57 protein-coding genes (2 of these 57 only partly in view) are annotated in these 55709 nt (G+C 66.2%); 41 read left to right on the forward strand and 16 right to left on the reverse strand.

What is annotated here, in order from left to right; translation table 11 throughout:
* Window positions 1–304 carry the final stretch of a helix-turn-helix domain-containing protein gene (locus QUV18_RS10780; RefSeq protein ID WP_300893925.1) on the forward strand. 395 nt of this gene lie to the left of the window's left edge, so only the last 304 of its 699 coding nucleotides appear in the window; the start codon falls outside the window, past its left edge; the stop codon is at window positions 302–304.
* A gap of 351 nt (window positions 305–655) precedes the next feature.
* Here the strand turns inward: QUV18_RS10780 and QUV18_RS10785 are convergent, their stop codons facing one another.
* The gene (locus tag QUV18_RS10785; RefSeq protein ID WP_300893926.1) at window positions 656–2218 is read right to left on the reverse strand and encodes an ABC transporter substrate-binding protein; all 1563 of its coding nucleotides are present in this window, start codon (window positions 2216–2218) and stop codon (window positions 656–658) included.
* Between the two features lie 304 nt (window positions 2219–2522).
* Between QUV18_RS10785 and betI the strand changes: the two genes are divergently transcribed.
* The 8 genes from betI (at window position 2523) to QUV18_RS10825 (ending at window position 10973) form a co-directional block, all read left to right on the forward strand.
* The gene (gene betI, locus QUV18_RS10790; protein WP_300893927.1) at window positions 2523–3113 is read left to right on the forward strand and encodes a transcriptional regulator BetI; all 591 of its coding nucleotides are present in this window, start codon (window positions 2523–2525) and stop codon (window positions 3111–3113) included.
* Window positions 3110–4624, forward strand: coding sequence for a choline-sulfatase (gene betC, locus QUV18_RS10795; RefSeq protein WP_300893928.1), 1515 nt, complete (start codon window positions 3110–3112; stop codon window positions 4622–4624). Before betI ends, betC begins: the two co-directional genes overlap by 4 nt.
* Before the next feature lie 113 nt (window positions 4625–4737).
* Window positions 4738–6372, forward strand: a complete 1635-nt coding sequence (locus QUV18_RS10800; protein WP_300893929.1) for a BCCT family transporter — start codon at window positions 4738–4740, stop codon at window positions 6370–6372.
* A 67-nt stretch (window positions 6373–6439) separates the two neighbouring features.
* Entirely contained in the window at window positions 6440–6844 is a 405-nt protein-coding gene (locus QUV18_RS10805; protein WP_300893931.1) for a universal stress protein, read from the forward strand.
* A 59-nt stretch (window positions 6845–6903) separates the two neighbouring features.
* Window positions 6904–8358, forward strand: a complete 1455-nt coding sequence (betB, locus tag QUV18_RS10810) for a betaine-aldehyde dehydrogenase (RefSeq protein WP_300893932.1) — start codon at window positions 6904–6906, stop codon at window positions 8356–8358.
* A 321-nt stretch (window positions 8359–8679) separates the two neighbouring features.
* Window positions 8680–10338, forward strand: coding sequence for a choline dehydrogenase (gene betA / locus QUV18_RS10815; RefSeq protein ID WP_300893933.1), 1659 nt, complete (start codon window positions 8680–8682; stop codon window positions 10336–10338).
* 71 nt (window positions 10339–10409) lie between these two features.
* On the forward strand, window positions 10410–10646 hold the full coding sequence (locus QUV18_RS10820; RefSeq protein ID WP_300893934.1) for a hypothetical protein: 237 nt from the start codon (window positions 10410–10412) through the stop codon (window positions 10644–10646).
* Window positions 10647–10736: 90 nt separating this feature from the next.
* Entirely contained in the window at window positions 10737–10973 is a 237-nt protein-coding gene (locus tag QUV18_RS10825; protein WP_300893935.1) for a DUF465 domain-containing protein, read from the forward strand.
* Between the two features lie 34 nt (window positions 10974–11007).
* Here QUV18_RS10825 and QUV18_RS10830 read toward each other — a convergent pair whose 3' ends face one another.
* Together QUV18_RS10830 and QUV18_RS10835 are read right to left on the reverse strand one after the other, a co-directional pair.
* Window positions 11008–11568, reverse strand: coding sequence for a hypothetical protein (locus QUV18_RS10830; RefSeq protein WP_300893936.1), 561 nt, complete (start codon window positions 11566–11568; stop codon window positions 11008–11010).
* A 418-nt stretch (window positions 11569–11986) separates the two neighbouring features.
* On the reverse strand, window positions 11987–13381 hold the full coding sequence (locus QUV18_RS10835; RefSeq protein ID WP_300893937.1) for a short-chain fatty acyl-CoA regulator family protein: 1395 nt from the start codon (window positions 13379–13381) through the stop codon (window positions 11987–11989).
* Between the two features lie 172 nt (window positions 13382–13553).
* On the opposite strand from QUV18_RS10835, the gene QUV18_RS10840 reads away from it, so the two are divergent.
* Entirely contained in the window at window positions 13554–15263 is a 1710-nt protein-coding gene (locus tag QUV18_RS10840; protein WP_300893938.1) for a PRC-barrel domain-containing protein, read from the forward strand.
* A 57-nt stretch (window positions 15264–15320) separates the two neighbouring features.
* Here QUV18_RS10840 and QUV18_RS10845 read toward each other — a convergent pair whose 3' ends face one another.
* Window positions 15321–16592: a multidrug effflux MFS transporter gene (locus QUV18_RS10845; protein WP_300893939.1), complete on the reverse strand. Its 1272-nt coding sequence runs from the start codon at window positions 16590–16592 to the stop codon at window positions 15321–15323.
* A gap of 232 nt (window positions 16593–16824) precedes the next feature.
* Between QUV18_RS10845 and QUV18_RS10850 the strand changes: the two genes are divergently transcribed.
* The 8 genes from QUV18_RS10850 (at window position 16825) to QUV18_RS10885 (ending at window position 24485) form a co-directional block, all read left to right on the forward strand.
* A complete protein-coding gene (locus QUV18_RS10850; RefSeq protein WP_300893940.1) occupies window positions 16825–18357 on the forward strand; it encodes an acyl-CoA carboxylase subunit beta in 1533 nt (510 codons plus the stop codon).
* Between the two features lie 89 nt (window positions 18358–18446).
* Complete coding sequence (locus QUV18_RS10855; protein ID WP_300893941.1) at window positions 18447–18782, forward strand: hypothetical protein; 336 nt, start codon at window positions 18447–18449, stop codon at window positions 18780–18782.
* Window positions 18779–19186 (forward strand): DUF6497 family protein, encoded by a 408-nt coding sequence (locus tag QUV18_RS10860; RefSeq protein WP_300893942.1) that lies wholly within the window; start codon window positions 18779–18781, stop codon window positions 19184–19186. The genes QUV18_RS10855 and QUV18_RS10860 overlap by 4 nt, the downstream gene beginning before the upstream one ends.
* Window positions 19187–19400: 214 nt before the next feature.
* Entirely contained in the window at window positions 19401–19550 is a 150-nt protein-coding gene (locus QUV18_RS10865) for a hypothetical protein (protein WP_300893943.1), read from the forward strand.
* Between the two features lie 81 nt (window positions 19551–19631).
* Window positions 19632–19988 carry a hypothetical protein gene (locus tag QUV18_RS10870; RefSeq protein WP_300893944.1) on the forward strand — a complete coding sequence of 119 codons (357 nt, stop codon included), beginning with the start codon at window positions 19632–19634 and terminating at the stop codon, window positions 19986–19988.
* 341 nt (window positions 19989–20329) lie between these two features.
* Window positions 20330–22375 (forward strand): acetyl/propionyl/methylcrotonyl-CoA carboxylase subunit alpha, encoded by a 2046-nt coding sequence (locus QUV18_RS10875; RefSeq protein ID WP_300893945.1) that lies wholly within the window; start codon window positions 20330–20332, stop codon window positions 22373–22375.
* 56 nt (window positions 22376–22431) lie between these two features.
* Window positions 22432–23967 carry a hypothetical protein gene (locus QUV18_RS10880; protein WP_300893946.1) on the forward strand — a complete coding sequence of 512 codons (1536 nt, stop codon included), beginning with the start codon at window positions 22432–22434 and terminating at the stop codon, window positions 23965–23967.
* The gene (locus QUV18_RS10885) at window positions 23964–24485 is read left to right on the forward strand and encodes a hypothetical protein (protein WP_300893947.1); all 522 of its coding nucleotides are present in this window, start codon (window positions 23964–23966) and stop codon (window positions 24483–24485) included. Before QUV18_RS10880 ends, QUV18_RS10885 begins: the two co-directional genes overlap by 4 nt.
* Before the next feature lie 10 nt (window positions 24486–24495).
* Here the strand turns inward: QUV18_RS10885 and QUV18_RS10890 are convergent, their stop codons facing one another.
* Window positions 24496–24954, reverse strand: coding sequence for a DUF4174 domain-containing protein (locus tag QUV18_RS10890; RefSeq protein ID WP_300893948.1), 459 nt, complete (start codon window positions 24952–24954; stop codon window positions 24496–24498).
* Between the two features lie 189 nt (window positions 24955–25143).
* Here QUV18_RS10890 and scpA point away from each other — a divergent pair, with 189 nt between their 5' ends.
* The 8 genes from scpA to QUV18_RS10930 all read left to right on the forward strand — a co-directional run bounded on the left by scpA (window position 25144) and on the right by QUV18_RS10930 (window position 32012).
* Window positions 25144–27273, forward strand: a complete 2130-nt coding sequence (gene scpA, locus QUV18_RS10895) for a methylmalonyl-CoA mutase (protein ID WP_300893949.1) — start codon at window positions 25144–25146, stop codon at window positions 27271–27273.
* Between the two features lie 89 nt (window positions 27274–27362).
* Entirely contained in the window at window positions 27363–27854 is a 492-nt protein-coding gene (locus QUV18_RS10900) for an MAPEG family protein (RefSeq protein WP_300893950.1), read from the forward strand.
* 65 nt (window positions 27855–27919) lie between these two features.
* On the forward strand, window positions 27920–28531 hold the full coding sequence (locus QUV18_RS10905; RefSeq protein WP_300893951.1) for a VOC family protein: 612 nt from the start codon (window positions 27920–27922) through the stop codon (window positions 28529–28531).
* Window positions 28528–29022, forward strand: a complete 495-nt coding sequence (locus QUV18_RS10910; RefSeq protein ID WP_300893952.1) for a GNAT family N-acetyltransferase — start codon at window positions 28528–28530, stop codon at window positions 29020–29022. Before QUV18_RS10905 ends, QUV18_RS10910 begins: the two co-directional genes overlap by 4 nt.
* Before the next feature lie 38 nt (window positions 29023–29060).
* A complete protein-coding gene (locus tag QUV18_RS10915; protein ID WP_300893953.1) occupies window positions 29061–29738 on the forward strand; it encodes a molecular chaperone DjiA in 678 nt (225 codons plus the stop codon).
* A gap of 1 nt (window position 29739) precedes the next feature.
* Window positions 29740–30771 (forward strand): endonuclease/exonuclease/phosphatase family protein, encoded by a 1032-nt coding sequence (locus tag QUV18_RS10920; protein ID WP_300893954.1) that lies wholly within the window; start codon window positions 29740–29742, stop codon window positions 30769–30771.
* Window positions 30772–30781: 10 nt separating this feature from the next.
* A complete protein-coding gene (locus QUV18_RS10925; RefSeq protein ID WP_300893955.1) occupies window positions 30782–31549 on the forward strand; it encodes a potassium channel family protein in 768 nt (255 codons plus the stop codon).
* A gap of 43 nt (window positions 31550–31592) precedes the next feature.
* Window positions 31593–32012: a hypothetical protein gene (locus QUV18_RS10930; protein WP_300893956.1), complete on the forward strand. Its 420-nt coding sequence runs from the start codon at window positions 31593–31595 to the stop codon at window positions 32010–32012.
* Between the two features lie 32 nt (window positions 32013–32044).
* Here the strand turns inward: QUV18_RS10930 and QUV18_RS10935 are convergent, their stop codons facing one another.
* The 4 genes from QUV18_RS10935 to QUV18_RS10950 are packed head-to-tail and all read right to left on the reverse strand — an operon-like array spanning window position 32045 to window position 37609.
* Complete coding sequence (locus tag QUV18_RS10935) at window positions 32045–33589, reverse strand: Ppx/GppA family phosphatase (protein WP_300893957.1); 1545 nt, start codon at window positions 33587–33589, stop codon at window positions 32045–32047.
* Window positions 33590–33639: 50 nt separating this feature from the next.
* Window positions 33640–35814 carry an RNA degradosome polyphosphate kinase gene (locus QUV18_RS10940; RefSeq protein WP_300893958.1) on the reverse strand — a complete coding sequence of 725 codons (2175 nt, stop codon included), beginning with the start codon at window positions 35812–35814 and terminating at the stop codon, window positions 33640–33642.
* 53 nt (window positions 35815–35867) lie between these two features.
* Window positions 35868–36542: a DnaA/Hda family protein gene (locus tag QUV18_RS10945; protein WP_300893959.1), complete on the reverse strand. Its 675-nt coding sequence runs from the start codon at window positions 36540–36542 to the stop codon at window positions 35868–35870.
* Complete coding sequence (locus QUV18_RS10950) at window positions 36542–37609, reverse strand: AI-2E family transporter (protein ID WP_300893960.1); 1068 nt, start codon at window positions 37607–37609, stop codon at window positions 36542–36544. The genes QUV18_RS10945 and QUV18_RS10950 overlap by 1 nt, the downstream gene beginning before the upstream one ends.
* Window positions 37610–37820: 211 nt before the next feature.
* Here QUV18_RS10950 and proS point away from each other — a divergent pair, with 211 nt between their 5' ends.
* The 5 genes from proS to QUV18_RS10975 all read left to right on the forward strand — a co-directional run bounded on the left by proS (window position 37821) and on the right by QUV18_RS10975 (window position 42812).
* Window positions 37821–39218: a proline--tRNA ligase gene (gene proS / locus QUV18_RS10955; RefSeq protein ID WP_300893961.1), complete on the forward strand. Its 1398-nt coding sequence runs from the start codon at window positions 37821–37823 to the stop codon at window positions 39216–39218.
* Between the two features lie 8 nt (window positions 39219–39226).
* Entirely contained in the window at window positions 39227–39721 is a 495-nt protein-coding gene (locus QUV18_RS10960) for a hypothetical protein (RefSeq protein WP_300893962.1), read from the forward strand.
* Between the two features lie 72 nt (window positions 39722–39793).
* On the forward strand, window positions 39794–41083 hold the full coding sequence (locus tag QUV18_RS10965) for a lipoprotein-releasing ABC transporter permease subunit (RefSeq protein ID WP_300893963.1): 1290 nt from the start codon (window positions 39794–39796) through the stop codon (window positions 41081–41083).
* Complete coding sequence (locus QUV18_RS10970) at window positions 41076–41759, forward strand: ABC transporter ATP-binding protein (protein ID WP_300893964.1); 684 nt, start codon at window positions 41076–41078, stop codon at window positions 41757–41759. The genes QUV18_RS10965 and QUV18_RS10970 overlap by 8 nt, the downstream gene beginning before the upstream one ends.
* Before the next feature lie 72 nt (window positions 41760–41831).
* Window positions 41832–42812 (forward strand): Ldh family oxidoreductase, encoded by a 981-nt coding sequence (locus QUV18_RS10975; RefSeq protein WP_300893965.1) that lies wholly within the window; start codon window positions 41832–41834, stop codon window positions 42810–42812.
* A 1-nt stretch (window position 42813) separates the two neighbouring features.
* On the opposite strand, the gene QUV18_RS10980 is transcribed toward QUV18_RS10975, so the two are convergent.
* Window positions 42814–43122 carry a hypothetical protein gene (locus QUV18_RS10980; RefSeq protein ID WP_300893966.1) on the reverse strand — a complete coding sequence of 103 codons (309 nt, stop codon included), beginning with the start codon at window positions 43120–43122 and terminating at the stop codon, window positions 42814–42816.
* 124 nt (window positions 43123–43246) lie between these two features.
* Between QUV18_RS10980 and QUV18_RS10985 the strand changes: the two genes are divergently transcribed.
* Complete coding sequence (locus QUV18_RS10985; RefSeq protein ID WP_300893967.1) at window positions 43247–43645, forward strand: DUF4864 domain-containing protein; 399 nt, start codon at window positions 43247–43249, stop codon at window positions 43643–43645.
* A gap of 150 nt (window positions 43646–43795) precedes the next feature.
* Window positions 43796–46087 (forward strand): glycosyl hydrolase family 28-related protein, encoded by a 2292-nt coding sequence (locus QUV18_RS10990; protein ID WP_300893968.1) that lies wholly within the window; start codon window positions 43796–43798, stop codon window positions 46085–46087.
* A gap of 6 nt (window positions 46088–46093) precedes the next feature.
* Here QUV18_RS10990 and QUV18_RS10995 read toward each other — a convergent pair whose 3' ends face one another.
* Window positions 46094–46738 (reverse strand): hypothetical protein, encoded by a 645-nt coding sequence (locus QUV18_RS10995; protein WP_300893969.1) that lies wholly within the window; start codon window positions 46736–46738, stop codon window positions 46094–46096.
* Between the two features lie 129 nt (window positions 46739–46867).
* Here QUV18_RS10995 and QUV18_RS11000 point away from each other — a divergent pair, with 129 nt between their 5' ends.
* The 6 genes from QUV18_RS11000 to QUV18_RS11025 all read left to right on the forward strand — a co-directional run bounded on the left by QUV18_RS11000 (window position 46868) and on the right by QUV18_RS11025 (window position 51023).
* Window positions 46868–47188, forward strand: a complete 321-nt coding sequence (locus tag QUV18_RS11000; RefSeq protein WP_300893970.1) for an antibiotic biosynthesis monooxygenase family protein — start codon at window positions 46868–46870, stop codon at window positions 47186–47188.
* Window positions 47185–47502 (forward strand): DUF5665 domain-containing protein, encoded by a 318-nt coding sequence (locus QUV18_RS11005; protein ID WP_300893971.1) that lies wholly within the window; start codon window positions 47185–47187, stop codon window positions 47500–47502. Before QUV18_RS11000 ends, QUV18_RS11005 begins: the two co-directional genes overlap by 4 nt.
* Window positions 47503–47553: 51 nt before the next feature.
* Window positions 47554–48468 (forward strand): DMT family transporter, encoded by a 915-nt coding sequence (locus QUV18_RS11010; RefSeq protein ID WP_300893972.1) that lies wholly within the window; start codon window positions 47554–47556, stop codon window positions 48466–48468.
* Window positions 48469–48538: 70 nt separating this feature from the next.
* On the forward strand, window positions 48539–48946 hold the full coding sequence (locus QUV18_RS11015; protein ID WP_300893973.1) for a universal stress protein: 408 nt from the start codon (window positions 48539–48541) through the stop codon (window positions 48944–48946).
* Between the two features lie 61 nt (window positions 48947–49007).
* Window positions 49008–49442: a hypothetical protein gene (locus QUV18_RS11020; RefSeq protein ID WP_300893974.1), complete on the forward strand. Its 435-nt coding sequence runs from the start codon at window positions 49008–49010 to the stop codon at window positions 49440–49442.
* 171 nt (window positions 49443–49613) lie between these two features.
* The gene (locus QUV18_RS11025; protein ID WP_300893975.1) at window positions 49614–51023 is read left to right on the forward strand and encodes a hypothetical protein; all 1410 of its coding nucleotides are present in this window, start codon (window positions 49614–49616) and stop codon (window positions 51021–51023) included.
* Window positions 51024–51392: 369 nt separating this feature from the next.
* On the opposite strand, the gene QUV18_RS11030 is transcribed toward QUV18_RS11025, so the two are convergent.
* Window positions 51393–51938: a hypothetical protein gene (locus QUV18_RS11030; RefSeq protein WP_300893976.1), complete on the reverse strand. Its 546-nt coding sequence runs from the start codon at window positions 51936–51938 to the stop codon at window positions 51393–51395.
* A gap of 118 nt (window positions 51939–52056) precedes the next feature.
* Window positions 52057–52557 carry a YdcF family protein gene (locus tag QUV18_RS11035; protein WP_300893977.1) on the reverse strand — a complete coding sequence of 167 codons (501 nt, stop codon included), beginning with the start codon at window positions 52555–52557 and terminating at the stop codon, window positions 52057–52059.
* Window positions 52558–52819: 262 nt separating this feature from the next.
* Here QUV18_RS11035 and QUV18_RS11040 point away from each other — a divergent pair, with 262 nt between their 5' ends.
* A complete protein-coding gene (locus QUV18_RS11040) occupies window positions 52820–53062 on the forward strand; it encodes a zf-TFIIB domain-containing protein (protein WP_300893978.1) in 243 nt (80 codons plus the stop codon).
* Between the two features lie 128 nt (window positions 53063–53190).
* Window positions 53191–53946: a hypothetical protein gene (locus QUV18_RS11045; protein WP_300893979.1), complete on the forward strand. Its 756-nt coding sequence runs from the start codon at window positions 53191–53193 to the stop codon at window positions 53944–53946.
* A gap of 9 nt (window positions 53947–53955) precedes the next feature.
* On the opposite strand, the gene QUV18_RS11050 is transcribed toward QUV18_RS11045, so the two are convergent.
* The 3 genes from QUV18_RS11050 to uvrB form a co-directional block, all read right to left on the reverse strand.
* The gene (locus QUV18_RS11050; protein WP_300893980.1) at window positions 53956–54489 is read right to left on the reverse strand and encodes a histidine phosphatase family protein; all 534 of its coding nucleotides are present in this window, start codon (window positions 54487–54489) and stop codon (window positions 53956–53958) included.
* Window positions 54490–54528: 39 nt separating this feature from the next.
* Window positions 54529–54780: a hypothetical protein gene (locus tag QUV18_RS11055; RefSeq protein WP_300893981.1), complete on the reverse strand. Its 252-nt coding sequence runs from the start codon at window positions 54778–54780 to the stop codon at window positions 54529–54531.
* 172 nt (window positions 54781–54952) lie between these two features.
* Window positions 54953–55709: the 3' portion of an excinuclease ABC subunit UvrB gene (gene uvrB / locus QUV18_RS11060; RefSeq protein WP_300893982.1), read on the reverse strand. It continues 1445 nt past the right edge of the window; the window shows 757 of its 2202 coding nt (coding positions 1446–2202); its start codon lies off the right edge, out of view; the stop codon is at window positions 54953–54955.

Below are 55709 nucleotides of genomic sequence, written 5' to 3' on the forward strand. Positions count from 1 at the left end.
CCGGGAGCGGACGGTGATCGAGTTCATCTATCCCGAGCTGCCGGAGGCGGAGCGGACATGGTGGCTGATCGTCGAGCCGGACCGGAGCGTCGACCTGTGCCATGTCGACCCGGGCTTCGACGTCGATCTCTACGTGACGGTGGACCTGCGGACGATGACGGAGATCTGGATGGGGCTGCGGAGCGTGTCCGACGCGGCGGAGCGCGGCGCGCTGGTGCCGGTGGGGCCGCGGCGGCTGGCGGCGACGATGCAGGCCTGGCTGGGGCTCAGCCCGTTTGCGCGGCAGGAGAAGCTGGCGGGGTGAGGGCCTCGAAATCTCGTGAGGAGACCGTGGCTGGCGCCTGTGTTACCGGCTGGCGGGGGCGGAAAATCGGAATTTTCCGTGCCGTTTTCTTCGAAGAAAACGGGGCTCGCGGGTGGGGGCGAGAGGGCGGTTGTTATCGGTGCGTGGGATGCCTGAGCCGGACGAACCGGGTGAAGGTCTGCCGAGGCGGGGTTGCGTGGCGGGGGGCGCGAGAGAAGAGATTTCTTGCCTCCGGCGGGGATATTTGGGGCCAGAAGAAGTCGGTGGAGGTTGGGGGCCTGCCACGAAAAGGCCCCGGCGGATCGCGCCGCCGGGGCCGGTATTGTCATGCGGCGATGGCCGCGCGGGGGCTTACGAGTTGAGCCACCAGCGCTCCATCCAGCGCTCGCCGTCCATGTCCCAGTTCGAGGCCATCTGTTCGGAATGGCCCACGTTGTCGCCGGTGGCGAAGACGTAGTTGGCGAACATCGGGATGATGACGCCGCCCTGGTTGGCGACGATGTCCTGCATCTCGAAATACATCTCGCTGCGTTTGGCCTCGTCGAGCTCGGCGCGGGCGGTCTTCATCAGCTCCTCGAAGCGGTCGTTGCACCAGAAGCTGTCGTTCCAGGCCGCGCCGCACTGGTAGGCGGTCGCGAACATCTGGTCCTCGACCGGGCGGCCGCCCCAGTAGACGGCGGAGAAGGGTTTCTTCATCCAGACGTCGGACCAGTAGCCGTCCTTGGGTTCGCGCACGACCTTGAGGTCGATGCCCGCCTCGGAGGCGGAGTTCTGGAACAGCGTGGCGGCGTCGACCGCGCCGGGGAAGGCGGCGTCGGAGGCCGAGAGGCTGACCGAGACGCTGTCCATCCCGGCTTCCTTGAGGTGCCACTTGGCCTTGTCGGGGTCGAACTCCTTCTGCTCCATCTCGGAGTTGAAGAAGCGCTGGCCCTGGCCGATCGGGTGGTCGTTGCCGACCGAGCCGTAGCCGAACAGGATCTTGTCGACCAGTTCCTGGCGGTTGATGCCGTATTTCAGGGCCTGGCGGACATTGTTGTCGGTGAACGGATCGGCGCGGGTGTCCATGGCGAAGGTGTAGTGCTGGGTGCCGGCGATCGACTGGATGTTGACGCCGGGCTTGCGGCCCAGCAGGCCGGCCGCCTTGAGGTCGACCTTGTCGATGGCGTGCACGTCGCCCGAGACGAGCGAGGTGGTGCGGGCGTTGGGGTCGACCACGGCGAGCATCTCGCAGGTGTCGACGAAGGCCACGTCATCGCGCCAGTGGTTCTCGTTCCGCTCGAAGGAGGAGGAGACGCCGGCGTTGAAGGCGGTCAGCTTGTAGCTGCCGCAGCCGTTGCCCGACTGCCAGTCGATGCTGTCGCCGTCGGCGGGGCAGATCACCAGGTGGTAATCGCTGAGGATGAAGGGGAAGTCGGCATTGCCGCCGTCGAGGGTGAAGACGACCGTGTCGTCCCCTTCGGTGGTGATGTCGGTGATCGGCGCCACGATCGGGCCGGCGGCGGAGGTCGAGTTCTCGCCGCGGTGGAAGTTGATCGAGTTCACGACGTCCTGCACTTCCAGCGCCTTGCCGTCATGGAAGGTCACGCCCTTGCGGATCTTGAACCGCCACTCGGAGGCGTCGTCGGAGGCTTCCCAGCTTTCGGCCAGTTCCGGGATCAGCGCGCCGTCGGTCGCGACCTCGGTCAGGCGGCCGTGGATGGCGAAGCCGAGGGCCAGCATGTAGCCGTTGTCCCACTGGCCGGGGTTGAGCGTGTCGGTGGTGTTGCCGTGGCCCTTGGCCACGCGCAGGTTGCCGCCGCGCTTGGGTGTCTGGGCGAAGGCGCCGCCCAGCGGCAGGCTGGAGGCCGCCGCGGCCGCGACGGTGGTTTTAAGAAATCCGCGGCGGTCGAGAAGGCCGCCCTTGATAAGTGCCATGTCGGTGTCTCCCTGTTGGTTGGTCACTTGCAATATACCGGCCGCGCCGGGTTTCGGCGACGGCGCGTACTGTCCCCTGTTGCCGGACTGACGGTGCGCTTCTTGCCACGTCTGGCGGATGGTTTCGACCATTTTTTCCCCGCACGCCGTGACGTTAGTATGACAACTTCCCGTGCTGCAATCGAAATTTGCGGTCGGGCGAAGGTGCCGAAGTGCCGGATCGTCCCCCGTTTTTTATTGATTGACGAGTCAATTAAACACGTTTACCCCGGGTGACGCAACAGGTATTTGCGAGGCCCGCGCCATGCCCAAGGTCGGAATGGAACCGATACGCCGCTCGGCCCTGGTCGAGGCGACGATCCACGAGATCGGCGAGCGCGGGACGCTCGATGTCACGGTCAGCCAGATCGCCAAGCGGGCGGGGATGTCGAGCGCGCTGGCGCATCACTATTTCGGCTCGAAGGAGCAGATCTTCGCCGCCGCGATGCGCCATATCCTGTCGCTTTACGGCGCCGAGGTGCGCGGCGCGCTGGTGATGGCGAAGACCCCGCGGCAGCGGATCGAGGCCATCGTGCGGGCCAGCTTCTCGCCCCGGCAGTTCCGTCAGGAGACGGTCTCGGCCTGGCTCAATTTCTACGTCCAGGCGCAGAAATCGGACGAGGCGAACCGGCTTCTCAACATCTACCAGCGGCGGCTGCGGTCGAACCTGCATTACGCGGTGCGGCAGGTGGCCGGGCCCGAGGGGCGGGTGCTGACGAGGGGTCTGGCGGCGATGATCGACGGGCTTTACATCCGCCAGGCGCTGCGCGCCGATCCGCTGTCCGCCGAGGCGGCGATCGACGTGATGATGCACTATCTTGACACTTTTCTCGAAGAGGGACCCACCACCAAATGAGCAAGCCAAACATCCTGATCTTCATGGTCGACCAGCTCAACGGCACGCTCTTTCCCGATGGCCCGGCGGAGTGGCTGCACGCGCCGAACCTGAAGAAACTGGCCGCGCGGTCGACGCGGTTCCGCAACGCCTACACGGCGAGCCCGCTCTGCGCCCCCGGACGGGCGAGCTTCATGTCCGGGCTGCTGCCGTTTCACAGCCGGGTCTATGACAACGCCGCCGAGTTCGCGGCGGATATTCCGACCTATGCCCACCACCTGCGCCGGGCGGGGTACCAGACCTGCCTGTCCGGCAAGATGCATTTCGTGGGCCCCGACCAGCTGCACGGGTTCGAGGAGCGGCTGACGACGGATATCTACCCCGCCGATTTCGGCTGGACGCCGGATTACCGCAAGCCGGGCGAGCGGATCGACTGGTGGTATCACAACCTCGGGTCGGTCACGGGCTCGGGCGTGGCCGAGATTTCCAACCAGATGGAGTATGACGACGAGGTCGCCTATAACGCCACGCGGAAGGTTTACGACCTTGGCCGGGGGCATGACGAGCGGCCCTGGTGCCTGACCGTCAGTTTCACGCACCCGCATGACCCTTACGTGGCGCGGAAGAAATACTGGGATCTTTACGAGGATTGCGAGCACCTGCTGCCCGAGGTGCCGGCGTTTCCCTACGAGGAGCATGACAACCATTCGAAGCGCATCTTCGATGCCAATGACTGGCGGTCGTTCAACATCACCGAGGAAGACATCAAGCGCTCACGCCGGGCGTATTTCGCCAACATCTCCTATCTCGACGACAAGATCGGCGAGGTGATGGAGGCGCTGGAGGGGACGCGGCAGGTGGATGACACGATCATCCTGTTCGTCAGCGACCACGGCGACATGCTGGGCGAGCGGGGGCTGTGGTTCAAGATGAGCTTCTACGAGGGCTCGTCCCGCGTGCCGCTGATGATCTCGGCGCCGTCGATGGAGCCGGGGCTGGTGACCGAGGCGGTCAGCACGATCGATGTCTGCCCGACGCTGTGCGAGCTGGCGGGCGTGTCGATGGACGAGATCGCGCCATGGGTCGAGGGGCAGAGCCTCGAGCCGCAGGGGCGGGGTGTGACACGTGAGAACCCGGTGGCGATGGAATATGCCGCCGAGGCATCTTACGCGCCGCTGGTCAGCCTGCGGCAGGGGAAGTGGAAGTTCATCCGCTGCTCGCTCGACCCCGACCAGTTGTTCGACCTCGAAGAGGACCCGCACGAGCTGACCAACCTGGCGGATGATCCGGCCCATGCCGAGACGCTGAAATACTTTGCCGAGAAGGCCGAGGCGCGCTGGGACATGGAGCTGTTCGATGCGCAGGTGCGGCAGAGCCAGGCGAGGCGCTGGGTGGTCTACGAGGCGCTGCGCCAGGGCGGGTATTACCCGTGGGATTACCAGCCGCTGATGAAGGCCAGCGAGCGGTACATGCGCAACCACATGGACCTGAACGTGGTGGAGGAAAACCAGCGCTACCCGAGAGGCGAGTAGGCGACAGGGCGCCGGGCGGGCGAGCCGCCCGGGGCCAGGGACGACGAGGGACCGCCGCGGCGAAGATGGCAAAAAGCCACGCGCCGCCGGCACCGCAACAGTGAGGAAACGCTATGCAAGATCAAGTCGACGAATCCCGCCTGAAGATAGGCACGTCCGGCATCTTCCGCGACGTGAACCCGCCGATGGCGACATTGTCGAAGCTCCTGATCCTCGGCTTCGTGCTGATCGGGGTGTTCGCGCCGGAGGCGATGGGCAATTTCTTTTCCAACGTGCAGACGTGGATCAACGCCAACCTGAACTGGTATTACATCCTGTCGATCGCGATCTTCATCGCCTTCGTGATCGGGCTGATCTTCTCGCGCTTCGGGTCGATCCGGCTGGGCAAGGACGAGGACCGGCCGGAATTCACCACGTTTGCGTGGTTCTCGATGCTGTTCGGGGCCGGCATGGGGATCGGCCTGCTGTTCTGGTCGGTGGCCGAGCCGATGTACCACGTGCAGAACGCGCCCTTCCTCGAGGAGGGGACCGCCAACTCGATGGAGGGGGCGGTGACGGCGATGCAGGTGACGTTCCTGCACTGGGGGCTGCACGGCTGGGCGGTCTACGTGATCGTCGGCATGGCGCTGGCCTATTTCGCCTATCGCAAGGGGCTGCCGCTGACGATCCGCGCCTCGCTGTATCCGATCCTGGGCGACCGGATCTATGGCGCGTGGGGCCACACGGCGGACCTGTTGGCGATCTTCGGCACTGTCTTCGGGGTGGCGACGACGCTGGGGCTGGGGGCCGGGCAGATCCAGGCCGGGCTGAACCACCTGTTCGGCGTGCCGATGGACCCGTGGATCAAGTACCTGCTGATCATGGTGATCTCGGCCATCGCGACGCTGTCGGCGGTGTCGGGCGTGGGGCGCGGCATCAAGATCCTGTCGGAGACGAACATGTGGCTGTCGATCTTCCTGATCGTGGTCTTCATCATCGTCGGACCGACCGTGTTCCTGCTGGGCTTCTTCATCACCAACGTGGGCGAGTACATCGTCAACGTGATCCCGATGGGCCTGTGGGTGAACCCCGACCCGGAAAGCGGCTGGCAGGGCGCGTGGACGGTGTTCTACTGGGGTTGGTGGATCGCGTGGGCGCCCTTCGTGGGCATGTTCATCGCCCGCGTGTCGCGCGGCCGGACGATCCGGGAATTCGCGGTGGGCGTGCTGATCGTGCCGACGCTGATCACTTTCTTCTGGATGGCGATCTTCGGAGGCACCGCGCTGCACCAGGAATTCGTGCAGGATGGCGGCATCATCGCCGCGGTGAACGAGGATATCGCGCGGCCGCTGTTCCTGATCATGGACAATTTCGGGCTGGGCATCTTCGGGAGCTTCCTGAGCTTCGTCGCGCTGATTCTGATCATCACCTATTTCGTGACCTCGTCGGACAGCGGCACGCTGGTGGTGACGACGCTCATTTCGATGGGCAAGGAAGAGCCGCCGGTGACCTACCGCGTCTTCTGGGGCTTCGGTGAGGGCGCGGTGGCGGCTGTGCTGCTGGCCTCCGGCGGGCTGGGGGCGCTTCAGACGGCGTCACTGGCGGCGGGGCTGCCGTTCTCGATCATCATGTTCATCATGATGTGGGGGCTCATTCGCGCGCTGAAGGACGAGCCGCTGGTGCAGCGCCCGCTGCGGGATGCGGCCACGCCCGAGCCCGAGGGCGGACGCCCGAAGCCGGGCCCCGAGGGGATCGCGCCGGCCGAGTGAGCCGGGCATGAGACAGGCGGGGCCGCGTCGTGCGGCCCTGTCACGGCCTGACAAGGAGGGACGGAATATGCATTCGCGAATACTGGTGCCGATCAAGCTGAAACACGCACCGCAATCTGACGAGCTGATGGCCAAGGCGGTGTCGATGGCCCGCGCCGGGGGCGCAGAGATCATCGCGCTGACCGTGGTGCCGGAGATCAGCGACAACCTGAAGGTGCTTCCCGAGGACAGCCTGCCCGATCTCGAGAAGTTCGTGGACGGGCAGGAGACGTCGGGCGTGACGATCAAGTCGGTGGTGCGCACCGGCCAGCCGCACCGGGCCATCCCGCGGGCGGCGGCGGAGTTCAAGTGCGACCTGATCGTGATGAACTCGCATAACCCGCGGATCCGCGATTACGTGATCGGCTCGACCGCCGGGCACGTGGTGATGCACGCGGAATGCGACGTGCTGGTGGTGCGGCAGAATACGTGAGGCGCGTGTCCCCGGGCCGGTCAAGGCCCGGGGGCGGCGGAAAAAGGGCGACGACAGACATGAAGACCCAGCCAGAGGCCAGCCATTTCGTGAATGGCCGCTATGTCGAGGATGCCGAGGGGGCGGTGATCGAGGTGGTTTATCCCGCCACGGGCGAGGTGATCGCCACCGTGCACGAGGCGACGGCGGCGGTGATCGAGGAGGCCATCACCTCGGGCCGGGCGGCGCAGGCGGAATGGGCGAAGTTGTCGGGCACCGAACGGGGCCGGGTGCTGCGCCGGGCGGCGGATATCATGCGCGAGCGCAACCGCGACCTGTCGGTGCTGGAGACGTGGGATACCGGCAAGCCGTTGCAGGAAACGCTGGTGGCGGATGCCACGAGCGGGGCCGATGCGCTGGAGTATTTCGGCGGGCTGGCGGGGTCGTTGACCGGGGAGCATATCCCGCTTCCGGGGGGCGACTGGGCCTACACGGTGCGCGAGCCGCTGGGCCTGTGCGTGGGGATCGGGGCGTGGAACTACCCGACGCAGATTGCCTGCTGGAAGGGGGCGCCGGCGCTGGCCTGTGGCAACGCGATGATCTTCAAGCCGTCCGAGGTGACGCCGCTTTGTGCGCTGAAGGTGGCGGAGATATTGGTCGAGGCCGGGGCGCCGGCGGGTTTGTATAACGTGATCCAGGGCCGGGGCGCCGTGGGCGGGGCGCTGGTGGGTGATCCGCGGGTCGACAAGGTGTCGCTGACCGGGTCGGTGCCGACGGGGCGGAAGGTCTATGCCGCCGCGGCCGAGGGCATGAAGCATGTGACGATGGAGCTGGGCGGCAAGAGCCCGATGCTGGTGTTCGACGATGCCAGTGTTGAGGATGCGGTCTCGGGGGCGATCCTGGGGAATTTCTATTCCAGCGGGCAGATCTGTTCCAACGGGACACGGGTGTTCGTGCAGACGGGTGTGAAGGACGCGTTTCTCGGGCGGCTGGAAGAGCGGTTGCAGGGCGTCGTGATGGGCGACCCGATGGACGAGGCCACGAATTACGGGCCCATGGTGAGCGAGGCGCAGTTGCAGATCGCGCTGGGCTATGTCGCCAAAGGCATCGAGGAGGGCGCGCGTCTGGTCTGTGGCGGTGAGCGGGCGGCGGGGCCGGGGTGTTTCCTTCAGCCCACGGTGTTTGCCGATGTGACGGATGACATGACCATCGCGCGGGAAGAGATCTTCGGGCCCGTTATGAGCGTTCTGGATTTCGACGGTGAGGACGAGGTGGTGGCCCGTGCCAATGCCACGGAGTTCGGGCTGTCGGCGGGGGTTTACACGTCTGACCTGGCGCGGGCGCACCGGGTGATCGGGCGGCTGGAGGCGGGGAGCTGTTTCATCAACTCCTATAACGATGCGCCGGTCGAGGTGCCGTTTGGCGGCGTGAAGGCCTCCGGTGTCGGGCGGGAGAACTCGAAAGAGGCGATCGGGCATTACAGCCAGGTGAAGTCGGTTTACGTGCGGATGGGCGCGACGGAGGCGCCGTTTTGATGTGTTGCGAGCGCCTCCGCCCCGGCAGGCCGCCCGCCCGTCGCCATTGTCGCTCGGACCAATGGCGCAACAATGACGACCCCCTTCCTGCCGGGGCGGAGGCGTGCGAGTTGCGGCGTGGTGTGTATGGCGGGGTTCGGGATTTTGCTGAGAGGCGGTTCAGGGGCAGGTCTGCCCTGAACGCGCCTGATCGAGTGTGTGGGGCGATTCCCCGAAGCCTCAAGGACGAGCCGCGCCAGGGCGCGGTGCCCCGGAGCAAGTCCGGGGCATCCTTGACCCTTCGCGGAATCACCGGGTGTGGCCTTGGGGAAGCGAGGTAGGATGGAAGCGGATTACGTGATCGTGGGGGCGGGCAGCGCGGGCTGTGCCATGGCCTACCGGCTGAGCGAGGCCGGGAAATCGGTGCTGGTGGTCGAGCATGGCGGCAGCGATATCGGCCCGTTCATCCAGATGCCGGGCGCGCTGAGCTACCCGATGAACATGAAGCGCTATGACTGGGGCTACCAGTCGGAGCCCGAGCCGCACCTGGGCGGGCGGCGGCTGGCCTGTCCGCGGGGCAAGGTGATCGGCGGGTCGTCCTCGATCAACGGGATGGTCTATGTGCGCGGCCATGCCTGTGACTTTGACCATTGGCGCGAGCAGGGGGCCGAGGGCTGGGGCTATGCCGATGTGCTGCCCTATTACAAGCGGCTGGAAAACTGGCACGATGGCGGGCATGGCGGCGACCCGGGTTGGCGCGGCAAGCATGGCCCGCTGCACGTGAGCCGGGGGCAGATGGCCAACCCGCTGACCCGCGCCTTCATCGAGGCGGGGGGGCAGGCCGGGTACCAGCTGACCGAGGATTACAACGGCGAGCAGCAGGAGGGGTTCGGGCCGTTCGACATGACCGTCTGGCAGGGGCGGCGGTGGTCGGCGGCGAATGCCTATCTGAAGCCGGCGCTTAAGCGGGAGAATTGCGATATCGTGCGCGGCCTCGTGCAGCGGGCGGTGATCGAGGAGGGCCGCGCCGTGGGGGTGGAGGCGATCGTCGGCGGGCAGAGCCAGGTGATAAGGGCGCGGGAGGAGGTGATCCTTGCGGCCTCGTCGATCAACTCGCCCAAGCTTCTGATGCTTTCGGGGGTTGGGCCGGGGGCGCATCTCAAGGAGCATGGCATCGACGTGGTGGCCGACCGGCCCGGCGTGGGGGCGAACCTGCAGGATCACCTGGAATTGTATATCCAGATGGCGGCGAGCCAGCCGGTGAGCCTTTACAAGTACTGGAACCTTTACGGCAAGGCGTGGGTGGGGCTGCAATGGCTTCTGGGCAAGGCGGGGCCGGGGGCCTCGAACCAGTTCGAGAGCTGCGGCTTCATCCGCTCGGATGCCGGGGTGGAGTACCCGGATATCCAGTTCCACTTCCTGCCCATCGCCGTGCGCTATGACGGGCAGGCCGCGGCCGAGGGGCATGGCTTCCAGGCGCATGTGGGCCCGATGCGGAGCGCGTCGCGCGGGAGCGTCACGCTGCGCAGCGCCGATCCGGCTGATGACCCGGTGATCCGGTTCAACTACATGAGCGAGGAGAGCGACTGGGTCGATTTTCGCAAATGCATCCGCCTGACGCGGGAGCTGTTCGAACAGGAGGCCTTCGCCCCTTACCGCAAGCACGAGATCCAGCCGGGTCGGGACGTGCAGAGCGATGACGAGCTGGACGGGTTCATCCGCGAACATGCCGAGAGCGCCTATCACCCCTGCGGCACCTGCCGGATGGGGCGGGGGGACGACCCCGGCGCTGTGGTCGACCCGGAAGGCCGGGTGATCGGGGTGGAGCGGTTGCGGGTGGCGGATTCGAGCCTCTTTCCGCGGATCACCAACGGCAATCTCAACGCGCCGTCGATCATGCTGGGCGAGAAGATGGCCGATCATATCCTGGGGCGCGCGCCGCTGCCGCCGGAGAACGCGCAGCCCTGGATGCACCCCGAGTGGGAGACGGCGCAGCGCTGAGGCCCGGAACCGGGGGCGGGGATCGGGCGTTTTTCCTGCAGGCACCAGCACGGTGCCCGAAGGAGGACCCCATGTCGCAACTTCCCAAGGAATTCTACGACGAGTTTCCGGACCACGCCGACCAGATCAAGAAGCTGGAAGCCGAGAACCCGGATTTCCGCGCCAAGGCGCTGCGCTATCACGAGCTGCAGCGCGCCGCCCACCGGGCCGAAATGGACGAGGAGCCGCAATCGCAGGAGGCGGATGTGCAGCTGATGAAGGAGCGCGACACCATGCGTGACGAGCTCATGCGCCATATCATGATCTGATTTCCACCGTTCGTTTGATCGGTGTCAAGGTCGGCGGGGCGGCGCGGGCCTAGGGTTGGACCGGGTTCAGCCAATGAAGGAGACGCGCCGATGTCCCATACCCCGCACGAGCTGCACGAGGAGTTCCCCGAGCACGCGGACAAGATCACCGCTTTGAAGACGCAGGACACGCATTTCGCGCGGCTTGCGGAGGAATATCACGAGGTCAACCGGGCCGTGCACCGGGCCGAGAGCAACGTGGCCCCGGTGGAGGGGCTGACCGAGGTGGACCTGCGCAAGAAGCGGGCTGCTCTGAAGGACGAGTTGTACCGGATGCTGTCGGAGTAGGCGAACTATTGAGCGACCGGTTCAATCCGGTCGCCTATTCCTCACTTCTGAGAGGCAGACCTGCATCCCGTCGCAGCAATTCGGTTTCTACGGGAATTTGTAGGTTCTCGTACTTGTAGCGCCACTCTTCGTACTTCCTGTCAGCATCTTCCTTGACGAGCCGCATCGACGCGCCCCACATCGAGGCCGTGGCAGTCGATAACATCAACGAGGCGACTGCGACATATACCAGTGACGTTACGAATATGAGCTTTTCTTGATCATCTTTTTTATCTTCTCTTGCAAATCCTCTTAGCAAAGAAGCTTGACCGTGCGCTTCCTTTTGCAGTGTCCAAGCAAGAAAGCCGCCGATCAAAGTGACGATGGCTGGGACGATAGCCTGTACCGCTGGTTCGCGACTGGAGCCAAGGAAAATACCGATTAGAGCGCCCACAAGTGCGAACAAGAACCCAGTTCCCGCCCGTACAGGTGACTTCCAATAGACAATTCGAAGGACAATCCAGATCAGCGTCGCGATGCCGAGGACTGGTAAAAGCCCATTAAACAAGGCGGCGAGTGCATGATCGCGTACAGAGTTAAGGTAGTCACAGATCATTGTATCTCGCTAGTTCCCGGGCGTGCCTATGATTTCTTCAATTTGCCGTATCTGTTGGTCGGAAAGATTCTGAAGCACGCTTGGTTGCAAAAGTGGAAAGGTCGATAGTTCGCCAGTCTGGTCACCTTGGTCGGTGTTCGACCCGCCTCTTGGCGTTGTGGGCCTCTCGTCGCAATTGATCAGAGCCCCGGAGTTCGGGTCGTAAGTACAGGCAATCGTCGGTTGGGTGAGGATCAGAACAGAAGCAAATATGGTCAATAAGCGCAACATAATTGGAAATCAAAGCAGAGAAGAAATGATAAGTCTATATTGTCGACTTGTTTCACTGCATTTCGTGCTGTCGGTCCCAGGGTAAAGGGCAAGGTGCCGCCTCACAGCCGACGACGTGCTTTTCCTTTGTAAAACTCGTCCTAGCCCCTCAATCCACCGTGTAGGGCAGCACGCCGCGCTCGTCCGGCTCCACCTGCAACCGCCGTTCCAGTGGTGGTACCGAGCGCTGGTGGCAGTGGGTGCGTTCGCAGATGCGGCAGGAGATGCCGATGGGCTCGAACGCCTTGGCGTTGGTGAGGTCGAGGTCGTCGGCATAGACCAGCGCGTCGGCATGGCGGATCTCGCAGCCGAGCGCGATGGCGAAGCGGCGGACGGGGGCGCCGAAGCTGCCGCCGGGTTTCGAGACGTCGCGGGCGAGAGAGATGTAGCGCACGCCGTCCGGGGTTTCCGCCAGTTGGCGGAGGAAGCGGCCCGGCGTCTCGAAGGCGCGGTGAACGTTCCAGAGCGGGCAGGCGCCGCCGAAGCGGGCGAATTGCAGGCGGGTGGCGGAGTGGCGCTTGGTGATGGTGCCAGCCTGGTCGACGCGGACGAAGAAGAAGGGCACGCCCTTGGCGCCGGGGCGTTGCAGGGTCGAGAGGCGGTGGCAGACCTGTTCGATCGAGGCGCCAAAGCTGTTGGCGAGGATCTCGAGGTCGTGGCGGTGCTGTTGCGCGGCCTGCAGGATGGCGGTGTAGGGCATGAGCGCGGCGCCGGCGAAGTAGTTGGCGAGCCCGATCTTGGCGATGGCGCGGGCGGCGTCGGACTGGAAACGGGCGAGGTCGAGCGTGGCCTCGAGCAGCTTGTCCTGCGTGAGCAGCGCGATCTGCAGGAGCATCTGGAAGGTGCGGGTTTCCGGCTCGGCGCGGGAGGAGAGGTGGAGCGTGCGGCTGTCGCGGTCGTAGTGGCGCAGCTTGCCGGTGTCGGTATGGCTGATGGTGATGCCGAGTGAGGCCAGCTTGGCCTCGGCGATCTCGCGCACCGGACGCGACCGGTCGGTGCCGGCGAAGCGTTCGGCGGCGCGGTCGACGGCGTCGATATAGTTGTCGCAATAGTGGAAGAAGTCGCGCACCTCGTCCCAGGGGGAGGGCTGCATGCGGCTGTCCTCGCGCCCCAGCGCCTCGTCGAGGGAGGCGAGGCGTTCATGGGTCTGGCGATAGGCGCGGTGCAGGTCGAGGAAAGCCTTGGCCAGTGCCGGTGCGTTCGAGGCCGTCAGGCGCAGGTCGGTCAGCGGCGGCGGGTCGGTGAAGACCGGGTCGGCCAGCGCCTCGCGCATGTCCGAGACCATGCGCTCGGCATCGCCGGTCGACAGCTCGGTCACGTCGAAGCCGAATTCCTGTGCCAGCGCCAGCACGACGGTGGTCGAGACGGGCCGGTTGTTGTTCTCCATCTGGTTCAGGTAGGGCAGCGAGACGCCCAGCTTGGAGGCGAAATCCTTTTGCGTGAGCGCCAGTTTCTGGCGGGTTTCGCGCAGCTTGGCGCCTGCGTAGAGTTTCTGGGCGGGCATGGCGCGGCCTTTGCAGTTTCGCGGTTCGCTTATGGTAGATTTGCAAAATCCCGGACGCAAGCAGCCGTTGCAGACGAAGCCGGTCCGCGGCGGACGGGCACGATTCTTTCAGGAACATCCGGTTCGGGGGTTTGGTTGGGAGTCCGTTGAAGATATTTCAAAGGAGGAACACATGCTATCCCGCAAAGCCAGGCTCGCCGTGACGACAGCACTGACCGTCACGATCGGTGCGCCAGCCGCTGTCGCCCAGGACCGGCCGCAGGAATGCACCCAGCTCGAACAAGTCAGCGCCGAGGCGCCCGACCGGCTGTTCGAGGCCGCCCCGGACGACCGCGCGGACTATGCAAGGATCGTGGAAAGCGGTGAAGCGGCGCAGTGCAACGACGCCCTGAGCGTCTTGCGCATGACCGCGGAAGACAACGACATGCAGCTTGCCCAGGGCGAGACGGATGACGAGACCGCGGTGGCCCGCGACTCGGAAACCGCCGAGATGAGCGCCGTCGAGCGTGACCAGACGACGGTTCAGCTGAGCGACGAGGTGACGGTGGAAGGCACCGTCTTTCTCGACCGCGAAGCGCCGTCGGTCGACGTCGATGGTGGAGAGGCCGAGGTCGCGGTGACGCCGGGCCGTGCCGACGTGAACGTGCAGGAACAGGCTGCCGAGATCGTGGTGCGGGAAAAGCCGGCCGAGATTACGGTCGAGACCGTTCAGCCGACGATCCGGATCGAACAGCCCGCGCCGGAGATCATCGTCACCATGCCCGAACCGGGTGTCGACGTGGCCAATGCCGAGCCGCAGGTCGAAGTGCGGCAGGCCGAGCCGAACGTGACCGTGTCGCAATCGTCGCCTTCGGTGCGGCTTGACCTTCAGGTCGCCGAGGACGTCGAGAACTCGAAGGGTGTCCAGATCGAGGACAGCCGGACCGGCGAGAAATACGCGCAGGGCGAAACCGGCAAGCTTGCCAAGGAAGAGGCAAACGTGAACCTTTCGCGGGCCGAGCCGAACGTGACGGTCAACCAGCCGGACTCGGAAGAGGACGCATCGCGCGTGGAGATCTCGCGCGCCGAGCCGTCGATCCGGTTCGAGCGGGCCGAGCCGAAGGTGAACGTCATGCAAAGCGGCGAGCCGACGGTGGAAGTCACCCGCGCGGGTGAGCCGGAGGTGACGATCAACCGTGCCGGCGAGGATGGCGATCAGCAGGAGGCGCAGGCCGAGGGCGATCGGCAATCCGAGGAGGCCACGACCGAGCAGGCTTCGGCCGAACAGACCGGTCAGGCCGACGATGCCGTGCGCGTGGCGCAGTCGGAGAGCGATCAGGCCTCCGACGAGGCGATGACCGAGCAGGCTTCGGCCGGGCAGACCGGTCAGGCCGATGACGCCGAGCGCGTGGCGCAGTCGGAGAGCGATCAGGCCTCCGACGAGGCTATCACCGGGAAGGTTTCGACCGAGCGGTCCGACCAGGGCAACGACGCCGAGCGCGTCGCGCAATCTCAGAGCGGTCAGCAGGCCGATGAAGAGATGGCCGAAGAGACCGCAAACCAGCAGGTCGCGTCGGACCAGGACCGCGAAGAGCGGACCGAAGTTGACGGCTATGCCAATGCCGAAACCGGCAGCTTCACGGCCGAAGAACTGACCGGCGCCCGGGTCTATGCCCAGCAGGAACGCGTGGGCGAGGTCTCGGTGGCCGTGGTCGGCGATAGCCCGGCGCAGGTCGAGGATATCGTGATCGACGTGGGTGGCTTCCTCGGCATCGGCGAGCGCAGCGTTGCCGTCGCGTTCGACGAGGTCGAGATCAAGCGCGCCGACAACGGTGACGAGCTGCGGGTCTACACGGACATGAGCCGCGGCGACCTTGAGCAGATGCCGGAATATGACGGCTGACCTTGCGTCTCGTGCGTGACGTAAAGGGCCGCCCCGCGGGGCGGCCCTTTTCCGTTGTCACCCCATCAGGGCCAGCCGTTTCTCGCGCCGGATCACCAGGCTGATCGAGCAGACCGCGCCAAGTGCCGTGACCACCATGATCCACAACAGCGGCGCCGCGCCGGAGCCGGGGGTGAGCAGCGCGCCGGCCAGCGCCGAGAGCCCGGCGCCCAGCCCGATCATCATCGCGCCGGACAGGCCGCTTGCCGTGCCCGCCAGGTGCGGGCGCACCGACAGCGCCCCGGAGGTGGCATTGGGGATGGCCATGCCATTGCCGAGGCCGACGCAGGTCATCAGCCCGAAGAACGAGTAGGGCGTGCCGAGATCGAGCTTGAAGAGCAGCAGGCTCAGCGAGACACCGGCCGCGACGATCACCGATCCCCAGAGCACCATGCGGTTGATACCGATGCGCACCGAGAACCGCCCGGCGATGAAATTGCCGAGGAAATAGCCCACCGCCGGGGCGCCGAAGAACAGCCCGAACGTGGCCTGGTCGAGCCCGAAGACCCGGTCGCCCACGTATGGGGCCCCGCCGATATAGGCGAAGAACGACCCCGAGGAGAGGCCCAGCGTGACCGTGTAGCCCCAGAAGCGGGGGGATTTCAGCAGTTCGGGATAGTCGCGCAGCTCGTCCCGGAAGGTGGTGCCGGCGCGCGACGGGGCGGTTTCGCCAAGGTCGGACCAGGTCAGCCAGAGGGTGACGCAGCCCAGGACGAAGAGCGCCCAGAACGTGGCCTGCCATCCGAAGACCGAGGCAAGCGCGCCGCCGATCGCGGGGCCGACCATGGGCGCCACGGACATGCCCATGGTGACGTAGCCGATCATCGAGGCGGCCTGGGCCTCGGGCACCATGTCGCGCACCACGGCCCGCGACAGCACCAGCGCCGTCACGATCGCCGCCTGGAACATGCGGAAGACAAGGAACATGGCCGAACTGGTGGCGAAGATGCAGCCCAGCGTGGCCAGGAGGAAGATCGCCACCCCCGCCAGCAGCACCGGCCGGCGCCCGACCCGGTCGGAGATGGCGCCGACGAAAAGCTGCAGCACCGCGTTGACGCCGAGATAGAGGGCGACGGAAAGCTGCATGACCCGGTACTCGGTGCCGAAATGCGTGGCCATCGCCGGGAGCGAGGGCAGGAAGATGTTCATCGCCAATGCCGCCAGGGACGCCAGGGTGATCAGCGTCAGGATATGGGGGGGCGTGGTTCGGTCGAGGAACCGGCGCGGGGGCGGGGTGATCGGGTCCGCCGCTGTTCGCGTAGCCGGGGGCCCGGGGGGGAGTTCGGTCATGCGCGCACTCTAACGCGTCGGGCGGCGGTGTCCATATCGCCAGATGCATAGCTGCCTGCCATTGGGTTGTGCAGTGGCGCACGCTCTTCCCGGGCCGGGGCGGTCAGGGGGATTTGCCGAATTTGCAGTTAGCTTCGGTCGCTCTGCTAAAGATTTGCAAATTTGCCGAATTGTGCTTTGTATCCGGCGCCGTCTTCTCTATTTTCCGGCGAAAACCGGGAAGAGGACTCTCATGAAGGATATCCTGCAGGAACTCGAGGACCGCCGCGCCGAGGCGCGCCTTGGCGGTGGCCAGAAACGCATCGACGCCCAGCACGCCAAGGGCAAGCTGACCGCCCGCGAACGGATCGAAATCCTGCTCGACGAGGGCAGCTTCGAAGAGTTCGACATGTTCAAGACCCACCGTTGCATCGACTTCGGGATGGAGGAGCAGAAGCTTTACGGCGACGGGGTGATCACCGGCTGGGGCACGATCAACGGCCGGCAGGTCTATGTGTTCAGCCAGGATTTCACCGTCTTCGGCGGCTCGCTGTCGGAAACCCATGCCGAGAAGATCTGCAAGGTGATGGACATGGCGCTGCAGAACGGCGCGCCGATCATCGGCTTGAACGACTCGGGCGGGGCGCGCATCCAGGAGGGTGTGGCCAGCCTTGCCGGCTATGCCGAGGTGTTCCAGCGCAATATCGAGGCCTCGGGCGTCATCCCGCAGATCAGCGTGATCATGGGGCCCTGTGCCGGGGGCGCCGTCTATTCGCCGGCGATGACCGATTTCATCTTCATGGTGAAGGACAGCTCCTATATGTTCGTCACGGGCCCGGACGTGGTCAAGACCGTCACCAACGAGCAGGTGACGGCGGAGGAGCTGGGCGGGGCGAGCACCCATACCAAGAAAAGCTCGGTCGCCGACGCGGCCTTCGAGAACGATGTCGAGGCGCTGGCCGAGGTGCGGCGGCTGGTGGATTTCCTGCCGCTCAACAACACCGAGAAATCGCCGGTACGCCCGTTCTTCGACGAGCCGGGCCGGCAGGAGCCCAGCCTCGACACGCTGATCCCGGATAACCCGAACACGCCCTATGACATGAAGGAGCTGATCGGGAAGCTGGCGGACGAGGGCGATTTCTATGAAATCCAGGAGGATTTCGCCAAGAACATCATCACCGGCTTCATCCGGCTGGAAGGGCGCACCGTGGGCGTGGTGGCGAACCAGCCGATGGTGCTGGCCGGGTGCCTCGATATCGACTCGAGCCGGAAGGCCGCGCGCTTCGTGCGCTTCTGCGACTGTTTCGAGATCCCGATCCTGACGCTGGTGGACGTGCCCGGCTTCCTGCCCGGCACCAGCCAGGAATACGGCGGGGTGATCAAGCATGGCGCCAAGCTGCTTTACGCCTTCGGCGAGGCGACGGTGCCCAAGGTGACGGTGATCACCCGGAAGGCCTATGGCGGGGCCTATGACGTGATGTCGTCGAAGCACCTGCGCGGCGATTTCAACTATGCCTGGCCGACGGCGGAGATCGCGGTGATGGGCGCCAAGGGGGCGACGGAGATCATCCACCGCGCCGACCTGGGCGACCCCGAGAAGATCGCGGCGCATACCAAGAGCTACGAGGACCGGTTCGCCAACCCCTTCGTGGCAGCCGAGCGGGGCTTCATCGACGAGGTCATCCAGCCGCACAACACGCGGATGCGGGTGAGCCGGGCGTTCGCCAGCCTTCGGAAGAAGAAGCGCAGCCTGCCGTGGAAGAAGCACGACAATATTCCGCTGTAAGTGAGCCCGGGGACGGGAGGAGTGGGGGCCAGCCCCCACGGCCCCCGGGATATTTTCAGCCAGAAGAAGCAGGGGATTGGTCTGGGCCGATGGCGCGTGACAGGTGGCATATCGTGGAGGAGGCGGGCGTGCTGACCGTGGCAAGGCGGTGGCCGGCGCGGTTTGACGTGGCGGCGCGGACGGTGTTGCCCGTGGTGAACAAGGTGCGGCTGGCACGGCAGGTGCGGCAGGACGTGTGGCGCGCGCTGCGGCGGCTGAAGGGGTTCGCGCCGGTGGTGCGCGTGGCGCCCGAGGGCGGGATGCTGGCGGTGACCGCGGGCGGGCAGGTGGACGGGCCGGTGGCGCGGGCGCAGGCCGAGGCGCGGATCGCCGGGGTGCTGGCGGATGCCGGGACCCGGGAGAGGTGGATCAGGTGGGCGTCATGAGGATCATGGCGATGACATGCATGGCCGCGGTTGCGATCGCGGCCGGAGCCCGGCAGGGCGGGGCGCAGGAGGAGCGCCTCGTCCTGCCTTCGGGGCTGGAGGCCGGGTTGCAGGAGGTGCTTCGGCAGGAGGGCGGCGGCGATGGCGGGCCGGTGCTGCGCTTCCGCTACGTGGCGCCCGGGCTCGACAAGGGCGCGGGGCTGGCCGTGGTCTCGGCCGACCTGGAGCACCTGTGCAACGCCCATGCCCTGGCGAACGCGCCCGATGCCGAGGCGGAGGGGGCGACGATCATCGTCTCGATCGGGGACAAGCCGTCGGAATTCGGCGTGCCGGACCCGGACGTGGTGCAGGTGTTCGAGGCCTACACGGTCGAAAACGGCACCTGTATCTGGGAGGTTTTCTGATGCTTACACAATATCTTGCGGCTCGAATCTCAAGTGTGGCCAAGTTTGAGGCTTTGGAGTCACACGAAACGGACATCGCTGTGGATAAGTATCAAATGGGCGCGGATTCCAGTATTCTGGAGTTCGGTTGCACTCGAGTGACCGCAATGACCCACGTGAGGCAGGTGGGGCGTTTTGCGTGGCGTCCAAATGTGTACACATACAGGAGACATTTATGTCTAAGACTATCAAGAGCATTCTTGCGCTCGGCATCGTGGCAAGCTTCGCCGCATGTGCCCAGCAACAACAGCAGGAAGAAGAATTCGTCGTTGTCGATCCGGCGCCGATCTCGGTCGAGCCCGTCTACACCGGCAAGTACAAGTAATCCCGCGAGGGAAAGCACGGGGCGGGCCCTTGGGCCCGTCCTGACCGCCGCACCGCGCCCCGCTGTCACGGAGGGCGCCCCATGCTGAAGCATCGCGGCTTTCCCGGGCGACTGCCCGGATCGGATTTCCAGTTCACCATACGGCGCGCCAACCCCAAGGGGGCCACGCCCATCGTGCGCCGCGAGCGTTATCGCGACCGGCGGCCCGCCGACCGCATGGCCGACACTGCCTTCGTGCGGGCGCTGTGGGAGCAGTTCGGGGACGAGCCGTTCGAGCGGGGCAACCTCGATGCCGGGCGGCTGAGCTGGCTGTTCGGGCGCGAGGTGAAGCCGGCGGAGGACCCGTTCGACCCCGAGGATTACGAGGCGCTGCTGGTGCTCGACGTGAACGCCGCGCGCGCGGCCTTTCCCGAGGCGTTCGAGGGGGAGGGGGCATGATGCGCCGTGCCGTGAGAATGGGCGGCGATTTGGGCATGAACTTGCCCACGACCGTCGGATTTGTGCGGATTGCAGCCGATCTCCCTATCCGTGTGACGCGCGGCTTGGCGCGGCGCCTGCGGCAGTGCAGCGTGGGCCTTGTAGTGGTGGCCCTTCCCCAAGGGGCCAGGACGTTTCGTCTTATCCGTTACCCTTCCCCTGACGGGCGGCCTTGCACATCGTGCAGGCCGCCCCTTTTTCGTTTCATTCCAGAGCTTTGCGTGCATGGCGACCTGTCGCCCGTGCCCGCAGCCGCCCTTCCGCGCGCCGCGCGGCCAAGACCCGAGAAGAGGACCTGAGACATGTTCAAGAAAATCCTGATCGCCAACCGGGGGGAGATTGCCTGCCGCGTCATCAAGACCGCGCGCAAGATGGGCATCCAGACGGTCGCGATCTATTCGGATGCCGACCGCAACGCGCTGCACGTGCAGATGGCTGACGAGGCGGTGCATATCGGCCCGCCGCCGGCGAGTGAGAGCTATATCGTCATCGACAAGGTAATGGAGGCCATCCGCCAGACCGGTGCCGAGGCGGTGCATCCGGGCTATGGCTTCCTGTCGGAGAACCCCAGGTTCGCCGATGCGCTGGAGAAGGCGGGCGTGGCCTTCATCGGGCCACCCAAGGGTGCGATCGAGGCGATGGGGGACAAGATCACCTCCAAGAAGATCGCCAAGGATGCGGAAGTGAACACCGTGCCGGGGCATATGGGGCTGATCGAGGATGCCGAGGAGGCGCTGAAGATCTCCGAGGAGATCGGGTTTCCGGTGATGCTGAAGGCCAGCGCCGGCGGCGGCGGCAAGGGCATGCGGATCGCGTGGAATGCCGAGGAGGTGCGCGAGGGCTTCCAGGCGTCGAAGAACGAGGCCGCGAGCAGCTTTGGCGACGACCGGATGTTCATCGAGAAATTCGTGACCCAGCCGCGGCATATCGAGATCCAGGTGCTGTGCGACAGCCACGGCAACGGTATCTACCTGGGCGAGCGTGAATGCTCGATCCAGCGCCGGAACCAGAAGGTGATCGAGGAGGCGCCGAGCCCCTTCCTCGACGAGGAAACCCGCAAGGCGATGGGCGAACAAGCCGTGGCTCTGGCCCACGCGGTGGGCTATGCCAGCGCCGGGACGGTGGAGTTCATCGTCGATGGCGAGAAGAACTTCTACTTCCTCGAGATGAACACCCGGCTTCAGGTGGAGCACCCGGTGACGGAGCTGATCACCGGCGTCGACCTTGTGGAGCAGATGATCAAGGTGGCCGCCGGCGAGAAGCTGTCGATCAGCCAGGATGACGTCAAGCTCACCGGCTGGGCGATGGAGAGCCGGCTTTATGCCGAGGATCCGTACCGCAACTTCCTGCCCTCGATCGGGCGGCTGACGCGCTATCGCCCCCCCGTCGAGGTGTCGGCGGGCCCGCTCCTGGAGAGCGGCAAGTGGCAGGATGAAGCGGGCAGCGGCGAGACCGCGGTGCGCAACGATACCGGCGTCTACGAGGGCGGCGAGATCTCCATGTATTACGACCCGATGATCGCCAAGCTGTGCACCTGGGGCCAGGACCGGGCGACCGCCATCGAGGCGATGCGCGTGGCGCTCGACAGTTTCGAGATCGAGGGGATCGGGCATAACCTGCCGTTCCTGAGCGCGGTGATGGATCACCCGAAATTCGTCTCGGGCGACATGACGACGGCCTTCATCGCCGAGGAATACCCCGAGGGGTTCGACGGGGTGGAACTGGCCGAGCCGGCGCTGCGTCGGGTGGCGGCGGGCTGTGCCGCGATGCACCGGATCGCCGAGATCCGCCGGACCCGCGTGTCGGGCCGGATGGACAATCACGAGCGCCACGTGGGCAGCGACTGGGTCGTGACCCTGCAGGGGCAGAGCTTCCCCGTCACCATCGACGCCGACCGCGAGGGCGCGACCGTGCGATTCGAGGATGGCACCAGCCACCGGCTGGCCAGCAGCTGGACGCCGGGCGATCAGCTGGCCGAGCTGGACGTGGACGGCGAGGTGCTGGTGCTGAAGGTGGGCAAGATCTCGGGCGGGTTCCGCATCCGCACGCGGGGGGCCGACCTGAAGGTGCATGTGCGCACGCCCCGGCAAGCCGAGCTGGCCGCGTTAATGCCCGAGAAACAGCCGCCTGATACGTCGAAGATGCTGCTCTGCCCGATGCCGGGCCTGATCGTCAGCATCGGCGTGGAGGAAGGCCAGGAAGTTCAGGAGGGGCAGGCGCTTTGCACCGTGGAGGCGATGAAGATGGAGAACATCCTGCGGGCCGAACGCAAGGCCGTGGTCTCGAAGATCAACGCCGGGCCGGGCGACAGCCTTGCGGTGGATGACGTGATCATGGAGTTCGAATGATCTCAGGCACCCCTTCCACGCCCGGGGCCTCTGGCGGGCCAGCCAACGACAAGGCGATGAGTCTGGCCGCGATGGCCGCCGGGCTGGGTGGCTTCGTGCTGTTGCAGGTGGTGGCCTGGCTGCGGGCCGGGGGCGTGTTCGAGTACCCGCTCGACGATGTCTACATTCACCTTGCCATCGGTGAACAGATCGCGAGGGGCGGATATGGCGTGAACGCGGGCGAGCCGGCATCGGCCGGGTCGTCGCCGCTTTACCCGTTTCTTCTTGCGCCCCTCGCGGGCAGCTCTCTGCACCGGTTTCTGCCTTTGGCGCTGAACCTCGCGGGGCTCGCGGTGGCCTGCTGGATATGGGGGCGGATCGTGGCGCGCGCCGGCTTCGGGCGGCGCACAGGCCTGGCGCTGGCGGTGTTGGGGCCGTTGGGCCTGAACATGGCCGGGGTGGCCTTTCTCGGGATGGAACACGGGTTGCATGCCGCGGCGAGTCTTGCGGTGTTGCTGGGGCTACAGCGGTTCCTGGACGAGGGGCGGATCGACCCGATCTTCGTGGCCGGTGTCGTGCTGGCGCCGGCGCTTCGGTTGGAGGGGCTGGCGCTGTCGGGCGCCGCGCTTCTGGTGGTCCTGATCGCCGGGCGGTGGCGGGCGGCGCTGGTCATGGGGGCGTTTGCGGCCGCGCCAGTGGCGGGCTTCATGGCTTTCCTCGCGCAGAACGGGCTGGAACCGGTGCCGAACTCGGTCTCGGCAAAGCTGGTTGCGACCAGTACGCTGGCCCATCTGTCATGGCTGGAGGCCACGCTGGCCGGGCTTGCCTACAACGTGATGACCCTGCCTGGGGTGATCCTGGTGGCGGTTGCGGCGGTGGCGGGCTGGGCCGGGCGTCGGGCGGGCGGCTCATGGCGGGTGATGAGCTCGGCGCTGATCCTCGCTATCGTGGCGCATCTTGCCTTCGGGCAGATGAACTGGGCCAACCGGTACGAGCATTACATCGTCGTGGCCGCGCTGGCCGGGCTGATCCTGATCCTTGGGCGCGCGGCGCCCGGCAGGTGGTGGTCGGCAGCGGTGCCGCTGTCGGCGATCGTGGTTCTGGGCGGTTACTACAACAGTGACGTGCTGACGGATGGCACGGCCTCGCCGCGCGCCCTGCACCTGCAACAGGCTCAGATGGCCCACTTCGTGCGGACCGAGTTGAAGCAGCCGGTGGCGGTCAACGACCTGGGCCGGGTGAGCTATGCCAACCCGCATTACGTGCTGGACCTTTGGGGGCTGGCCTCGCCCGAGGCGCTGGCGACGCGGCTCTCGCGTCCGGCGCGGGGCTGGGCCGGGCCGCTGATGGCCCAGCATAATGTGCGGGTGGCTTTAATCTATGATCGTTGGCTGGGCCGGGCCGTGGGCGAGACCTGGGTAAAACTGGGCAAGCTGCGGCTGGATGGCGTTTCCAAGGGGTTCATCGCGGAGCAGGCGGTGACGTTCTATGCCACGACGCCGAAGGCGGCCCGGGAGGTCGCGCCGTCGCTGGAAGATTTTGCTGCCGACCTGCCGGAGGGTGCCACGTTCTCATCGTCTGAATTCACCGAAGCGGGAGGGCTGGGATCATGAACCCGTTGCCGCATATCCCCCTGTCGGGGTTCGTGCTGGCCGGTGGCGTTCTTGCGCTTCTGACGGCTTGCGTGCGGGAGGACGAGGCGGCGATGCGGGCGCGGCTGGAGCAATGGTTCGCGTTGGGCGAGACCGCGTACTTCCAGGCGCGCGGCGATTGCGTGGCCGGCGTGTTCCGGCTGGCGGGCCCGGATGTGGGCGCGGCGATGCCCGTGACGGGCTCGGTGCCTGAAATGCTGTGGGCCCTGCCAAGGCAGGGGCGGGCGGCGCTGCAGGCCGACGGCATGGCGCCCGATGCCGCGCTGGTGGAACTGGCCAACGAGGCGCGGCCGACCGGCATGGCGATGCGCCGCGCCGGGCTCGAGGCGCGGTCCTGCATGGATGACGGGGCCGAGGGGGCGTTTCGCCGGGCGCTGTTGAGCCCCGATGCGCTGCTGGCCTATGACAGCGAGAGCGGCACGGTCATGGTGATGGACACGCGCCGCGACCTGCTGTTCGCCGCGATGGGGGAGGGGTGATGCGCGCCGTTCAGCTTTCGCCGCCGCGCCGTTCGCGCACTTCCTGCTGGCGCATGGGCAGCTTGTCGATGATGCGGGAGATTTCGCGCACCGACCACGGCAGCGGCTTGCGCAGGTATATGGTGCCGTCCTTGCCGATCAGCACCAGCATGAAGCCGCGCGGGCGCAGTTCGCGGCGCAGCGAGGTGCCGGCGCCCTTCTCGGTGTCGGTCAGGACCACCACGTCGCGCAAGGCGAGATCGTCGAGCCGCTCGTTGATGTATTCCATCTGCTGGATGTATCGCGGGTCGGCCGGGCTGTCGGCGAAGACGACGAGGGGGCGTTTCGTCCACATGAAGTCTTCCAGGTCGACATTCTCGCCGGGCAGGATCACGTCGTCGCGCGGCGGATCATCCTGCGCCACGGCCGGGCCGGCCATGGCGAGGGCAGACAAAAAGCTTACGAAAACAATGGCTAACGTTCTTTGCATGGATACTCCCGTCGCCCCAGATATAGGCCGTCGGGCGCGGGATGCGAAGTCAGAATTCCGCGAGATCGGAAAAAGTCGCAGGCGGGGGGCGCCGGGCGGCGTTCGCGCGGGGCGGCAGGGATTGGAAATCAGGGCCCGGTGAGCGCGGGGGCGACCCTGCCGCCGGCCGGACGAGAAGAGGACAAGGCAATGGCATCGAAGAAAGACGACTGGCGCGAGATCGCCGAGAAGGAACTGAAGAACCGCACGCTGGATGACCTGACGTGGAAGACGCTGGAAGGCATCGACGTGAGCCCGGTTTACACCGAGGAGGACGTAGAGGGGCTCGATCACCTGGGCTCGATCCCCGGGGCGGCGCCCTTCACCCGGGGGGTGAAGGCCACGATGTACGCCGGCCGGCCCTGGACCATCCGGCAATATGCCGGCTTTTCGACGGCGGAGGAATCGAACGCGTTTTACCGCCGCAACCTCGCCGCCGGGCAGCAGGGCGTGTCGGTGGCCTTCGACCTGGCGACCCACCGGGGCTATGACAGCGACCACCCGCGGGTGACCGGCGACGTCGGCAAGGCGGGCGTGGCCATCGACAGCGTCGAGGACATGAAGATCCTGTTCGACGGCATCCCGCTCGACCAGGTGTCCGTCAGCATGACGATGAACGGCGCGGTGATCCCAATCCTGGCCAGCTTCATCGTCGCGGGCGAGGAGCAGGGGCACGACAAGTCGGTCCTGTCGGGGACGATCCAGAACGACATCCTCAAGGAATTCATGGTGCGCAACACCTATGTCTATCCGCCCGAGCCGTCGATGCGGATCGTGGCCGACATCATCGAGTTCACCGCGTGGGAAATGCCGCGCTTCAACTCGATCTCGATCTCGGGCTACCACATGCAGGAGGCGGGCGCGAACCTGGTGCAGGAGCTGGCCTTCACGCTGGCCGACGGGCGGGAATACGTCCGCGCCGCGATCCATCGGGGCATGGACGTGGACAAGTTCGCAGGCCGGCTGAGCTTCTTCTTCGCCATCGGCATGAATTTCTTCATGGAGGCCGCCAAGCTGCGCGCCGCGCGGCTGCTGTGGCACCGGGTGATGAGCGAGTTCGAACCGAAGAACCCGCGGTCGATGATGCTGCGGACCCATTGCCAGACGTCCGGTGTGTCGCTGCAGGAGCAGGACCCCTACAACAACGTCGTGCGCACCGCCTACGAGGCGATGAGCGCGGTGCTGGGCGGGACGCAGTCGCTGCACACCAATGCGCTTGACGAGGCGATCGCGTTGCCCACGGATTTCAGCGCGCGGATCGCGCGGAACACCCAGTTGATCCTGCAGGAGGAGACCGGCGTGACCAACGTGGTCGACCCGCTGGCGGGGTCCTATTACGTCGAGAAGCTGACCCATGACCTGGCCGAGAAGGCCTGGGCGCTGATGGAAGAGGTCGAGGAGATGGGCGGCATGACCAAGGCGGTGGCCAGCGGCATGCCCAAGCTGCGCATCGAGGAGACGGCCGCCACCCGGCAGGCGATGATCGACCGGGGCGACGAGGTGATCGTCGGGGTCAACAAGTACCGCAAGGACAAGGAAGACCCGATCGATATCCTGTCGATCGACAACAACGAGGTGCGCCGCTCGCAGATCGCCGCGCTTGAACGGATCCGCGCCAACCGCGACGAGGCGGCCTGTACCAAGGCGCTGGAAGAACTGGAACGCCGCGCGAAAGAGGGCGGCAACCTGCTGGAAGGGGCGGTCGAGGCTGCCCGGGCCCGCGCCACTGTCGGAGAGATCAGCATGAGCATGGAAAAGGTATTCGGCCGGCACAGGGCCGAGGTGAAAACGCTGGCCGGCGTCTATGGCGCGGCCTACGAGGGCGATGACGGCTTCGCCGCGATCCAGAAATCGGTGGAGGAATTCGCCGAGGAGGAAGGCCGCCGGCCGCGGATGCTGGTGGTGAAGATGGGGCAGGACGGGCATGACCGCGGCGCCAAGGTGATCGCCACGGCCTTTGCCGATATCGGCTTCGACGTCGATGTGGGCCCGCTCTTCCAGACGCCGGACGAGGCGGCGCAGGATGCCATCGACAACGACGTGCATGTCGTGGGGATTTCCTCTCAGGCGGCCGGGCACAAGACGCTGGCGCCGCAGCTGATCGACGCGCTGCGCGAGAAGGATGCGGGCGACATCATCGTGATCTGCGGCGGGGTCATCCCGCAGCAGGATTACGACTTCCTGAAAGAGGCCGGGGTGAAGGCGATCTTCGGGCCGGGGACGAACATTCCCGCGGCGGCGCAGGATATCCTGAAGCTCATTCGCGAGGCGCGGGGGTAGCAAGTGGGGGCGCTGCCCCCGACGTTGAATTTCCCGAGGAAATTCAACGCCTCCCCCGGGATATTTTCGGCCAGAAGAAGGGTGGAGACATGGACAGGCAGCGGAAGTTTGCGGTGGGCATGGCGGCCGGCGTGGCCTGGGCCGTGGCGGTGCTCGCGGGGGCGGTAGTGTTTGTGACGCTGCCGGTCTTTGCGCTGATGCCGACGATCATGACCGCGTTCCTCGCGCCGGGGCTGGTGATGATTGCCATGGTCGGGCGGCTGGCGCAGCGGCGGTTCTTCGATGAGGCCATCGTCGATGGCGGACCGCTGACCGGCGCGGCGGAGATCGACCGGCGGGTGCTGGTGAACACCACCGAGCAGCTTGTGCTGGCCATGGCCGTGTGGCCCGCGGCGGCGGTGCTGCTTGGTCCCGAGGGGCCGGGCGTGATCCTCGTGCTGGGGGTGGCGTTCGCGGTGGCAAGGCTGGCCTTCTGGGCCGGGTATCACCTGGCCCCGCCGCTGCGCGCCTTCGGTTTCGCGGCGACGTTCTACCCCACGGTTCTGGTGGCGCTCTGGGCGCTGTGGCGGGTGGTGGTCTGAGCGATTGCCAAGCGGTGGGCGCGATGCCTATGGTGGCCGCGACGTGGTAACGAGCGCGGGGCAAAATGCTGGAACTGGATCACCTGGCCGTGGCGGCCGAGACGCTGGACGAGGGCCGCGAGGCGGTGGAGCACGCGCTGGGCGTCAGCCTGCAGCCGGGCGGGCAGCATGTGAAATTCGGCACCCACAACGTGCTTCTGGGGATGGAGGAGGGGCTTTACCTCGAGGTGATCGCGGTCGACCCCGGCGCGGCGCCGCTGCCCTATCCGCGGTGGTTCGACCTCGACCGGTTCGCGGGGCGGCCGCGGCCGCGGATCTGGATCTGCCGGACGGATGATCTTGACGGGGTGGTGGACGATATCCCCGGCGCGGGCGTGCCCGTGGCGCTGGAGCGGGGCGACCTGCGCTGGCGGATGGCGGTGCCGGAGGATGGCGTGCTGCCCTTCGACAATGCCTTCCCGGCGGTCATCCAGTGGGAGGGCTCGGCCCATCCCGCGGCGCGGCTGGCGCCCTCGGGCTGTGCGCTGCGGCGGCTGGTGATCGCGCATCCGGAGGCCGTGGCGTTGCAGGCGGCGCTGAAGGGCCGGCTGGAGGATGAGCGCGTGGTGGTCGAGCCCGGCGCGCAGGCGATGCGCTACGAGATCGACACGCCGCACGGGCTGAGGGTGATCGAGTGAGCATCCGGGCCGCGGCGCCGGAGGATGCCGGCGCCATCGCCGGGATCTGGAACCCCTATATCCGCGAGACCGCCGTCACCTTCACCACCGACGAGAAGACCGAAGCCGGGCTGGCCGCCGATATCGCGGCACGGCCGGGCGCGTTCTTCGTGGCCGGGGAGGGCGGTGCGGTGCTGGGCTTTGCCACCGCGTTTCCCTTCCGGGGCGGGCCGGGCTACCGGCATACGCTGGAACATACCGTGCAGCTTGCGCCGGGGGCGCGGGGACGGGGGCTTGGCCGGGCACTGATGACCGGGCTGGAGGATGCGTTGCGGGACAGGGGCGCGCATGTGCTGGTGGCGGGCGTCAGCGGCGAGAACGCGGCGGGCATCGCCTTTCACGCGGCCATCGGCTTCGAGACCGTGGGCCGGATGCCGCAGGTGGGCCGCAAGTTCGGCCGCTGGATGGACCTTGTGCTGATGCAGAAAATCCTCGGCCCCGGCGGCGGTTGACGCTGACAACCCCGGCGGAAGCCGGTAGGGTCGCGCCCATGTCCATCTGGAACCGCATATCCGAGGCGCTGTCGGCGCTGACCAAGGGTGAGCCGCTGAGCGAGGTGTTCGACCGCCTGCGCACGCCGCCCGAGCGCAGCGTGGCCTTCGCCATTGCCGTGATCGCGCTGGGCGCCAAGATGGCCAAGGCCGACGGGCTGGTGACGCGCGACGAGGTGACGGCGTTCCGCGAGGTGTTCCAGATCGCGCAGGCCGACGAGGCGGGGGCGGCGAAGGTCTTCAACCTCGCGCGGCAGGATGTGGCGGGCTTCGAGGAATATGCCGAGCGTATCCGGCGGATGTTCGGCGAGGATACCGACACGCTGAGCGACCTGATGGAGGGGCTGTTTCACATCGCCGTGGCCGACGGGGTCTATCACCCGAACGAGGACCAGTTCCTTGAACGGGTGGCCGAGCTGTTCGGGCTGAAACCCCATGAATTCAACGCCTTGAAGTGCCGCTTCGTGCCCGATTCCAAGCCCGACCCCTATTCCATCCTGGGCGTCACCCCCGACATGCCGATGGACGAGATCCGCGCCGCCTGGCGCCGGCAGGTGCGCGAGAGCCACCCCGACCGGATGCTGGCCCGCGGCGTGCCGGAGGAGGCGGTGAAGCTGGCCGAGAAGCGGATCATCGACATCAACCGCGCGTGGGAAGAGATTTCCGAAAGGGTCTGAGATGCGCTTTGCCACCTACAACGTGGAATGGTTCAACGCGCTTTTCGATGACGCCGGCATAGCTTTCGACGATGGCGAATGGTCGGGCCGGCACGACGTGACGCGGGGCGACCAGCTGGCGGCGCTCGGGATCGTGTTCAGCGCGCTCGATGCCGACGCGGTGATGGTGATCGAGGCGCCGGACCACAATGGCCGCCGGGCGACGGTGACCGCGCTGGAAGGGTTCGCGACGGCGGTGGGGCTGCGGGCGCGCAAGGCGCTGATCGGGTTTCACAACGACACCCAGCAGGAGATCGCGCTGCTGTTCGACCCTGACAGGCTGTCCTGCCGGCACGATCCGAAGGGAGAGCCCACCGGGCAGAAAGGTTCGCGCGAGGCGCCGCGCTTCGACGGGGTGTTCCGGATCGACCTCGATATCGACGCGACCGAAGACCTGGTGGTGTTTTCCAAGCCGCCCTTCGAGATTGCCGCCGAGACGCCCACGGGCGCCACGTTCCGGATGATCGGGGCGCATCTGAAGTCGAAGGCGCCGCACGGGGCGACCAATCGCGACGAGGTGATGCGCATGGCGATCTCCAACCGTCGCAAGCAGCAGGCGCAGGCGGTCTGGCTGCGCCAGCGGATCGTGCAGCATCTCGAGGCGGGGGAGGAGCTGATCCTGATGGGCGATCTGAATGACGGGCCGGGGCTGGACGAGTACGAGCACCTTTTCGGGCGTTCCTCGGTCGAGATCATCATGGGCGAAGGGGCCGGGACGGACCACCTGCTTTACGATCCGCACGCGCGCCGCGCGCTGACGCGGCGGATCGGCGCGATCAACACGACGGCGCGGTTCTACATCCAGACCGAGCAGCGCTATCTTCAGGCGCTGCTCGATTACATCATGGTCTCGCCCGGATTGCGGGAGAAGAAGCCGCGCTGGCGCATCTGGCACCCGTTCGAGGACCCGGGCTGCTGGCGGGTGCCGGAATTGCGCGATGCGCTGCTCACCGCGTCGGACCATTTCCCCGTGACCATGGATATCGAGCTGTGAGGGCGCGCGCATGACCCTGAAGGAACGGCTTCGCCTGCTCTACGAGGGCCGCAGCACGCGGGCCACGCGGTTCCGCTATGCCCTGCTGGCCTTCGATGCGGTGTCGATCGTGTTCTTCCTTGCGACCGCCATGCTGGAGCTGTCGCCGTGGCTCTTGATCGCCGACGGGGTGATCGCGCTGCTGATCCTGCTGGACCTGCTGGCGCGGTTCTGGATCGCGCCCAACCGCGTGCGGCACCTGCGGCAGTTCTACGTGATGGTCGACATCGTGGTGATCCTGTCGCTGATGGCGGCGCCGTTCATCGGGCAGGGGCTGATGATGCTGCGGCTTCTGCGGGCGCTCAGGCTGGTGCATTCCTATCACCTGTTGCGCGACCTGCGGCGCGACTGGCGGTTCTTCCGCCGGCACGAGGATACGGTGGTTTCGGCGGTGAACCTGCTGGTCTTCATATTCGCCATGACCGCGCTGGTTTACGTGATGCGCGCGCAGGAGCCGGGGCTGGAGAGCTATGTCGACGCGCTTTACTTCACCGTGGCGACGCTGACCACGACGGGGTTCGGCGATATCGCCATGACCACGACGCATGGCCGTCTGCTGGCGGTGGTGATCATGGTGGTGGGGGTGGGCCTGTTCCTGCGGCTGGCCAGCGCCATCTTCTCGCCCGCCAAGGTTCGGCAGAAATGCGAGCAATGCGGGCTCATGCGGCATGACAGCGACGCGATCCACTGCAAGCATTGCGGGGCCGAGATGAAGATCGAGACCGAAGGGGTCGGGTGAGCCACGTCTTAAAACCGTCATTCCGGCTTCCTATATCGGGGGCATGACACGACTGGCCCTGATCACCGCTGTGACCCTAAGCCTGACCCCGCCCGCGCTGGCGCAGGACATCGAGGCCGAGCCGGAGGAACCCGGAACCGAGCGCTCGCTGATGGAAGAGGGGGCGCGGATGTTCCTGGAGGGTATCCTGCGGGAGATGGAGCCCGCGCTGCGCGACCTCGAAGGCATGGCGGGCGAGATCGAGCCGGCGCTGCGCGATTTCGCGCAGGAGATGGGGCCGGCCTTTGCCGACCTGCTGGGCAAGGTCGACGACCTCAGCAATTACGAGATGCCCGAGATGCTGCCCAACGGCGACATCATCATCCGCCGGAAGGAACCGCTGGAGCCCGAGATGCCGGGCGAGCCGGAAACGCCGCTCGAGCCGGAGCTGGATATCGAGCCGGGGGAAGAGATCGAGATTTGATTTCGGGGTGAAGGGAAGACCCTACCCGGCGACTACTGCCCCATCTTGATCGTGGCTTCCGCCTGCAGGGTTTCCGCCAGCGAGCGGAAGCGGGCCTCTGCCACCTCGCCGAAAAGCGGCGCGGCCTCGGGCGAGAGGCGCAGGTCGAGGCGTTTCTTCTTGGGGAACCAGCGCAGCTCGCCCAGCTTGGCGTCACGCTTGAGCCAGAGCATCGCGGCAAAGCGCATCGCCTTGCCCAGCACTTCGGCCTGAACCTGGTCGTCCTCGGAGACCAGCGTGTTGAGATCCTGGAATCGGGTCCCCTCGCGCCGGTTGGAATAGCGGTGCAGCAGGGCCAGCCCGAGGAACACCCGTTCGGAATGCTTGAGCCCGCCAAGGTTGGCGCGGGTGGCGTTGTCGAAACAATCCTCGGCGCGGTAATCGGGGTGGGCGCGCCAGCTGACGTCGTGCAGCAGGCAGGCGGCCTTGATGATCCGCCGCCGCTCCGGCCGGACGGATTTGAACAGCGGCTCGATGAACTTGTAGACCACGGTGCCATAGCCCGGAACGCGGGCGTCGCGCGACTCGGCGAAGGCGCAGGCCTCGATCAGCGGGTCGCGGTCGCGCAGGCGCTGGGGCATCTGTTCGTAGAGAAGCCCCTCGCGGATGCCGTAGCTGGAAATGGCGATGTCGCGTGGCTTGAAGGTCTTGACCACCTCGCGCAGCACTTCCGATGCGATGGGCACCAGCGCCATCCGGCTTGACGAGACACCGGCCCGGTTGCGCAGGTCCTCCGCGTCGGATTTCTCGATATACTTGGCGGTCTCGCGCACCGCCTTGGCCGTCATCCGGTACTCGTGCAGCACGTGCAGCGGGTAGCCGCGGCGTTCCATGTCGATCTTGGCGATGGCCCGCCACGAGCCGCCGACGAGGAACAGGCGGTTCTTCTGCTCGCCGAGGTCGTCCTGCATCGACTTGATCCGGTCGCGGATCAGCGCCTTGCGGGCCTTCTTGCCGCCCTTCATGTCGCGCAGTTTCAGCGGGCCCAGCGAGGAGCTCAGCCGCCGGCCGACGCGCCCGCCGTTGATCTCGGCCAGCTCCATCGACGAGCCGCCGATATCGCAGACCAGCCCGTAGGAGCCGGGCCAGCCCAGCAGCACGCCCTGTGCCGAGAGCCGCGCCTCCTCCTTGCCGTCGATGACGTGGATGTGGATGCCGGTCTCGCGCTCGACCTCCTCGCAGAATTCGGCGCCGTCCTCGGCCTCGCGCACGGCGGCGGTGGCCACGGCGGTCAGCCCGTCGGTGCCGATCCCGTCGCCCAGGTGCTTGAAGCGGCGCATGGCGGCCAGCGCGCGGGCGCGCCCCTCGGGGTTGAGCCGCCCGGTTTCGGACATGCCGGCGCCAAGCGCGCACATGATCTTTTCGTTGAAGAAATAGGCCGGGCTGCGCGCCGCGCCGTCGAACACGACGAGCCGGACGGAGTTCGAGCCGATATCGACCACGCCGACGCGGCTCAGCCCCTGGGCCGATGCCTCGTCGAAAAGCGGTCGCCCGAATGGGCCCCAATCGGTTTCAGCGGGATCGTTCGTGCCGTCCATCTGGCCCTCGGTTGGTCTTGCCCATGGTATGCGACATGGGGCGGGGGTGGTCAATCGCCCGTATGCGTCAGTTTCGGCACATCCGCCGCCCCGGCCGAGCCGCGGCCCGACAAGGACGGGTTTTCCATGAAGAAACGGTGGCAGTTGAAGGCAAACTCGCCCTCGGGCCATTCCGCGCGGGTGAAGCTGCCGTCGGGCGCCATCGTCCAGCTTTGGGCGATGTCGGCCATGTTGGCGGCCATGATCTGGCTGACGATCTGGGCCTTCACGGTGGCGTTCTCGATCTCGACCAGCGTCTCGACCCGGCGGTTGAGGTTGCGGCCCATCCAGTCGGCCGAGCTGATGAAGACCCGCGCGCCCCGGGAGGGCAGCCCGCCACCGTTGCCGAAACAGACGATGCGGGAGTGTTCGAGGAACCGCCCGACGATGGATTTCACGCGGATGTTCTCCGACAGGCCTTTCACGCCGGGGCGAATGCCGCAAATGCCGCGCACCACGAGGCTGATCTTTACCCCCGCGCGGCTGGCACGGTAGAGCGCGTCGATCACGTCGGGTTCGATGAGCGAGTTCATCTTGGCCCAGATTTCCGCCGGGCGGCCCGCCTCGGCATGGGCGATCTCGTCCTCGATCATCCGGATCAGGTCGTTCTTCATCTCGTGCGGCGAGATCGACAGGTTCTCCAGCGTCTCGGGCAGGGCATAGCCCGAGAGATAGTTGAACACCTTGGTGGCATCGCGGCCCAGCTTGGCATCGCAGGTGAAGAAGCTGAGGTCGGTGTAGATCTTGGCGGTGATCGGGTGGTAGTTGCCGGTGCCGTAATGGGTATAGGTGACAAGGTTGTCGCCCTCGCGCCGGACGACGGTGGAAATCTTGGCGTGGGTCTTCCAGTCGATGAAGCCATAGACCACGTGCGCGCCCGCCCGCTCCAGCCGGCGGGACTGGCGGATATTGGCGGCCTCGTCGAACCGCGCCTTCAGCTCGACCAGCGCGGTGACCGACTTGCCGTCTTCCGCCGCCTCGCACAGCGCCTCGACGATGGGAGAGTTCTTGGACGTCCGGTAGAGCGTCTGCTTGATCGCCACCACGTCCGGGTCGCGCGCCGCCTGCGCCAGGAAGCGGACCACCATGTCGAAGGTCTCGTAGGGGTGGTGTAGCAGCATGTCCTTCTGGCGGATGGCGGCGAACATGTCGCCGTCATGGTCCTGCACCCGCTCGGGCACGCGGGGGGTGAAGGCGGGCCAGAGCAGGTCGCGCCGGCTGTCGATGACCAGCTCCTTGAGGTCGGCGAGGCCGATCATGCCGTCGACCTCGACCACCTCGTCGGCGCCCACGTGCAGCTCGCGCATGATGGTGGCGCGCAGGGCGTCGGGGGCATTGGCCGAGATGTTCATCCGCACCACCTCGCCCCGGCGGCGGCGTTTCAGCGCCACCTCGAATTCGCGCACCAGGTCCTCGGCCTCCTCCTCGACCTCGAGATCGCTGTCGCGCAGGACGCGGAAGGCGCAGTGATCCTTGCAGCGATAGCCGGGAAACAGGCTGTCGAGATGCAGGAGCAGCAGTTCTTCCAGCGGCAGGGCGCGATGGGTGCCCTCGGGGGCGGGCAGGAAGGTGAAGCGGTCGATCTGCTGGGGGATGGGCAGCAGCGCCTGAAGCGCGCGCCGGTCGGATTTCCGTTCCAGCTGCAGGGCAAGGCAGAAGCCCAGGTTGGGAATGAAGGGGAAGGGGTGCGCCGGGTCGATCGCCAGCGGCGAGAGCACCGGGAAGACCTTGTTGAGAAAGGCGTCGGACAGGAAGGTGCGGTCGCTGTCGGAGACCCCGTCGCGCGACAGGATCAGGATGTTCTGCGCTTCCATCTCGGCACGCAGATGGCCCAGCGTGGCCTGCTGGCTGGCCAGAAGGCGGCGGGCGTTCTCGTCGATCAGGACAAGCTGTTCGGCCGGTGTCAGCCCGTCGGCGCCGGGGTTCGATCGCCCCTCGCGCGCCAGTTCGCGCAGGCCGGCGACGCGCACGTTGTAGAACTCGTCGAGGTTGTTGGCCGAGATCGACAGGAATCGCAGCCGTTCCAGCAGCGGCACGCGCGGGTTCTGCGCCTCTTCCAGCACGCGCCAGTTGAAGCCCAGCCAGCTCAGCTCGCGGTTGAAGAACCGCCCCGGCCCGTCAAGGTCGAGATCGGGCAGCTCGACAGGGTCGGGCATGGGGGATTTGAGGAAATCGGCGTTGTTCATTCTGCTCGGTGTCTTGCGCGATTTTCGTGACGGGAAGGTGACGGAGTCTGCCCTTACGTGTCGTCATTGTCCAGCAACTCGCGGGCGAGACCGGTGTTGATCGGCCGGCGCTGCTCGAGCGCTGCCGCATCGAGACGCTCGACGATATCCCGTGCGGCATCGAAGGAACGGTCGATGCGGCGGACCAGGAATGTCAGTGTCGGCGGCGCGGGCGAGAGCTGGCGGTCGGAAAACAGCTTCATCATCACCGCCATCAGCAATTCGTCGTCGGGCGGCGCGATCTGGACCGTGGGCGTGCCCTGCATCCGGCTGGCCAGGTCGGGCAGGCCGAGCGGCCACTGGCTGGGCGCGGCAGCGGCGGTGAAAAGCAGCGATTGCCCTTCGGCCAGCGCGAGGTTGTGGAGGTGGAAGAGCGCATCCTCGGCCGCGCGGTCGCCGGCGATGGCGTCGCAATCCTCGACCGCGACCGGCCCCTCGGCCAGCGCCGGGATGTCGGCCCCGGCCACGTCCCGCGCCGGGATGATCCGCGCGCCGCTCTGCGCCGCCCAGACATGGGCGAGGTGGGTCTTGCCGGCCCCGCGCGGGCCCACCAGCACCAGCTTGCGGGCAGGCCACGTGCGCCAGCCCTCGATCATCGCCACGGCGGTGGCGTTGGCCGACGATACGAAGAAGTCGTCGCGCCCGAGCGCAGTGCGCACCGGCAGGTCGAAGCTGAGCTGGCGGGCCATTACCGGAAGTCGTCCTCGGCCTGCCCGCGATAGAGCGAGCTGTCCTTGTAATGCTGCAACCCGAACCGCGCCAGCACACCCAGCGCCGCCGCCACCGGCACCGCGACCAGCATGCCGACGAAGCCGAAAAGCGCGCCGAAGACCGAGAGCGCGAAGATCAGCCAGACCGGGTGCAGGCCCACGGAGTTGCCCACCAGCTTGGGCGTCAGGATATTGCCCTCGATCACCTGTCCCAGCACGAAGATGCCGACGACCAGCCCGATCGAGACCCAGTCGCCCCAGAACTGGAAGAGCGCGAGCCCGATGGCCAGCACACCGCCCACCAGCGCGCCCACGTAGGGAATGAAGGTGATGAGCCCCGCGATGGCCCCCACGACGAGGCCGAATTGCAGCCCCACCGCCATCAGCGCCACGGCGTAATACGTGCCAAGCACAAGGCAGACCGTGCCCATGCCGCGGATGAAGCTGGCCATCGTCCGGTCGATCTCGCGTGCCAGACGGCGGATGACGGGGGCGTGGTCGCGCGGCAGCAGCGCGTCGATCTCGGCGACCATCCGGTCCCAGTCGTAGAGCAGGTAGACGGCGACCACCGGCACGATGACCAGAAGCACCACCACGTTGATCAGCGAAGCCGCGGAAGTAAGGATCGATTCCACGATCTGCGCGCCGCGTTCCTGGATCGTCTGGCCCAACGCGGTCAGCGACTGGCGCAGGGTCGAGTCGTCGTCGACCAGCGAGGGGAACTGGTTGGTCAGGAACATCTGCAACTCGGAGAAGACCCGCGGCACCGTCTCGAACAGGGTAATGGTCTGGTTCACCAGCGTCGGGATCACCAGGAGCGCGAGAATGACGAAGATCATCACCGCCACCAGCGTGATCAGCATGACCGACACGGCCCGCGAACAGCCCATCCTCTCGAATCGGTCGGCGATCGGGTCGAGCAGGTAGGCGATGGCCCCGCCCAGCACGAAAGGCAGGATCACGTCGCCCAGGAACCACATCAGAACGAGGAACACCGCCGCGGCGATGCCCCAGTATCTGGCCTGCGTGGAGACGGGAAGTGCCATGGTTGCCCCGGTTAAGCGTCGGTCTACACATTGCCGATGCGGGGCGCGCTTTCAAGGGCGGGGTGAGAGAAACCGCGCCGGGCCGGTGCGATTCAGCCGTGAAGGGGCAGGCGGGTGCGAAAACCGGTCCCTGAACGCCCGCATGGCTTGTCTCACCCCCGGCAAAGCCATAAACGGGGGGCCGAACGCCACCCATCACGAGGTCCGCCCGATGCGCCTGTCCCGTTACTTCCTGCCCGTTCTCAAGGAGAACCCCGCCGAGGCACAGATCGTCAGCCACCGGCTGATGCTGCGGGCGGGGATGATCAAGCAGGCCACCGCCGGGATCTACTCGTGGCTGCCGCTGGGCTTCAAGGTATTGCGCAAGATCGAGAACATCGTGCATGAAGAGCAGATTCGCGCCGGGCACAACCCGATCCTGATGCCGGTGCTGCAATCGGCCGACCTGTGGCGCGAAAGCGGGCGGTATGACGATTACGGCAAGGAGATGCTGCGGATGCAGGACCGGCACGGCCGCGACATGCTCTATACCCCCACGGCGGAAGAGCTGGTGACGGATATCTTCCGCGCCCATGTCGGCAGCTACAAGGACCTGCCGATGACGCTCTACCAGATCCAGTGGAAATTCCGCGACGAGGTGCGCCCGCGCTTCGGCGTCATGCGGGGCCGCGAGTTCCTGATGAAGGACGGCTACAATTTCGACCTGACGAAAGAGGACGCACTGCACGCCTATAACCGCCACCTTGTGAGCTACCTGCGGACGTATGAGCGGATGGGGCTTCAGGCGATCCCGATGCGCGCCGACAGCGGGCCCATCGGCGGCGACGACACGCATGAATTCCTCGTGCTGGCCGAAACGGGCGAGTCGGGCGTGTTCTACGACAGCGAGATCACCGACCTGAAATTCGGCGACCGCGACATTGATTACAACGATGTCGGCCAGTGCCAGTCGGTGCTGGAGGAGTTCACCAGCCGCTACGCCCGCACCGACGATACGCACGAGGAAACGGTCTTCCACGAGCGCGTGCCCGAAGAGCGCCGGCGTGAGGGCCGGGGGATCGAGGTGGGCCAGATCTTCTATTTCGGCACCAAGTATTCCGAGCCGATGGGCGCCACCGTGCAGGGCCCCGACGGCAAGCCCGTGCCGGTGCACATGGGCAGCCACGGCATCGGCGTCAGCCGGCTGGTGGGCGCCATCATCGAGGCCAGCCACGACGACAAGGGCATCATCTGGCCCGAGGGGGTGACGCCGTTCCACGTGGGCATCGTCAACCTCAAGCAGGGCGACGAGAAAGCCGACGAGGCCTGCGAGGCGCTTTACAAGGCGGTCACCGCGCTGGGGCTCGAGCCGCTCTACGACGACCGCGACGAGCGGGCGGGCGGCAAGTTCGCGACGATGGACCTGATCGGCCTGCCGTGGCGCATCACCGTGGGACCGCGGGGCCTCAAGAACGGGGTGGTGGAGCTGACCTCCCGCCGCACCGGCGAGAGCGAGGAGCTGCCCCCCGAGAAGGCGATCGAGAAGCTGGCGGCCATCTACGGTCCCCATCACCCCCGCCTGGGACAGGTCGAGCCGATGGCCAACAGCTCGTTCCACACGTGGATGTGAGGCCCGCCATGACCCGACGCGCCGCAACCCTGTCGCTTGCCGGTGGCGCCGTGCTGTGGGGCGCGGCGGCCGTTGCCGACAGCCTGACCTATCACAATGACCGCTTCGACGTGCATGGCACGTTGCCCGTGGGCTTCGCCGCCGGTCCCGCGCCGCAGAATGGCGACGGGCGCGAGTTTTCGAGCCCCGAGGACAGCGGCCACATCAGCATCTACGGCAGCTACAACACCACCGACAGCATCACCGCCTATCGCGAGGATACCAAGGCGTTCTATGCCAATAGTGGGGGCGAGATCACCTACGAGGCCGGCCAGGACGACTGGTTCGTGCTGTCGGGCACCGAGGGTGGCATGGTGTTCTACCTGCGGGTCGAGCAGGGCAAGTCCTGCGATGGCGACGTGGTCTTGGGGCACTGGCTGATCGAGTACTCGGAAGAGGATCGCGGGGTCTATGACCCGCGCGTCGGCAAGATGTCCGAGGGGCTGAACGTCGGCTCCTGCTGAGGCGCGGCGCCTTTCGCTTGACGCAGGACCTCCCAATGCCCAAGGTCCGCGCAAAATAAATTCGAGGTCCAAGTGGCAGCCAATCCAGCCCCGTTTTCCCGTTTCGAATGGATGATCGCCTGGCGCTACCTGCGCGCCCGGCGGGCCGAGGGCGGCGTCTCCACGATGACATGGATCAGCCTGATCGGTATCACGCTGGCGGTCTTCGCGCTAATCGCCACGCTGGCCGTGCGCTCGGGCTTCCGGGCCGAGTTCGTCGACACCATCCTTGGCGCCAATGCCCATGTGACGATCTACAGCGGCGGCAACGTCGACCAGCAGACCGGCCGCATCGACCGCACGATCGAGGATTACGAGGCCATGGCCGAGCGCGTGCGGCAGGTGCCGGGCGTGACCCGTGTCGCCCCGCTGGTGAAAGGGCAGGTGATGGGCAATGCCCGCGACCGCTCGGCCGGGGTCGAGGTGTTCGGCATCTCGCTCGATGACCTCAAGACCATCCCCCGCATCGCCAACGAGGAGACCTCGATCGGCGATATCGAGGCCTTCCCGAACGGCATCGCGCTGGGCGGTGTTCTGGCCCGCGAACTGGGCGTTTCGGTTGGCGACCGGATCAAGCTGATCTCGCCCAACGGCGTGAAAACGGCTCTGGGAAGCTCGCCGCGCGTCAATGCCTACGAGGTGGTCTATGTCTTCGAGGCCGGGCGCTACGACATCGACAAGATCCGCGCCTACCTGCCCTTCGAGGAGGCGCAGAGCTTCTTCAACCGCGAAGGGCGGGCGGACGAGCTGGAAGTGATGCTCGAGGAGCCCGAGGCGCTGGAGGCGATGGCGGGCCCCCTGCGGCAGGCGGCGGGCGAGCGCGCCTATCTCTGGACGTGGAAGGATTCCTCGGGCAGCTTCCTGCGCGCGCTGGATGTCGAGGATAACGTGATGTTCGTGATCCTGTCGGTGCTGGTGCTGATCGCGGCGATGAACATCACCTCCGGCCTGATCATGCTGGTCAAGAACAAGGGGCGCGATATCGGCATCCTGCGCACCATGGGCCTGACCGAAGGGTCGATCCTGCGGGTGTTCTTCATCTGCGGCGCCTTTACCGGCGTGATCGGAACCGCCTTCGGCGTGCTGCTCGGGTGCCTGTTCGCGATCTATATCGACCCGATCTTCGCGCTGCTCGATTCCTTCTCGGACCAGCCGATCTGGACGCCCGACAGCCGCGGCATCTATTTCCTGCCCGCCAAGCTGCAATTCTGGGACGTGATGTCGGCGGTGGGCCTGTCGCTGGGCCTCAGCTTCATCGTCACCATCTTCCCCGCCCGCCGTGCCGCGCGGCTCAACCCGGTGGAGGCGCTGCGCTATGAGTGACCCGATGCTGCGCCTGAAGGCGATCGAGAAGACCTACAATGCCGGCCAGAAGGGCGAGGTGCGCGTGCTGCGCGAGGCCGGGCTGGAGATTGCCGCGGGCGAGATGGTGGCGCTGGTGGCGCCCTCGGGCGCGGGCAAGTCGACGCTGCTGCATATCGCGGGGCTGCTCGACACGCCCGACAGCGGGATCGTCGAGATCGGCGGCGAGGCGATGACGGGCCTGTCGGACCGCCGTCGCACCATTGCCCGGCGGCGCGAGGTGGGCTTCGTCTACCAGTTCCACCACCTGCTGCCGGAATTCACCGCGCGCGAGAACATCGTGCTGCCGCAACTGGCCGATGGCGTGCCGCGGGCGAAGGCCATCGCCCGGGCGGACGAGCTGCTGGGCCAGGTCGGCATCGCCGAACGGGCCGGGCACCGCCCCTCGGCCATGTCGGGCGGCGAACAGCAGCGCGTGGCCTTCTGCCGGGCGCTGGCGAATTCCCCGCGGCTGCTGCTGGCGGACGAGCCCACCGGCAACCTCGACCCCGTCACCTCGGACACGGTGTTCGAGACGCTGATGCAGCTCGTGCGCGGCACCGGGCTGGCGGCACTGATCGCCACGCACAACCTCGAACTGGCCGCGCGGATGGACCGGGTGGTCAAGCTCGACCAGGGGGCGGTTGTCGCGGGATAGGGCCCTCTCGCGGCGGTGCTCTTGGCGCCGTCGGAGTGAGTATTTGGACCAAGAAGAAGCCCGGGGGGCAGGATGACAAAGGTATCGCTGGCCGAGATCGAAGAGGTGACGCGCGCGGCGCTGGTGGCGCATGGCGCGGAAGACTGGATTGCCGGCGAGGTGGCGCGCGCGGTGCGGGAGGCGGAGAGCCACGGCAACCGCATCTGCGGGCTCTACTACCTTGAAAGCTATTGCCAGCAACTGGAATCGGGCCGGGTGAAGGGCGACGTGGCGCCGGAGGTCAGCCGCCCACGCCCCGGCGCGGTGGTGGTCGACGCGCGGCTGGGCTTCGCGCAGCCGGCCTTCGCGCGCGGTTTGCCCGAAGCTGTGGCGGCGGCGCGGGAGTGTGGTGTGGCGAGCCTTGCCATCTGCCACGCCCATACCTGCACCTCGCTGGGTTTCTTCACCGAGCAGATCGCGCGGCAGGGCCTGATCGCGCTGGGCATGACCAATGCATCGCCCATCGTGGCGCCGCCGGGCGGCAAGACGCGGGTCATCGGCACCAATCCGATCTCCTTCGCCGTGCCGGACGGGGAGGGAGGCATCGCCATGCTGTTCGACCAGTCGACCACCACGGTGGCGCTGGGCAAGATCACTATGGCAAAGGCGGCGGGCGAGAAAATCCCCGAAGGCTGGGCCGTCGATGCCGAGGGCACCCCCACGACCGACCCCGAGGCCGCGCTGGGCGGCTCGCTGGTCAGCATGGGCGGTTACAAGGGCTGGGGCTTCGGCCTGATGGCGGAGCTGCTGGCGGCGGGCATGACCGGCAGCCGGTCCGCGCCGGACATCGCCCCGCTGAAGGCGCCGGAAGGCGAGCCGCACGATATCGGCGACTATTACCTGCTGATCGATCCGGGGATGTCGGGCGCCTTCCATGACCGCTTCGCCCGGATCGCCGGGATGGTGGCACAGGACGAGGGCGCGCGCATTCCCGGCGCCGGGCGGCAGGGCGCCGACCCGGTCGAGGTGGATGACGCCGCCTGGCAACAGGCACAGGCGCTGGCGGGCCGCTGAGCTATCCGCTGCAATGCCGGCGCAACATCTCGAGCCCGGCGGCACGATCGGCATTGGCGGTGCGGATGATCTCGGCGCTGGCCTCGTTCGAGCAGCCATCGATCCGGATCGTCCGGCCCCGGCGCAGGGCCAGGGCCGCCATGTAGATCTCGTTGACGTCGAGCCTCGCGAACTCCTCGGGCGAGAAGCGGCGCGGCACGAGGTCGGTGGGGTCGGGTTCCTCGACATCCTGGGCGGGCGCGGCCGATCCGGTCAGGCCGATCAGGCCGATCCAGCCAAGGATGGCGCGGCGCGGAAAGTGGTGGGCCATGGCGTGTCTCCTTTGGGCGGCATCCTATCACGGCCCGGCGGGGCGGTGCCATCGGTTCCCGCGTCGTCGCCCAAAGTGATCCGGGCGCCGCGTCACCTGCGTATCACCTGCATGGAGGTATGATATGCGACACATGATAAGCGCGATCCTTGTCGCCCTTGCGCTGGCGCTGCCCGCGAAGGCCAACGAGGATATAGAGAAGGTGATCTCGAACCAGATCGACGCCTTCCTCGCCGACGATTTCGAAACCGCCTTCACCTATGCCAGCCCAATGATCAAGGACATCTTCGGCACGCCCGAGAAGTTCGGCCAGATGGTGCGGCAGGGCTACCCGATGGTCTGGCGACCCTCGGAGGTGAACTTCCTGTCCATCGACCGCCGCGGCAAGGAGCTGTGGCAGAACGTGATGGTGCGGGATGCCGAGGGCGCGCTCTATATCCTCGAATACCAGATGGTGCCGGGGGGCACCGGCTGGCTGATCAACGCGGTGCGGGTGCGCAAGGCGACCGAAGGCACGGCCTGACGCGCCTCGGGCCGGTGTACGTTGCTGTGACACCCGGTTAACACCCCCTGTCTAACTCCCCTTTCCGCCGGCGGTGCGACCGTTCGGTCAGGTAATCCAATTGACATCCCGGCCGTGCCTGCCGCGCGGCGGATGCGGAAAGGGAAAGCGATGAACAAGGCAGTTACCGATGGCATCATCTTCATGCCGCCGGCCTTCGCAAGCGGGCTCGACGTCTGGTCGAGCGGCAACGGCACGCCGGGCTCCGACACTTACGACAATTCCCCCGATGCGGCCTTCGTGCCCTCGGATGCCGATTTCGGCGGCGCGCTGGAGCTGTTGAAGACGCAATCCACCATGAGGCTGCGCTACACCGGCGAGACGCCGATCCTGCCGGGCTGCTACCTGCGCATCCGGGCGCGGGTGAAGGCGATCAGCGGCGCGCTGCCGGATGTGCGCATCGCCGGCTGGGCGGGCGGCGCGGGCGGCGCCCATGTCACCGGCGTCGACGAGACCGGGCCGGAAACCACCCTGACCAGCTATGGCGACGTGGTCGAAATCAGCGCCATCGTCGGCACCGGCAGCCGCGGCGGCGTCGACATGGCCTGGGGCACCGAGGCGCTTTACGGCCATTTCGGGCTCGACCTGACCGGCCCGAACGGGGGCGTCGTCCGGATCGACGATATCGAGATCGAGGATGTCACCCGCTTCTTCCTGCGTGACCTGATCGGCGTGGTCGACGTGCGCGATTACGGCGCCGTGGGCGATGGCGTCACCGACGATCACGCCGCCTTCGAGGCCGCCGACGCCGCCGCCGACGGGCGCGACGTGCTGGTGCCCGAGGGGACCTATTACCTCGGCGACAGCGTGACCTTGCAGGCGCGCGCGCGGTTCGACGGGACGGTCACCATGCCCGCCGACAAGGTGCTGACACTCATGCAGAATTTCGACCTGCCGGGCTATATCGACGCCTTCGGTGTCGAGGAGGTGGCGTTCCGAAAGGCGTTCCAGTCGCTGATCAGCACGCCGCACCATGTCGAGCTTGACATGGCCGGCCTCAAGATCGACCTGCGCGAGCCCGTCGACCTCAAGGCCGCGGCCCCCGATGTCAGCAGCTTCGCCCAGCGGCGGGTGATCAGCAACGGCCAGTTCTCGGTCGTGGCCGGCCCCAACTGGGATACCGAGACGGTCACCTCGCAGGCCAGCTATACCACCAGCAAGGGGTATGAGCTCAACAACGTGACCAATGTCGCCAACATCCCGGTGGGCTCGCTGGTCGAGGGCAACGGGGTGGGCCGCGAGGTCTATGTGAAGTCGAAGAACGTGGGCGCCGGCACGATCGAGCTCAGCCGCGAGCTTTACGACGCGGTGGGCACGCAGAACTTCACCTTCCGCCGCTTCAAGTACATGCTCGATTTCAGCGGTTTCTCGAAGATCTCGAAATTCGCCATTTCCAACGTCGATTTCCTCTGTCGGGGCGATTGCAACGGGCTTCTGCTGCCCACCAAGGGCATCGGCTTTCACCTGCGCGACTGCTGGTTCACCTCGCCGCGCGAACGGGGCGTGTCGAGCCATGGCGACGGTTGCCAGGGCATGATGATCGACCGCTGCCAGTTCCTGTCGGACGAGACCCAGCTCCTGGTGCCGAACCGCACCTCGATCGGGGTCAACATCAACGCCAACGACGTGAAGATCCGCCACAATCGCTGCACCTATTTCAAGCATTTCGCGGTGGTGGGCGGCACCAGTTCGGTGATCCTCGGCAACCACGTCTTCCAGGGCGACGCCGCCGACGTCGGCCCGCGCAGCGCCGGGATCGTCATGGCGCATACCAATTCCCGGGCGACGATCAGCGGCAACTACATCTGCGACTGTTCCATCGAGTGGACCAACGAGCATGACAAGAACCCCGGCTTTTCCAGCGAGTTCTCGTTCTCGGCAATGAGCATCACCAACAACAACTTCCTGTCGCAAAGCACGGCACCATCGTTCAACTTCATCCGGGTCAAACCCTACGGCACCGGCCATTTCATCAACGGGCTCAACGTCACCGGCAACACCTTCCGCCTGTTCGACGGCAATATCGACCGGGTCGAGGGGATAGACACCAGCTTCGCCGAGATGGATTTCAGCCGGTTCAGGAACATCACCTTCACGGGCAACGCCTTCAACAACGTCAACACCGTGGTCGAGAACCCGCTGGTGATGGAGCATATCGAGGCCAGCCATAGCGACACCTGGGTGGTCGAGCCCTTTCCCAAGCTGCCCTTCCAGGCCTGGGCGCGGACGGTGGAATCGGTCACGCCCAAGGGGGCCATTCGCGAACAGAGCGGGCCGATCTACTGGGGGATGCCCTATCACCAGGTCCAGCAGGGGCCGAACAAGGACAGGGTGAACCTGCGCTGGGAAAAACCGGTCGAGGGCACCGTGACGATCCGCCTGCGGATCGACACGCCGGCCTGACGCGCCTCAGAACTTCTGCCAGATGCCGAAGGTGAACTTCACCGTGTCGGTATTCACCAGACCGGCCGTCGCCCCCAGAAGGAGGTGACGGCCCTTTCCCTGTTTGAACGCGAAGCTGGGCGCGATCTTCACGTAAGGGTCGCCGTCATCGGGCGCGGCCATCTGAAGCTGCACCATCCACTTGTGCCCGCCCCGTATCTCAGCGCCCACCGTCAGGTCGGTCTCGAATACCCCGGTGCCCGCCTCGGTCAGCACCGCCCGGCTGTCGAGCGCGACCCAGCCGGGGCTCTCGCCCAGCGTGAACCCCCGGCCGACGGACACGCCCGGCCGCAGCGCCAGCGCACCATCCACCATGCCCACGCCCATCTCCCAGGCCTGCACGATGTCGCCCCCGCGCGCCCCCAACGGAAACCGCGCGAACAGCACCGCCTTGTCGAGATCCTCCTCCGCCTGTCCGAAATCGAAGCCCACGACGCGGCCCTTGCCCACGCCCACCTCGGTGTAGAGCGTGGCATAGGCGCCCGCGCCATCGCCGGCATCCCCTTCCAGCGAGAAACAGAGATGCCCCTCGCCCTTCGCCATGGGCCAGGGCCCGGCCGCGGCCATAGGTCCGGCCGCTGACGCCAGCAGCAGGACCAGAATCCGCACCATGTCGTTCAGCCTCCACCTCCGAGCCTTGCCGAAACTGGTAAAGGAGAGGTTAATCGCCGCCAGAACGCGTCTTGCGCGTTGTTCGTGCCGTGCTAGCTGTTAGGCTGACAGTGCAAGGAGGGAAGCCCGATGCCCAAGATCGCCACGTCACACGATGTCCAGACCGTCATCACCACCTTCGAGATGACCCCCGGCACCTGCCAGGACCTTATGGACGAGCTCACCGCCGCCTACGAGGAGTTCATCTCGAAACAACCCGGCTTCATCGCCGCGGGCCTGCACGTGAACGATGCCCAGACCCGCATCGCCAATTACTCGCAATGGCGCTCGCGGCAGGATTTCCAGGCCATGCTCCGCAGCGAGGAGATGCGCCGCCGCAACCGCAGGATCCACGAGATGTGCAAGAGCTTCGAGCCGGTGATGTACGACGTGACGGCCACGTTCGGTTGACCCGCTTCCGCCGCAGACGACGACAGCCAGAGCCCGAGCCGGCCCCCGAGGACGTGCGCGCCGAGCTGCGCTCGCTCACGCGCGAGGTCTCGCGCCTCAATTCCCACAATTTCATCCGCATGCACAATTCCCTGCCCAGGGTGCTGGCCTTCAACTTCGCCCGCGGGCTGGTCTTCGGGCTGGGCTCGGTGCTGGGCGCCACGCTGCTCCTGTCGATCATCGCCTGGTTCCTGAGCCAGGTGGAATTCCTGCCGATCATCGGCGACTGGGCCACCCAGATCGCCCAGCAGATCGAAGAGGCGATGTCGAAGTAAAGCGCAGGATCCGGGTCGCCCGGATGCGCCGGCCCGTGCCATGTCTCAGCCATGACATCGCCCGCCATCACCCCCTCGGCCGCCCTGATGATGGCCGCGCTCGCCACCGTCTGGGGCGGCTCGTTCTTCTTGGCCGAGATCGCGCTGAACCATGTCCCCCCGCTCACCATCACGCTGCACCGCGTCGCCTGGGCGCTGCCGGTGCTGTTCCTCGTCATCCGCCTGCGCGGCATCGCCATCCCTCGCAGCCCGCGCATCTGGAGCGCCTACCTGGTGATGGGGGCGCTCAACAACGCCATTCCCTTCTCGCTGATCTTCTGGGGCCAGACCCGCATCGACAGCGGGCTCGCCGCGATCCTCAACGGCACGACGGCGGTGTTCGCCGCGGTGGTGGCCGGGCTGGTGCTGGCCGACGAGCCGCTGACCCCGCGCAAGATTATCGGCGCGCTTTTCGGGTTGGCGGGGGTGGCGGCGGTCATGGGGCCGGGCGCCCTTTCGGGGCTCGACCCCACCAACCTCGCCCAGCTTGCCATTCTCGGCGCGGCGCTCAGCTATGCCTTAGCCAGCGTCTGGGGCCGCGCCATGCTCTCGGGCACGCCGCCCGAGATGAACGCGCTCGGCATGCTGACGGGCAGCACGCTCCTGATGCTCCCGCTCGTGCTGCTGACCGATGGCATGCCCACGCTGGCCCTGCCGCTCGGGGCTTGGGCCGCGCTGCTGGCGCTCTCCACGCTGTCCACCGCGCTGGCCTACCTGCTCTATTTCGGCATCCTCGCAAGGGCAGGGGCGGCGAACCTGATGCTTGTCACCCTGATGATCCCGCCCGTCGCCGTGGCGCTGGGGGCCGGCGTGCTGGGCGAGCGCCTGTCGCCCGGCGCCATCGCGGGCTTCGCCCTCATCGCCCTGGGCCTCATCGTCACAGACGGGCGCGCGATGTCGCGGCTGGGACAGCGCCGCGCGGGATGATGCGGAACAATGCGGGGCAGGCGGCGGTTGCACAGTCACACCGCGCCGCAACGCGCATTGGAGAGCCAAGATGTACACCCATGTCCTTGTCCCCGTATCCTTCGAAGACGACCGCGACGCCGCCGGCGCCATGAGCGTCGCCCAGCTTCTGACCGGCGAGGGCGGCCGCATCACCCTGCTGCACGTGATGGAACAGGTGCCGACCTACGCGATCTCGTACACGCCGCAGGAATACCTGGTCGAAAGCCGCAAGGCGATCGACGCGGAACTGTCCGAGATGGCCTCCCGCATCCCCGGCGCACAGGGCATTGTCGTCGACGGCCATGCCGGGCGCACCATCACCGACTGGGCCGAGGAGAACGCGGTCGACTGCATCGTCATCGCCAGCCACCGGCCCGGCATGGCCGACCTGCTGCTGGGCAGCACGGCGCACCAGGTGGTGCGACACGCCACCTGCGCGGTGCACGTCGTCCGCTAGACCGTCCTCTAGGCGGGGGCCCCGGCACGAAAAGACTCGCCGCACCGGCCCGGGCGGGCGTATGCTCCAGGCGCATGCCACGGGGCATGTGTGCATTTCCGAGGCCAATATGCGTTACTTCAAGTCTTTCCTCGCCGCCGGGCTGCTGGCGTTTGCCAGCCCCGCCGCGGCGCAACAGCTGATCGGTGCCTATACCGCCTACATCGGCACCGACGACCTTTACAACTCCAAGGGCGCCCGCCTGACCCAGCCATGGCAGGTGCTCCGGCAGGACCGGGCCAATTACCACCGCTACGGCATCCGCCAGGTGGGCGACGAATGGGATCCGTTCTTCGGCAATGTCGATAACCGCGCGGCGATGGAGCGGATGATCATGAACGGCTCGATGGACCCGGTCGCACGGCAGAACCTTCTGCAGGGCGGCGCGACGGTGTTCGTGCGCATCTACGGTTCGGGCGGGATCGGGCGGTATGTGGATGTGACGGTGGCGCGGTAGGGGGCGCGGGGGAGCGGACCCGCAGCACCGCGAGCTTCGAGCCGGGGCGAATGTCGGCGGATCTACCTCCGCCCGAGGTCAATTATTTGTTGCGAAACGATTTTTGATGAAGATTATAGGTTGCAGGGTTCGAAGGCACCGGGCCACCGGTAAAGACCAGGAATAAATCGCATGCTTCCCAAAAGCAGTTACGGATACTTCATCCTGAACCCTGGGGGTGAAGACGAACTCTATCACTACTGGCAGGATGGGCCGACCTTCGTCGCCACCGACGACGGCGAAGCGCTCGAGATCGCGGCGAATTCCGCGCGTGAGCTCGGTACGCCGATCGGCACGGCCTACCTTATGGGCGGGAATGACGAAATCTATGGCGATGCCGCTGTCGTCTTTGCCGGGGCAGGCGACGACACGTTTTACAACAGCGGTGTAAGGGCCACCAACGGGGATGGTTACGGGATAAGCAAAGGCGAGGCCGGCGACGACGTCTTCTTCGATTTCCATGGCTCGACCAGGTATTACGGGGGGCGCGGAAACGACTATTTCCTCGGCGGTCTGTATAGCAGTTCCTACCAGGACTTTCCCGCCGAGGATTGGGATCACGACGTTGTCACGCTCAATCGCGGCAAGGACACGGTCGAGTGGAGATTCCTGTCGAGCAGCGACGGGTTGAACGCGATTCGCGCCGAGATCGACGGCGGCAAGGGCGTAGACGTGCTGGTTCTGATACAGTACAACGGGTACCCGGTCTGGAACGGCGGGGATCACGTCGATTTCCGTGACCTCGATCGCGGCCCGATGACGTTCGCGAATGCCACCTTCTCCAATTTCGAGCAGTTCGAACTGCGCTTCGGCGATTCCACCATCAACCGTGTGGACCTGGGAAACCATGACGACGTACTGGTCTGGTACGATATGCCGAACGAAGAGGGCGACCCCTGGGGATACCACTACGACCCCGAATTGCTGCCCGACGGTCCACTTGTCCTGCACGGGCGCGACGGGGACGATATCATTATCGGATCGATTTATCGCGAAGAGGAGTTCATCTACGGGGGCAACGGCAACGACACGATTACCGCCGGCGGCCGCGTCGGGGAAGCGGGCCACGAAAGGCTGGCAGGCGGTCCCGGCGACGACGTGCTTTACATGAAAGGCCCCACTGCGGTGCACCCCGGAACCATCACCGGCATGAAGGGCGGCCCCGGCGCGGACAAGTTCGTGGTGACGCAAACCTCCGAAGGCCTCGCGCGCATTCATGACTTCGAGCCGGGCGAGGATGAGTTCGTGTTCGATTTCACCGGCGGATACTCCATCTACGTGGCTGGTATCGGCTCCGAGAATCTCGATTGGCAGAACCTGAATGTCCTGGAAGACTCTCCCGAGATGCTGCAATTCGAAGTGACGGTGATGGAGGAGTACAGTTACGAAGACTACACCATCACCTACATCGACGGTTACGTCTACATCGAGAATTCCAGGGATGCCGGGACGGGCGGTTACGGGAACGAGGTCGCCTTCATAAAGGGACGGCCAGACCTGGGTGTCGAGGATTTCGGGTTCTACGATTATTCCGTGTTCTGATCTGCTTTGGGCATGGCGCGGCGGGTGAGGAGTGTTGCGTGTCAGGCTATGCACAAGGGTAGGGCGGCGGTGTTCGTCAGCCCCTACGGCACGGGCAGCAACGGGCGGTATGTCGACGTGATGATGACGCGGTAGGGGCTGCCGCCGAGCAGTCGGGGTGCCCGCCCGGTTCGGTTTGGCACACGCCCGGAATAGAGGCCGAAGGCGGCCGGGCAGGCGCTTTTGAGATGCTGTGCCACGTTCAGAACGAAGATGTATTCGGCACCATGAATTGCCAGAAAACAGCGGTGCAGCGCCTCCCCACGGGCCGGCGTTCGCCCGGCGGGGAGAGGTTGAGACCACAGGTTAGCCCTGCCATGGCCCCTCCGATCACCGTCCTGTTGCGCCGTAGAACATGGGATTTCCGGCAACGCGCAGGCAATGCGTATAGTCGGTTACGTGGGGAACGTCGGGAAACTGCTTCCTGTAGGCCCACATCAGGATGCGCATGGCATCCCAGACCGATGCATCGAACGCGTCACGGTCAGCGCTCAGCGCCTCCGTCCACCGGGACTCCCGAAGCATGTAACGGGCGCCCGCACGGGACAATTCCCAGCTTTCGTCCAGGTCCGGCCCGCGAAACTTTATCGTGTCGAGCCTGTGCATCGGAAGGGCACAGATCACCGTCGCCAACTCGTTGAAAAAACGCATGGCACCGCAATCGGAGTAGCGGTAACCGGTCCCTTCGGCGGAAAACCATACATCCGCACCCAGCAAGGACTGGTAGTAGGTCGTGAGGTGGCCGTTGTCCGACCCGTCGTGTGCAGGGGGCGGCGCCTCCTCCCTTTCACCAAGATGGACTGTAGTGCTCCCCTCGTAAAAACTATCGAGGGACGTATCATCGAATGAGATGGTGTTCTCGATAAGCGTAAACATGGTGTCTTCCAAATTCGGGTAGCCGGAACAAGGAAGTCTCGCATGCCGAGGGCGCCGCGTCCATTTGCGGGAACCTGAGTATCGTCAGCGCGATGCCACTGGACCCGTCACTTGACCCTCACCTCCGCCACAGCCGCACCGCGTAGACGGCCAGCGCTGCCCTCTCCCGCAAATGCGTCCGGACCCGCCGCCACAGCGGCACGCCGGTCAGCTCCGGGCAGGATATCTCCGCGTCCACCCCCTGCCGCCGCGCCGTGAAGCCCGCCCGGCGGGCGTGGAACCCGTCCGTTACCAGCCAGACCGCCCCAATCCCTTCCGCCGCGAGGAGGGGCCGGGCGAGGCGGATGTTCTCCTCGGTGCTCGTGGCCTCGGTCTCCAGCAGGATCGCCGCGTCCGGCACCCCCGCCGACAGGCACACCCGGCGGATCGCCTCCGCCTCGGTCACCCGCACGCCGGGCGGTCCGCCGCTGGCGACGATCCGCGTCACCACGCCCTCTCGGTACAGCCACGCGGCATGCAACGCCCGCCGCTCCAGCGCGGCCGAGGGCCGGCCGCCGTCCAGCACCTTCGCCCCCAGAACGAGGGCGGCTGCGGGGCGGGGGGCGTCATCGGGTTCCATCGCTCCACCATGCGCCATCCGCTGAGGCGCTCCAAGCCCCCGTTGCGCCGCCTCCGAACGCCCCGTTAACCGGCCGCCGGCACCGCCGCGGACACCGACAAGATACCGACGTAATACCGACGCGATACCGACATCGGAAAACCTCGCCATTTCGGCCCTTTAACCCCGATTCGCAAGACCCCGCCCATATTGCCGCAGTCCCTTGCAGATCGGCCCCGTACTGCACACCTCCATACATGCAAACCACCAGAGGAGACCCGCCATGCAATGCCCCGTCGACGGAGAGACCCTGCAACTTGCCGAACGCGCCGGAGTCGAGATCGACTATTGCCCGAAATGCCGCGGCGTCTGGCTCGACCGTGGCGAGCTCGACAAGATCATCGACCGCTCGGAACCCGAACCGCCCCAGGCCCGGGTCTGGAATGCCGAGGACGACCGCCGCGGCCATGACGGACGCAAGAAGAAAAAGCGTGGCGGCTTCCTGGAAGAAATATTCGATTTCTGAGGCTTGAAGCCCAAAGTTGCAGCAGTTTCAGGCCCGGTTCAGATGCCGGGCCGCGGCTTGCGCTTGTGCCATTGTCCCTCGGTCCTCCCGCGGCTAATCTGACCCTGATCAACAGGAGGCCCATGGACATGAACAAGATCATCGCGCTCTGGTCGCACCCCCGCTCTATGTCCACCGCGATGGAACGCGTGATGCGCGAGCGGGGCGACCTGACCTGCGCCCATGAGCCGTTCATGTACTATTACTACCTCAACGTCCTGGAAAAGCCGTTCCCCGGCTTCGACGCCCAGTCGGATCACCCGACCACCTATGCCGGCATCCGCGACATGCTGATCGGCATGGCCGAGGAAAACCCTGTATTTTTCAAGGACATGGCGTACTATGTTCTACCGGAAATCACCAAGGATCCGGCCTTCATGGAACGGGTCACCCATTGCTTCCTGATCCGCCACCCGCTGGCCTCGATCCTCAGCTATCACAAGCTGGATCCGCAGATGTCCTGCCAGGAAATCGGGCTCGAGGACGAATGGAAACTCTACCAGGCCGTCACCGAGGCCGGCCACGATGCCGTGGTGATCGAGGCCGAGACCGTTCGCGCCGACACCCGCGGCACCATGGCCCGCCTGTGGGAGCGGATCGGCCTTGAGTTCCGCGAAGAGGCCTTCGACTGGAACAAGAAGGCCCCCGAGGACTGGGAACAGGTCAGTTCATGGCATGAGCACGCCTCCACCTCCTCCGGCATCCGCGCCGCCGATGCCGAGGAGATGCTCCGCAAGGAGGCCGAGTTCGAGGCACTGGCCGAGGAGGCGCCCCATCTCCGGGATTACCTGCGCCACCATCTGCCCTTCTACGAACGCCTGTCGCAAGTGGCGCTGCTGCCCTGAACCGCCCGGTCAGGGCGCGATCATGATCGCGCCCAGCACTTCGGCCCCGTCGCCCGTCATCCGGATGATCAGTACCTCGCCCGACCGCGTGCTGCGGCCGGTCAGGCCCGAGATGTTGACCTGGTGCGTCACCATCAACCGCGCCCCGGAAGTTTCTGAAATCAGGGACTTTACGGCGTTCGTGCTGGCCTCTTCCTCAGAGAAGTCGTCGAAGAAGGAATTGAGCGCCGGCGCCTCTTCCACTGGTCCGACGTCCAGCAGTTCTGCCGTCTCGCGGCATCGGCACCACTGGCTGGTGAAGACCCGGTCGAAGCGGATACCCCGCTCACGGAACGCCGCGCCGATGGCCCGCGCCTGGGCCCGGCCCCGTTCATCGAGATTGCGCTGGGTGGCACAGTCGCCCAACGTGAAATCGGCCGGGTCGGCGGCGCCGGGCGCCAGCGCGTGGCGCATGATCGCGATGGCGCCGGGCTGGTCGAGCGCCTGCCAGTCATCGGCCAGTGCGACCGCGGGAAAGAACAGGAAGACAAGAAGAAATCGCATGCGCGCAGACTTAGCCGCACGGCCCGGATTGTCCAGCCTTCAGGAGGCGGCGCGGGCGGTGATGCGAAAGTGGTCGCCGTCGAAGGCAATCTGCCAGGATTTGGCGGCGATCTCGGTGCCGGCCGTGGTGGTGTAGGGCTTGATATGCAGCATCTCGCCCGAAAGCGTGCCCGTCGCCCCGCTGCCATCGGCAAAGCGCAGCGAGACCGGCCCACTCACCGGCTCACCGCTCAGGATGGTGCCGGTCGCGCCGGGATAAAGATGGGTGTTCGTGGCCTCGAGTTCGAGCATCGCTTTTCTCCGCACGCCGTCGAAATCCTGAAAAGTTTTCGGTCCGCATTCTTTTCAAGAATGCGCCACAACCCGCGCACCCTGAACGATTTTCCCCGGCATCAGGGCCGTATCAATGGGCAACGCAACACCGCGCCCCGCTCGCTTAATCCGCCCTTAACCAACCCGTGGTTCAGTGCTTCTTGCGCCGCTTCACGTTGCCGCCGCGCTGGCCGGGCCGGCCGGCTGTCGACCGTCCCTTCGTGCCAATGGCCGCGTCGGAGGCTTTCTCGACCGCCTGCTGCCGCGCCAGAGGGTCGTCATGCACGGCAAGGTCGACGGCCTCAAGCCGCTTGACCTCGTCGCGCAGCCGCGCCGCCTCTTCGAATTCGAGGTTCTCGGCGGCCTTGCGCATCTCGGTGCGCAGCCCGTCGAGATGGGCCTGCAGGTTGGCGCCCACCATCGGCTTGTCGACCTTTGCCGTCACGCGGTTCATGTCGACATCGCCCTTGTAGAGCCCCGACAGGATGTCATCGACATTCTTGCGGATCGTCGCCGGGGTGATCCCGTGCTCCTCGTTATAGGCGATCTGCTTGGCGCGGCGGCGCTCGGTTTCGCCGATGGCGCGCTCCATCGAGCCGGTCATGCGGTCGGCATACATGATCACCCGCCCGTCGGCATTCCGCGCGGCCCGCCCGATGGTCTGGATCAGCGAGGTCTCGGACCGCAGGAACCCTTCCTTGTCGGCATCGAGGATCGCCACCAGCCCGCATTCGGGAATGTCGAGCCCCTCGCGCAGCAGGTTGATCCCGATCAGAACGTCGAAGGCACCCAACCGCAGGTCGCGGAGAATCTCAATCCTTTCAAGCGTGTCGATGTCGGAATGCATGTAGCGCACCCGAATGCCCTGCTCGTGCAGGTACTCGGTCAGGTCTTCGGCCATCCGCTTG

The organism is Roseovarius sp. (assembly GCF_030373445.1).
Classification (GTDB): Bacteria; Pseudomonadota; Alphaproteobacteria; order Rhodobacterales; family Rhodobacteraceae; genus Roseovarius.

Coding starts and splice junctions, on each gene's coding strand:
- QUV18_RS10785 (WP_300893926.1), bottom strand. CDS start 2,218: ATGGCACTTATCAAGGGCGGCCTTCTCGACCGCCGCGGATTTCTTAAA.
- betI (WP_300893927.1), top strand. CDS start 2,523: ATGCCCAAGGTCGGAATGGAACCGATACGCCGCTCGGCCCTGGTCGAG.
- betC (WP_300893928.1), top strand. CDS start 3,110: ATGAGCAAGCCAAACATCCTGATCTTCATGGTCGACCAGCTCAACGGC.
- QUV18_RS10800 (WP_300893929.1), top strand. CDS start 4,738: ATGCAAGATCAAGTCGACGAATCCCGCCTGAAGATAGGCACGTCCGGC.
- QUV18_RS10805 (WP_300893931.1), top strand. CDS start 6,440: ATGCATTCGCGAATACTGGTGCCGATCAAGCTGAAACACGCACCGCAA.
- betB (WP_300893932.1), top strand. CDS start 6,904: ATGAAGACCCAGCCAGAGGCCAGCCATTTCGTGAATGGCCGCTATGTC.
- betA (WP_300893933.1), top strand. CDS start 8,680: ATGGAAGCGGATTACGTGATCGTGGGGGCGGGCAGCGCGGGCTGTGCC.
- QUV18_RS10820 (WP_300893934.1), top strand. CDS start 10,410: ATGTCGCAACTTCCCAAGGAATTCTACGACGAGTTTCCGGACCACGCC.
- QUV18_RS10825 (WP_300893935.1), top strand. CDS start 10,737: ATGTCCCATACCCCGCACGAGCTGCACGAGGAGTTCCCCGAGCACGCG.
- QUV18_RS10830 (WP_300893936.1), bottom strand. CDS start 11,568: ATGATCTGTGACTACCTTAACTCTGTACGCGATCATGCACTCGCCGCC.
- QUV18_RS10835 (WP_300893937.1), bottom strand. CDS start 13,381: ATGCCCGCCCAGAAACTCTACGCAGGCGCCAAGCTGCGCGAAACCCGC.
- QUV18_RS10840 (WP_300893938.1), top strand. CDS start 13,554: ATGCTATCCCGCAAAGCCAGGCTCGCCGTGACGACAGCACTGACCGTC.
- QUV18_RS10845 (WP_300893939.1), bottom strand. CDS start 16,592: ATGACCGAACTCCCCCCCGGGCCCCCGGCTACGCGAACAGCGGCGGAC.
- QUV18_RS10850 (WP_300893940.1), top strand. CDS start 16,825: ATGAAGGATATCCTGCAGGAACTCGAGGACCGCCGCGCCGAGGCGCGC.
- QUV18_RS10855 (WP_300893941.1), top strand. CDS start 18,447: ATGGCGCGTGACAGGTGGCATATCGTGGAGGAGGCGGGCGTGCTGACC.
- QUV18_RS10860 (WP_300893942.1), top strand. CDS start 18,779: ATGAGGATCATGGCGATGACATGCATGGCCGCGGTTGCGATCGCGGCC.
- QUV18_RS10865 (WP_300893943.1), top strand. CDS start 19,401: ATGTCTAAGACTATCAAGAGCATTCTTGCGCTCGGCATCGTGGCAAGC.
- QUV18_RS10870 (WP_300893944.1), top strand. CDS start 19,632: ATGCTGAAGCATCGCGGCTTTCCCGGGCGACTGCCCGGATCGGATTTC.
- QUV18_RS10875 (WP_300893945.1), top strand. CDS start 20,330: ATGTTCAAGAAAATCCTGATCGCCAACCGGGGGGAGATTGCCTGCCGC.
- QUV18_RS10880 (WP_300893946.1), top strand. CDS start 22,432: ATGAGTCTGGCCGCGATGGCCGCCGGGCTGGGTGGCTTCGTGCTGTTG.
- QUV18_RS10885 (WP_300893947.1), top strand. CDS start 23,964: ATGAACCCGTTGCCGCATATCCCCCTGTCGGGGTTCGTGCTGGCCGGT.
- QUV18_RS10890 (WP_300893948.1), bottom strand. CDS start 24,954: ATGCAAAGAACGTTAGCCATTGTTTTCGTAAGCTTTTTGTCTGCCCTC.
- scpA (WP_300893949.1), top strand. CDS start 25,144: ATGGCATCGAAGAAAGACGACTGGCGCGAGATCGCCGAGAAGGAACTG.
- QUV18_RS10900 (WP_300893950.1), top strand. CDS start 27,363: ATGGACAGGCAGCGGAAGTTTGCGGTGGGCATGGCGGCCGGCGTGGCC.
- QUV18_RS10905 (WP_300893951.1), top strand. CDS start 27,920: ATGCTGGAACTGGATCACCTGGCCGTGGCGGCCGAGACGCTGGACGAG.
- QUV18_RS10915 (WP_300893953.1), top strand. CDS start 29,061: ATGTCCATCTGGAACCGCATATCCGAGGCGCTGTCGGCGCTGACCAAG.
- QUV18_RS10920 (WP_300893954.1), top strand. CDS start 29,740: ATGCGCTTTGCCACCTACAACGTGGAATGGTTCAACGCGCTTTTCGAT.
- QUV18_RS10925 (WP_300893955.1), top strand. CDS start 30,782: ATGACCCTGAAGGAACGGCTTCGCCTGCTCTACGAGGGCCGCAGCACG.
- QUV18_RS10930 (WP_300893956.1), top strand. CDS start 31,593: ATGACACGACTGGCCCTGATCACCGCTGTGACCCTAAGCCTGACCCCG.
- QUV18_RS10935 (WP_300893957.1), bottom strand. CDS start 33,589: ATGGACGGCACGAACGATCCCGCTGAAACCGATTGGGGCCCATTCGGG.
- QUV18_RS10940 (WP_300893958.1), bottom strand. CDS start 35,814: ATGAACAACGCCGATTTCCTCAAATCCCCCATGCCCGACCCTGTCGAG.
- QUV18_RS10945 (WP_300893959.1), bottom strand. CDS start 36,542: ATGGCCCGCCAGCTCAGCTTCGACCTGCCGGTGCGCACTGCGCTCGGG.
- QUV18_RS10950 (WP_300893960.1), bottom strand. CDS start 37,609: ATGGCACTTCCCGTCTCCACGCAGGCCAGATACTGGGGCATCGCCGCG.
- proS (WP_300893961.1), top strand. CDS start 37,821: ATGCGCCTGTCCCGTTACTTCCTGCCCGTTCTCAAGGAGAACCCCGCC.
- QUV18_RS10960 (WP_300893962.1), top strand. CDS start 39,227: ATGACCCGACGCGCCGCAACCCTGTCGCTTGCCGGTGGCGCCGTGCTG.
- QUV18_RS10970 (WP_300893964.1), top strand. CDS start 41,076: ATGAGTGACCCGATGCTGCGCCTGAAGGCGATCGAGAAGACCTACAAT.
- QUV18_RS10975 (WP_300893965.1), top strand. CDS start 41,832: ATGACAAAGGTATCGCTGGCCGAGATCGAAGAGGTGACGCGCGCGGCG.
- QUV18_RS10980 (WP_300893966.1), bottom strand. CDS start 43,122: ATGGCCCACCACTTTCCGCGCCGCGCCATCCTTGGCTGGATCGGCCTG.
- QUV18_RS10985 (WP_300893967.1), top strand. CDS start 43,247: ATGCGACACATGATAAGCGCGATCCTTGTCGCCCTTGCGCTGGCGCTG.
- QUV18_RS10990 (WP_300893968.1), top strand. CDS start 43,796: ATGAACAAGGCAGTTACCGATGGCATCATCTTCATGCCGCCGGCCTTC.
- QUV18_RS10995 (WP_300893969.1), bottom strand. CDS start 46,738: ATGGTGCGGATTCTGGTCCTGCTGCTGGCGTCAGCGGCCGGACCTATG.
- QUV18_RS11000 (WP_300893970.1), top strand. CDS start 46,868: ATGCCCAAGATCGCCACGTCACACGATGTCCAGACCGTCATCACCACC.
- QUV18_RS11010 (WP_300893972.1), top strand. CDS start 47,554: ATGACATCGCCCGCCATCACCCCCTCGGCCGCCCTGATGATGGCCGCG.
- QUV18_RS11015 (WP_300893973.1), top strand. CDS start 48,539: ATGTACACCCATGTCCTTGTCCCCGTATCCTTCGAAGACGACCGCGAC.
- QUV18_RS11020 (WP_300893974.1), top strand. CDS start 49,008: ATGCTCCAGGCGCATGCCACGGGGCATGTGTGCATTTCCGAGGCCAAT.
- QUV18_RS11025 (WP_300893975.1), top strand. CDS start 49,614: ATGCTTCCCAAAAGCAGTTACGGATACTTCATCCTGAACCCTGGGGGT.
- QUV18_RS11030 (WP_300893976.1), bottom strand. CDS start 51,938: ATGTTTACGCTTATCGAGAACACCATCTCATTCGATGATACGTCCCTC.
- QUV18_RS11035 (WP_300893977.1), bottom strand. CDS start 52,557: ATGGAACCCGATGACGCCCCCCGCCCCGCAGCCGCCCTCGTTCTGGGG.
- QUV18_RS11040 (WP_300893978.1), top strand. CDS start 52,820: ATGCAATGCCCCGTCGACGGAGAGACCCTGCAACTTGCCGAACGCGCC.
- QUV18_RS11045 (WP_300893979.1), top strand. CDS start 53,191: ATGAACAAGATCATCGCGCTCTGGTCGCACCCCCGCTCTATGTCCACC.
- QUV18_RS11050 (WP_300893980.1), bottom strand. CDS start 54,489: ATGCGATTTCTTCTTGTCTTCCTGTTCTTTCCCGCGGTCGCACTGGCC.
- QUV18_RS11055 (WP_300893981.1), bottom strand. CDS start 54,780: ATGCTCGAACTCGAGGCCACGAACACCCATCTTTATCCCGGCGCGACC.